Genomic DNA, 57,671 nt, shown 5'->3' on the forward strand with positions numbered 1-57,671 from the left:
ATGATAATTTCAAGCCGGGACAAATCTTGTTTACTTACTTACATTTGGCTAATGAATTGGAACTGACCAAAGCACTTATGGAAAAACAAGTCGTTGGTATTGCTTACGAGACGATTCAGCTGGACAATGGTTCCTTGCCTCTGCTTGTTCCTATGAGCGAAGTGGCTGGACGTATGTCAATCCAAATCGGGGCACAATTTCTAGAGAAGCATTACGGTGGCAAAGGCATGCTTTTGGGAGGGGTTCCGGGAGTGTCACCGGCCAAAGTTACGATTATCGGCGGAGGAATTGTAGGCACGAATGCGGCAAAAATGGCGGTTGGACTTGGTGCCAATGTTATTGTGATTGAAAAAAGCGCGCAACGGCTGCGGGAGATTGACGATCTTTTCAATGGCCGGGTTAAAACTCTGATGTCGAATCCCTTTAATATTGCCGTTAGTGTCGCTCGGGCGGATTTGCTGGTCGGAGCTGTGCTTATTCCTGGTGCCCGCGCTCCGCACCTCGTTACGGAAGAAATGGTAAAAACCATGACTCCCGGAAGCGTGATCGTCGATGTGGCTGTTGACCAAGGCGGAAGTATTGAAACCATTGACCGGGTGACGACACATAGCGATCCTGTCTACCTCAAGCATGGCGTGGTGCATTATTCCGTAGCCAACATGCCTGGAGCCGTGGCCCGGACATCAACCTTTGCTTTGACGAATGTCACCTTAGGCTACGCTTTAGACATTGCCAATAAAGGATATTTCAAAGCAATACAGGAAAATCGCTCTTTACGCAAAGGTATTAACGTTATTAACGGTAAATTAACTTATAAAGCCGTAGCTGAGTCTTTAAACATCATGTATACTCCTTTGGAAGAAGCCTTGCTCTAATGCAGTCCTCTTTGAGGATTTAGCGTCTTAGTCTAGAGGGAGAATTTATCAGAGTGGAACTCGTTTAAACCGAGTTCCACTCTTTTTAGTGCCGGGCGCGCGAATAGAGTGTGTTGTTGTAGTATCGCCTTGGGGCTCCTGCAATTTTGCGCCACTTCTTTTGATTCAATTATAAAGCTTTTAAAAAGGCCAACTTTCACTCATTATTCACAGGAATATAATGGGAATATGAATTGCATTATAATTTTACGAGCCGTTAAGGGAGTGAAAGGCATTGACTCATACGCATACGCAGATGGTTCCTATATATGGACATTATCCGCATCAAGTCCACTGGTACCCTTTAAATTATACGGGCGGCTACGAACCCGCTTGGTGGGAACAATTTGAAGAACAGTTTGAACCCCCTTGGATCGAAACTATGGAGAAACGCCTTGGCTTTTTGCCCGGGAGGGAACCGATCTGGTGGGAACTCTTCGAAGAAAATTTTGAGCCGGACTGGTTACAGAGGTTGGAACGGAAAATGGGCATTCCTCAGCCATTTAATCCGCGTTATGATTTGCCGGTAAGACATTATTAAAGCGGATTAGTCAGCGGATAAAGAATTACTGGGACCGGGTAAACATACCGGTCCTTACTTTTGGGGGGATAAGGACAAGCGGGAGATGCATAAGTTTTAAGGATAGGGGGGAGTTTCATGCCGAAAAAACAATGGAGAGATTTTTTCTTGTATTTGGGAAGAGTATTTCTCCTCCTGATTATCCTCGCCGTACTGCTGCCGAGGTTAGCAGCAGTGTGCAATATTTGGATTTCGTCGCTGCTGCATGATGATCACAAACCGATGGGCAACCCTATGCGGGTCGAAGCTCCGGATTGGACTAAGTCTGTGCTGCAGTTGTTCCCGGTTTCCCGGAAAGAGTGATAATTTCCTTGAGAATCGAGGGTGAACAAGGAAAAGCGCCTGTCCGTGTAGAATTGAAACCTTAGTCTAAAAGGGGGAGATTCTATGACCTCCATGGAACAGCTTTTGAAGCAGTATTTGACATTTCTGCATGTTGAGCGAGGGCTTTCTCTGAACACCCGGCAATCCTATGAACGTGATCTGCGGCAGCTTTTCATTTTTCTGGAGCGGCGGGGAACTGATGTTTTCCAATGCGAATCCAATGACCTTTTTTTATTCCTTTTTCAGTGGAAAGAGCAGGGCAAATCCCCGCGAAGCATTGCTAGGTGTAATGCCACCTTGCGAGGCTTTTTTGCCTTTATGTGGGATGAAGGACAGCGCAAGGATAATCCGAGTACTTATCTCGTAACGCCAAAGTTAAACCAATCTCTTCCGAAAGTGTTGTCCGAAAGGACAATGGATACACTATTAAAAGCAAATGAAAGTTCTGATTTTGCCTTGCGGGATTTGGCAATGTTGGAAATTCTCTATGGCAGCGGCCTGAGGGTTTCGGAATTGATAAATCTCCAAGTTAGCGATGTAGCACTGGATGTAGGGTATATCCGCTGCCTGGGCAAAGGAAATAAGGAACGGATTGTGCCTTTAGGAGAGCCTGCTATACGGGCTGTCAAGAGTTATATTGACGGTCCGAGAAAGCGTTTAGGCGGCAAGAAAACGACGGATATCTTATTTTTAAATGCCCATGGATCTCCCCTGACGCGTCAAGGGGTGACCTTTATTCTTAAAAAATGGGGAGCAGCTCATGAGGTTAGGGGAGCAATTTCGCCCCATATGTTTCGGCACAGTTTTGCAACTCACCTGCTGGATCATGGTGCCGATTTGCGTTCGGTGCAAGAACTGTTGGGACATGCAGACATTGCTACGACTCAAATATATACTCATTTGACAAGGAAACGCTTGTTGGATGTTTTCAAAAAATCGCATCCGCGCGCTGATGGGTCATCATGAGTTGTTGTTTAATGGGATAAATGTTGGGAGGTTAGACTATGACACGCAGTATTATTATTGTTTTAGATAGTGTGGGTATCGGAGAAATGCCGGATGCCGGCAACTATGGGGATGTGGGAAGTCACACTTTGCGCAATATTGCCAGGCATGTGGGGGGACTGGAGCTGCCCAATTTGGCCAGGCTTGGTTTAGGCAACATCGAAGAGATCCCGGGGATTCCGCCCCAGGCACAGCCTATGGGGAATTACGGCAAAATGGCCGAGGTTTCTTTGGGCAAGGACACGACCAGCGGGCATTGGGAGATAGCCGGGGTCATTCTGAAAAGGGCCCTGCCGACCTTTCCCCAGGGCTTCCCTCCGGAGTTTATTCAGCGTTACGAGCGGGCTATCGGCCGAGGCGTGATCGGGAATGAAGTAGCTTCAGGCACTGAAATCATTCAGCGTTTGGGAGAAGAACATATGCGGACAGGCAAGCCCATTGTGTATACTTCAGCCGATTCGGTCTTTCAAGTGGCTGCTCACGAAAACGTTGTTCCCTTGCCGGAACTTATGCGTTATTGCCAACTTGCCCGTGAAATGTTAACGGCTGAATTACAAGTGGGCCGGGTAATTGCCCGTCCTTTTTCAGGACAAGCCGGTCAGTTTTATCGTACCTCGAATCGTCATGATTTTGCTTTGCAGCCTCCCGGCAAAACCTTATTAGATTGTATCGTCGATAGAGGTCTCGCGGTCAATGCGGTGGGGAAAATCCATGATATTTATGCAGGCAGGGGAATTACGGATTTTATAGCGACGAAGAACAACATGGAGGGTGTCGATAAAACCTTAGATTACATGGCAACAACCGGCAGCGGTTTGATTATGACCAATCTCGTGGATTTTGATATGGTCTATGGGCACCGCAATGATGCGCCAGGATATGCCGGCGCCCTGCAAGACTTTGACCGGCGTTTGCCGGAACTGTTGGCCCGTTTGCGCTCCGATGACTTGCTGATCATTACGGCCGATCATGGCTGCGATCCAACGCTGCCGGGAACGGATCATACGCGGGAATATGTCCCCTTGCTTGTTTACGGTCAGACGATAAAAAGCGGCCTGAATTTAGGCCTGAGATCAACCTTCGCCGATTTGGGAGCAACCGTCGCGGAGTTTTTAGGGACCGAGCCTTTGGCTGTGGGGACAAGTTTCTGGCCCAAAATTCGCAAAAATTGAGGATGGGAGTCTTTGTTCATGAGAATGGTGGATGTTATTGAAAAAAAGAAACACGGCGGAATTCTTAGTCAGGACGAGATCGATTTTGTCGTTCAGGGATACGTAAACGGTGAAATTCCCGATTACCAGGTGTCGGCTTTTCTGATGGCTGTTTACTTTAAAGGCATGGCTAAAAGAGAGATTGCCGACCTGACCTTGGCCTTCGTGAATTCCGGCGATAAAAATGATTTGTCATCCATTCAGGGGATTAAGGTTGACAAGCATTCTTCCGGAGGAGTAGGGGATAAACTCAGCCTCGTCATTATCCCTCTTGTCGCCTCTGTAGGAGTACCGGTTGCCAAAATGTCCGGCAGGGGGCTGGGTCATACGGGTGGCACGATCGATAAGCTTGAGTCCATAGAAGGCTTTAAAACGGTGTTGGATAAAGAAACATTTATCGAAAATGTCAATAGACATAAAATGGCCATAGTGAGTCAGAGTTCTAATTTAACTCCGGCAGACAAAAAGATTTATGCTCTTAGGGATGTGACTGCAACGGTAGACAGTATACCTTTGATTGCCAGCAGTATCATGAGTAAAAAAATAGCCTCCGGTGCCGACTGCATTGTTTTAGATGTTAAGGTCGGTTCCGGCGCCTTTATGAAATCAATCGCTGAAGCAGTTGAATTGGCCAGGACTATGGTGGAAATCGGCAAATCCTTAAACAAAAAGACAATAGCAATTGTCACAGATATGAGCCAGCCCCTTGGACACGAAGTGGGAAATGCCAATGAAGTCAAAGAGGCAATTCAAATTTTAAAAGGGGAAGGAGCGGAAGACGAGACAACAATAGCTTTAACCTTAGCCTCCTACATGGCGATTTTGGGTGGGGTTTTTGAAGACTTTGCCACCGCTTATGCTGAACTTGACCGAATCATTAAATCAGGCCGTGCAGTCGAAAAGTTTAAGGAATTAGTTCGCATTCAAGGCGGAAACCCCGAAGTTATTGACAATCCCAATATGCTTCCCCAAAGTAAGTATCATATTGAAGTCAGGTCTTCAGAGAGTGGATATGTTTCCGCGATTGATGCCGAGAAAATTGGGCTGACGGCTATGCTGCTCGGGGCAGGGAGAGCAAAGAAAGATGATGTTATCGACTTCTCGGCAGGAGTTACCATGCTGAAAAAAGTTGGAGACAAGGTTGACAAGGGAGACGTTCTTTGCATTTTGCATACGAATTCCGCAAACGCTCAGGAAGCTATTGCCATATGTCAAAGATCCTATTCCTTTAGTACCGGGGAAATAAAACTCAGTAATTACATTCATGAGATAATACAGTAAAAAATGCTTCTTGCCTCCCCCTCAGCGCAAAGCTCTTTTGCCCATGAAGGTTCCCGCGAAATATTCATAAATTCCCTGTCCTGATGTATATGATAGATAAGGTGCAGGTAAGGGGGAAAGTTCATGGCACGGGAGAAAACCATTTATCCCTTCGCTGAAGGGCTGACTACAGGAGATGCCTACGCGGTTCTGGGGAGTGTCCCGAAATTTAAGAAGCATAAACATGCCTGGAAGGTTTGGCGGGCTTTGAAAGAATTTGGCTGTTTAGTCTATCCTGTAGCAGAAGATTTAAAACGACTTGACGGCAGTAAAGTTTATGCCAATATCACAGAACTCAAGGATAGAGTAACGGTCATCGTGCCCTGCTTATTGCCGGAGGCCTTGGTTTCTCTTGTTTCAGAGGCTTCAATGTCGGGAGCGGGTAAAATCTGGTTTCAAGAGCAGACATGGAGTCCGGCCTTGCAGCAGGAATGCGAGGAACTGGGAATTCAAGTTTTTCGAGGATGTGTTCTTAGACATAAAATATATCCTCCCTTGAGTTTGCGCTATCTTAATCCGTGTTACTGGCACGGTTTAGAGGATCTTAAAGTTCCCTCGAAACGATTTGGTCTGCGTTGAAAAGCTGGAATAACTATTTTTTACGGACAACGTTATTGCTTATAGCACTAAGCCTTTAGATTGCCATTCGGCAGATCTGAAGGCTTTTTATGTTTTGTCCGGATAGCGCTGCTTCTTTAAGCGATTTAACCCTATATCCGATATAATTTTCCTTTTCGGGAATAATAACATCAAATTTAGCGAGGAGGAGTCAAAATGCGAAAAGGATTAGCCATTGTTCTTGCTTTAATGCTTGTGCTCGGCAACATAGGCTTCGCCAATGTCCGAACTGTATTAGGAGCGGAGATTGAAACCGATGCTGCGAGTGCTATTTTGATGGATGCCGCTTCCGGCCGGGTTCTTTATGAAAAGGATTCCCATAAAGAATTGCCGCCGGCAAGTGTTACTAAGCTCATGACTTTGCTTGTGGCGGCAGAAGCCGTTGAGTCCGGGAAAGTTAAATTAACGGATAAAGTGACTGCCAGTGAGAACGCCAGTAAATTAGGCGGATCGCAAATCTACCTTGAACCCGGAGAAACTCTCACTTTGGAACAACTGTTAATCGCCATCGCCGTAGGTTCGGCAAACGATGGCTGTGTTGCTGTAGCGGAACATATTGATGGGACTCATGAAGCCTTTGTGGAAGAAATGAACCGCAAAGCCCAGGCCCTAGGTCTGAAAAATACACATTTTGTCAATGCCTATGGCTTACCGGCCGAGGGACATTATACAAGTGCCTATGATCTGGCCGTGATTGCCAGAGAAACTCTTAAATATCCGCTGATTCGGAAATTAACCAGTATTAAAGAGTATGATTTGCGCGACGGCAAATTCAAGCTGTGGAATACGAATAAACTTCTTTGGTGGTATCCGGGGACGGATGGCTTTAAAACCGGCTGGACCAATGAAGCTAAATACTGTCTTGCTTCTACCGTTGAGAGAAACGGCTTAAGGCTGATTTGTGTTGTCATGGGCGTACCGCAAGTTCGCGGGCATTTTGCGGAATCCATGAAAATCTATAATTATGGTTTTGCCAAATATCAGTTTAAAGCATTTGCTCCTGCCGGCCAAAAACAAGGAGTTGTCAAAGTTCACAAAGGGGTGGCAGATGAGGTAAACGCAGTTACGGAAAAAGCCTTGGGTGCTACGACGGAAAAAGGAAATGATAAAAATTTCTGGGTCGAAACTAAGCTCAACCCAGAAATAAGTGCTCCGATTCAAAAAGGGCAAAAATTAGGCGAAGTTCTGCTCTACCGCAATGACGTTTTGCAATCAAGTGTCAATTTAATTGCGGAGAATTCTGTTGCCAAAGCCGGCTTGGCGGATCAAATGAAACGCACTCTGCGGGGAGTCATAGGGTATTAATCCGACCGTTTCTTGGATGACGTCTCCGAATCAGGCTTAGAATTTGATTTTGCTTTGGTTGCCGCATCATCAGGCGCAAATTTGGAGTCAGAGACAGAGGGTTCGTCAATTTGGGATAGTTCGCGAATCCTTAGGAGAGCCGCCCGCTCAATCCTGGAAATTTGAACTTGCGATAGATTTAAGAGACTGGCGATTTGACTCTGGGTTTTATCTTCGTAAAAACGCATTAAAAGGACACGTTTTTCCCGTTCGGGCAATTTATCCAAAACTTCATTGAGGGCAATTTTGTCAAACCAACTAGGATCAGGCCCCTTTTCGGTGGAGAGCTGATCGAGAACATAGATGGGATCGGAGTCATCCTGATAGAGGGTATCATAAATGGAAGTAGGACTTTGAATGGCTTCCAAGGCGGCGACGATCTCATCCCGTTCAACCCCAATGTTCTCGGCGATTTCTCCGATAGTTGCCTCACGGCCTAATGAGGCAGAAAGTTCATCCCGGGAGCGATTTACTTTGTACACTAATTCTTTATAGGAACGAGGAACTTTCAAAGGGTGATCGTCACGGAGAAAACGGCGGATTTCTCCGATGATCATCGGCACTGCGTAAGTTGAAAACTTTACACCATAGGAGAAATCAAATTTATCGATTGCTTTTATGAGACCTATTGTTCCGATTTGAAAAAGGTCTTCCATTTCATAGCCGCGGTGAGCAAAGCGCTGAACAAGATTAAAAATAAGCTTCAAGTTGCAGTTAATTAAACGCTCACGCGCTTCAGTATCTCCTTCCTTGGCAGCGCGGAGGCTCTCCATCATCTCTTGATCAGAGAGCAGGGGAAAGTGAGGAAGATTCATATCCGTTAGTCGTTGAATCATATCACGCCCTCCTAATGAGACGCGCTGGATGATTGTTGGAGTTTCTTTAGCATTGTCACGGTTGTTCCTACATTAACAACAGAATCGACTTGGAGATCATCCATAAAGGATTGCATAAAGACAAAGCCTAGGCCCATCCGTTCGGGATCGGTGCTGAAAGCAGGCTGCATGGCTTGCTCTACATCCCGGATTCCACATCCTTCATCTTTCACAACGATCTTGAGGGTGTCGCTGGTGACTTCCAAATTGAGATAAACGATTCGGTTTGCTTGATTTTGGTAACCGTGGATGATGGCATTGGAAACCGCCTCGGAGACTGCAACTTTTAATTCTTCGATGTCGTTGAGAGGCAGGTCCAATTGTCCTCCAACTGAAGCAATGAGCAACCGTGCAATGCCGACATTTTCGGCAATACTCGAAAATGTTAGGGCCAATTGATTCGATTTCATTTACGCTCTCCTTCCTTCCTCATAAGCATGGGCTTCGTCTTCATAGAAGCTGATGATTTTAGGCAATCCTGACAATTCCATGATTTTGTAAACATTGGGAGGCACATTTGTGATTTTAAGTTTCCCCCCTAGGGCCAGCAGCTTCTTGTACCTCCCAAGAATAACTCCCAGTCCGGAGCTGTCGATGAATTGAACGTTCTGAAGGTTGAGAATGACCGTGCGAATCCCCCTCTTTTCGATCTCGATGTCTATAGCTTGTCTCACAGCGGCTGAAGTGTGCATGTCCAGTTCTCCGTCTAAGCGTAAGAACAGGGTAAGGCGCTCTATCTTTTTTTCAAGGTTCAAGACCATCCCCCCTAAATTAAATTCGTATAAGCTGAAAGTGCTTGAAGTCTGATTCTAGTGGTGAAGCGAAGGAGAGAACGAAAGTTTTTAGCAATGGTGATGTAGGTTTGCAGCTAACAGTGTCCCAGATGGTATAATAAGGAATTCGTCGTTACCCATAATTTTCCTGCTAATGCGATTAAAGAATTCTTGGCAAGCTCTGTCGAAATATCTGCGGTTTTGGGGCACATAAGTATAATTTAGCCGTTTTTCATTAATAATACAAATTAGTCTGTATAAGGGAGGCAGTTGGATGGCTGATCAAAATCTTCGTCCCCCAACTATTTCAGTTTCTCCGCAACAATATAAAACCTTAGCGCAAAAGTATACGCCTAAACCTACCGTAGCCAAAAATGTGTTGCGGGCTTTCTTTGTTGGAGGAATTATTTGTGCACTGGGTCAGGTTATTGTCAATTTCTTTTTGTTTCTTGGTTTGGCACGCTTGGAAGCATCGAATGCGGCTACGGCCACAATGATCTTTTTAGGTGCTTTACTGACGGGGTTGGGTGTTTATGATGAGATTGGAAAATTTGCAGGAGCCGGTTCGATTGTCCCGGTCACAGGTTTTGCCAATTCAATTGTTTCTCCAGCCATGGAATTTAAACGTGAAGGATATGTTCAAGGAGTCGGGGCAAGGCTGTTTACGGTTGCCGGTCCTGTCCTTGTCTATGGCATTGCTACCTCGATTGTGATTGGGGTTATTTTCTATTTTGTGCGTTGATGAATGGAATTGTTTTTTAGCGGAAAAATTTTGATTATGGGCTATGAAGGGGGATGAATGCCTGACATGGATTTAAGGCGAAAGGGTAACCAAACCGTGGTATTTGCCAATCCTCCGGTAATATTAGCGTCTTATGCGGTAGTCGGTCCTAAAGAAGGACAAGGCCCTCTGGGAAAAACTTTCAGCAATGTGTGGAAGGACCAGTTGAATGGCGAAAAGTCCTGGGAACTGGCGGAAAGCAAAATGCTCCAGGAAGCCCTGCAAGGGAGCATTGATCAATCGGGCCTGGCCAAGGAACAAATTGATTTCCTCTTGGCAGGGGATTTGCTCAATCAAATTGTCTCTTCGAACCTGGCGGCGCGCCAAATTGCCCTGCCGTTTATTGGCGTCTATGGCGCCTGCTCAACAATGGCCTTGAGTCTGGCCCTGGGAAGTATGTTGATTGACGGTGGATTTGCACAAAATGTCCTCATTGGCGTATCCAGTCATCATGATACCGCGGAACGGCAATTTCGTTTGCCGACGGAACAGGGCAGTCAAAGGGCGATGAGCGCCCAGTGGACTGTGACGGGGGCAGGGAGTGTACTTCTTGGCAAGCAAGGTGCGGGGCCGAGAATTACTGCGGCAACCCTGGGCAGGGTCATAGATTATGGGGAAACCGATGCCAACAACATGGGTGCGGCGATGGCTCCCGCCGTTGCCGATACGATTCTCAATCACTTTCAAGATTTGCAGCGTAAAGCTCAGGATTACGACTTAATAGCTTCCGGGGATTTAGGAACGGTAGGTTTAGCTTTGGCCGCTGAAGTACTGAAACAGAGCGGTTTGGAGATGGGGACGGGCTTTACGGACTGTGGTGTCAGAATTTTTGACGCCTCTCAGGATGTTCATGCCGGAGCCAGTGGTTGTGCCTGCTCCGCCGTTGTTTTTGCCGGAGAGCTTATGCAAAAACTTAAAGCGGGAGAGCTGAAGCGAGTCATGCTGGTTGGGAGCGGCGCTTTACACAGTCCGACATCGGCAATGCAAGGAGAGTCCATCCCGGGAATAGGACACGCGGTCGTTATTGAAGCCTGAAAGGGGTGATTTGATGTTTAATATGATTGTGCCGGCTTTTATTGTCGGCGGATTGATCTGTGTTGTAGGGCAGTTACTGATGGATTTGACGAAACCGTCTTTTACTCCGGCCCACGTCTTAGTTTCCTTTGTAACCGGCGGAGCAATTCTGGGAGCTTTAGGGGTGTATGAACCCTTGATAAAGCTTGGAGGAGCCGGGGCCACGATTCCTTTATCCGGATTTGGCTACACTTTGGCTAAAGGAGCTATAGATGCCGTTGGGAAACGCGGGATTATCGGAGCTTTGTCAGGCGGCATCGAAGCAACGGCCGTTGGAATTGCCGCAGCCGTATTTTTTGGTTATTTGATGTCCGTAACCTTCAATCCCAAAGGGTAGGGCAATTATATAATCCGAATCTTCAAAACACGAACTACGAATCATGAGAAGGGGAGGTAAGGCATGGGTAATAATTCGAGTGAGAAAAACACTCCCGTCAGTAAAAACTATCAAGAGAATGTCGATTACATCAATAATGAATTGGGAGTTCCGGATAGTTTTGACATAGTCCTGAGGGAGATGTCCATCGGCGGCAAAAAGGTAGCCATCTATTCTGTCAACGGGATGGTTGACACGCATGTGGCCAGTTATATTTTAGATGCTTTAATTGACCTCGAACGTTCAGATTTGATCGTTAATGCCCTGGATAAATTGGTTAAAGGGCGCATTGTTGATTTGCAGGTTTCAGAAGTCCAAACAATGGATAAAGTGTTCTATTTTGTTTTGTCGGGTCCGATGGCAATTTTCGTCGAAGGGCAAGAGAAAGCGATTATCGTCGATGCCCGGACCTATCCTTCCCGCCAGCCCTCCGAACCGGATATTGAGCGCGTCACTCGGGGGTCCCGCGACGGTTTTACAGAGACTTTGGTTATGAACACAGCTTTAATTCGCAGACGTCTGCGCGATCCCAAACTGCGTATGAAATTGGTTCAAGTTGGAGGACGTTCCAAAACGGATGTCTGCATTACCTATATTGAAGATATTACTAATCCGGAGATGGTCAAAAAAATTCAAAACGACCTTCAAGAAATCAAGATTGACGGGATTCCTATGGCCGAAAAAAGTGTGGAGGAATTTATTCTCGGCAGTAAATTTTGGAACCCTTATCCTCGGGTGCGCTATACGGAACGTCCGGATGTTGCCTCTATCCATTTGTTGGAGGGACACGTTGCGATTATTGTGGATACCTCGCCATCCGTTATCCTGGCGCCGACAACGTTTTGGAGCCATTTGCAGCATGCGGAAGAATACCGCCAGGAACCTATTGTTGGAGCCTATCTTCGCTGGATACGTTTTGCCGGTGTCTTTTCCGCCATGTTTCTGCTTCCTCTCTGGCTGGGGGCAGCCCTTAATCCCCAATTACTCCCGGATTGGCTCCAATTTATCGGCGTTTCTAAACCGGCCAAAATTGGCCTGTTTCCCCAAGTAATTTTAGCGGAATTTGGGGTTGATCTCTTGAGGATGGCGGCGGTCCATACTCCCGCCCCCTTGGCCACAGCGTTAGGTTTGATCGCAGCCTTTATGTTGGGCGACATTGCCGTTAAAGTGGGAATGTTCTCTCCGGAAGTAATCCTTTATGTTGCGGTGGTTGCCGTGGCGACCTTTGCGACCCCAAGCTATGAACTGGGGTTGGCCAACAGATTAGCACGTTTGTTTATTATCGTTATGACCGGTCTTTTTAATTTCTGGGGATTTTTAATAGGAGTGGCTCTTCTCTTCTTTCTTTTATGGAGAACGAGATCTTTTGGCGTACCATATCTCTGGCCTCTTCTGCCCTTAAATATCAAGGCCCTGGGAACAGTTTTAGTGAGATCGCCGGTGCCGATTAAGAATTCACGTCCAAGTATTTTAAAACCTCAAGACCCGGTTCGGCAGCCGGGGGGTAAGAATAAATAGAATGAGAAAGGATGCCAGAAGTGTGAAAATAGGGTTTCCGCGTGCTCTTTTTTATTATGATTATTTTCCTTTCTGGGCCGGCTTTTTTTACCGGCTCGGTATCGAGGTGGTGACATCTCCGCCAACGAATCGTCAAATTATGGAGGATGGCCTTAAGAAAATCAGTGACGAAACGTGTTTGCCCCTAAAGCTTCTTGCCGGTCATATTCAGGCTTTAAAAGATGTCGATGCGATTTTTTTGCCGCGCATGGTCAGTGTGGAAGCCGATACTTACAATTGTCCTAAGTTTTTAGGAATACCGGAAAGTCTTCTCCCGGCAGTTCCGCCTGAAATTCCGGTTCTCAGCGCTGTCATTAATTGGCGCGGAGGTCAGCGGCAGGTTCTCAAAGACCTCCGGAAGCTGGGCTTAGAGCTTGGCAAAAGTAAGCAAGAAATTCGTGCGGCGTTCAGAGAAGGACAAATGTGGCAGCAACGTTATCTGGATTCAAGAGGAACAGGCTGGAATTTTGAGCAGGAAATGCGTGAAATTGAACATTTCGCGGGGGGACAGAGGGATGCCGTGGTATGTTCCCCTAAACTCGTACCGGAGTCCGGCAGAGACAGTGTTTTGACTCCTTTAAAACAAATCAGCCAGGCGAAACAGCGCCTGAAAATTACTTTAATCGGACATTCTTATTTAATACAAGAGGCCTATGCCAATCTGAACCTGCTTGGGCGTCTGCGCGAAAAAGCGGAAATACAGTTAGTTCAGCATGTTGAACCCAACGAAGTCGAAGAGAATTTGACAGGGTTGCGCAAAAAGCTGTTTTGGAATCATGCCAAACAAATTTATGGGGCGGGAAATAAATTCGCTCAAGATCGAACGATTGACGGGATCATTTATCTGACCTGTTTTGGCTGTGGCACGGATTCCATGGTCCAGGAATTAGTAGCGCGCAAAGTGCGCGACCAACATAAGCCTTATATGGTGATTACTCTCGACGAACATACCGGCGAAGCCGGGCTAGTCACTCGCCTTGAGGCCTTTCTGGACATGGTCGAAAGGAGGAAGGCTCGTGAAGGTAACATTTCCGCACATGGGGAATGCCTGGATCGCTATTCAAGCTCTCTTTGAATCTCTGAATATTGAGGTCGTTGTTCCGCCTGTCAACAACAAACAAACGTTGACATTAGGTACTAAACTGGCACCTGAAGCAGCTTGTTTGCCTTTAAAACTGAATCTCGGGAATTATATCGAAGCGTCGCAGGAGGGTGCGGATACAATTGTCATTACCGGAGGAATTGGCCCTTGCCGCTTTGGCTATTATGGGGAAGTAGAACGGCAAATTCTCAGAGATGCCGGATATAACTTGGAGGTCGTGACCCTTGAGCCTCCTGATGGAAGTTTGAAGGGATTGGCCCAACGCATTAGGTATTTAGCCGGGACCAAGAATTCTTGGCCCTCTATCCTTAAAGCTTTGCGCTTTGCCTATCTGAAATGTGTAGCCTTAGATCAAGTTGAAGACTTAATTCATGCTGCACGGCCCAGACTGCCTGATCCCCAAGAGACCGAGCTTCTTTATGAAGAAAGTAAAAAACGCCTGGCGCAGGCGATGACCGTGAAAGGGGTCCAGGCTACGGTTCGCTGGCTGCAAGAGAGTATTCGGGATCGCCAGGCTAAAGGACATGCTCCTGGGGAAAAACATCGTCCGTTGCGTATAGGAATCATCGGAGAAATTTATACCATTTTAGATCCCTATACGTCTGTGGGGATAGAGGAACAGCTGGGGCATCTGGGAGTAGAGGTGGATCGCTCAATTTATCTTTCCGGCTGGGTGGGAAATCACATTTTTCAAGGTCTGGCCCAAGGTTATCGCTCGATTCGTTCCTACCATAGCCATGCCAAACCCTTTCTGCCTCATTTTGTGGGCGGACACGGCCAGGAAACGGTTGGTGCCGCGGTTAAATTCGCCAAGGAAGGATTCGACGGGATTATTCAGCTTTTCCCTCTCTCTTGCATGCCTGAGATTGTGGCCGCCAGCGTATTGCCCCGAGTTCAAGAGACTTATCAAATACCTATAATGACACTCATTGTCGATGAGCATACGGGGCAGGCAGGAATACAGACCCGTTTAGAAGCGTTTGTCGATTTATTGGAAAGACCTCGGCAGAAACGTATTGCCAAAAACACTAGAGAGGGTGTGTCGGTTGTTGGGGGAAGATAATTTTTATTTAGGCGCCGATGTTGGGTCGGTCAGCACGAATTTAGTGCTGCTGAGTGAGGATGACAAAGTGGCCTTAACCCTTTATTTGCGCACTCAAGGGCGGCCTATGCAGACGATTCAGGAAGGAATGAAAATCTTAAGGTCAAAGATCGGAAGTGCCGCCAAAATACTGGGAGTAGGAACAACAGGGAGTGCACGGCAGCTTGCTGCGACGCTGCTGGGGGCTGATGTTATCAAAAATGAAATTACAGCCCATGCAGTAGCCGCCTCGCGCGTTGACCCTTCGGTGCAAACGATTCTGGAAATCGGGGGACAGGATTCTAAAATCATTGTTCTGCGCGATGGGGTTGTCTCTGATTTTGCCATGAATACCGTGTGCGCCGCCGGAACGGGATCATTTCTTGATCAGCAGGCGGCGAGACTGGGTATACCGATTGAAGAGTTCGGACGTTTAGCCTTGGAGGCCAAAAATCCCGTTAAAATCGCCGGGCGCTGTTCCGTTTTTGCGGAATCCGACATGATCCACAAGCAGCAATTGGGGCATGCTCTACCTGATATTCTGGCCGGACTCTGTCAGGCAATGGTTCGCAATTACTTAAATAATGTCGGCAAGAACAAAGAGATACGGGGGCCGATTTTTTTCCAGGGAGGTGTGGCGGCTAACCCGGGAATTTGCCAAGCGTTTGAAGAGGAGCTGGGCCAGCCTGTAATAGTACCGGAACATTATGGAGTGATGGGGGCCTTGGGGGCCGCTTACTTAGCCCAGGAAAAGGTGACAATGAATCCTGAGCAGAGAACCCGCTTTAGAGGTTTGCATTTAGGGGAAACCCAATTTAACGCCCAAAGCTTTGAATGTTCCGGCTGTGCCAATCGTTGTGAAGTGATTGAGATCTTACAAGACGGCTCAAGCTTGGCAAGGTGGGGAGATCGTTGCGGCAAGTGGTCAAACGCTCCTAGAGTTGGCCACAATCAGAAAAAAAGCAAAGAAGAGGAACAGCGGGGAGCATAGTCAGCATAAGATTTAGAGACGTGTACTTATATTCGCTCCTCAAAACTTGATTTAAAAATGTTTTGACCTTCAACGCAAAGTCTGGTATACTAATAAAAATTTTATACCTCATCTCTTTGGAGGTGTGGTAGAGGCGCGAATGACAATAGTACTGTGGAGAAGGCCGCGTAACCGATGAATCCATAGAAAAGGGGATTTCGCCGAAGCCCAAAAAGATCGCGATTTTTGGCGCTGGTCCTGCGGTAAAGAATTGCAGGACTGTCACATGGTGCTTCTTACATCGTGTGGAGAACTACTCCCAACAGGAGAAGAGGGTCAATGTTTACGTGCAGTTGTACGGCAGCAGAGGACCTCCTTCTGTTGCCGTTTCTATTTAAAAGCTTGAACAGTATAGCTAGAGTGATTGGGGAGGAAAAAACATGAGACTGCACGGTACTCAACAAATTAATGAACAAGGGCACTTGGAAATCGGCGGGTGCGACACAGCAAAATTAGCTCAAGAATTTGGAACTCCTTTATATATCATGGATGAGGCCCACATTCGGGAGATCTGCAGACGTTACTATAAGTCCTTCGTTGAGGGTCTGGAAAATGCGGAGGTGATTTATGCCTCTAAAGCTTTTTCCACCTTGGCTATGTGCCGTATCGTTGAACAAGAGGGACTGGGCTTGGATGTCGTTTCGGGCGGAGAACTGTACACTGCGCTGCAGGCCGACTTTCCGGCTGAACGCATTTATTTTCACGGCAACAACAAATCGGCGGAAGAGCTGACTATGGCTCTAAAAGCCGGCGTTGGACGTATCGTCGTTGACAATTTTTACGAAATGGACCTTTTAAATGAACTGGCTCAAGATATGCAGCAATCTGTGAACATACTTCTCAGAGTGACTCCGGGGATTGAAGCTCACACTCATGAATACATTCAGACCGGTCAAATCGATTCCAAGTTTGGTTTTACACTTTCCGACGGCACTGCAGATCGAGCCTTAGACCTGGCGCTGTCCTATGCCAACTTAGTTGTCAGAGGAATCCATGCCCATATTGGCTCGCAAATTTTCGAGCTGGATTCTTTTAGTCACGAAGTTCAAGTGATGGTTCAATACATGGCCGATATTCTTGAGCGTACAGGATACCTGCTGCAGGAATTGAACCTGGGCGGAGGATTTGGAATTTACTATGCTTCCGGCGATACTCCCGCTCAAATTGAAGATTATGCCGGAACTGTTCGCGACGCTTTAGAGGCCGCGTGTCGTGTTTATGGGTTTCCGATTCCCAAAATTATCATTGAACCCGGCCGTTCAATTGTCGGTACTGCCGGAACGACTCTTTATACGATCGGATCGATTAAGGAGATCCCCGGGATTCGAAAATATCTTGCCGTAGATGGGGGAATGGCGGATAATCCGCGCCCGGCCCTTTATCAGGCCCGTTATGAAGCGGTTTTGGCTAATCGTGCCAATGAAGAGACAGCTGAAGAGGTTTCTATCACCGGGAAATGTTGTGAATCCGGAGATATGCTGATTTGGGATATTAACTTGCCCCAAGCTCAGTCCGGGGACTTGTTGGCAATATCCTGCACAGGTGCTTACAATTATTCCATGTCTTCCAATTATAACCGCCTTGCCAGACCGGGGGTAATTCTGGTTGAGGGCGGTCATGCGGATGTTATTGTAAAACGGGAAAGTCATGCGGACTTGTTAAGGAATGATGTTCTGCCTGAGCGTTTAGCCTATTTGCCGATGGCCAGCCGCTAAAATAAAAACTAAGGACCCGTGTGCCTGATGCATAAGGGTCCTTTTATTATGCCTTAATATCTTTTTTGAGGGCGAACGAAAGCCAGATCAAGAGCAACTAAGATTAGAATCGCGATTAAAATTAATGTCAAGCTGTTCGGGGTAACCGGCATTGAATAGGCTGTATTGGGAATATAAGCGGGGGCGTAGGCTAGAGATTGAGAGGGAAGGCTGCTTAATCCGGGAGAAGGGTAAGAATACGAAGGTGGGCAGTTTGAGGGTGAATAGGCGGGAGCGGGGAAATGGCGCTGTTGTTCGTACGGCGAAAAATAGGGAAGGGTAGAGGGTGCGGGGGGATACGCCGAAAAATTTTGCGGTACCGGATAGTGGTTGGAATTCGATACTGAGTTATTTTGATGAAAGAGCAAAGGTGCCCTTGTGACTGGTGCATAAATACGGGCGTTGCCGGGAATCAAAACAGTCCCCCCTTTCCGATAATCACCCGTTTTGACTTGCTGTTTTAGCTACGAGAGATAGTTATTTTTCCTGGTTAAAAAGCCGACACGGCAGTGTGGATTATTGGGGGGGTGCTGACGTCAAACCCCGTTCCTGAGTTGGGCTGAGGCTTCTGCTTTTGTGAAAAAGACTGACACTGTCTCGATTAGGAGACCAAGCTTCATTTTCATACAGGAATTCCGGGGGTTCGGCGTGGGATAACTTGGGAAAACGGAATAGTTTCTTCATAAGATTGGCAGATGTCCTTGGCAAAACATCATACTGGAATTCTGTTTCCGGGCTGGTGATGTCGGTCTCCGTTATCTCTTGTACGTCGTTATTGTCCGAAGCTTTAGTGTTAAGCAGGCATCTAAAAATATCCATAAATATACACCTCGCATGGTATTATATGTAATATTTCTAACTGTGGACCACCGCGGGGACAGAAAAAGTTGCTAAAAATTACATCTAAATTCCGGAATATTTTAAGAGGATTTGTTTGATGCTAGAAAGTAGAATTTTGCTTTTTAGCGAGGTGGACTCGGGTGCTGCGAAAAAAATACGGATCATTAGTCCGGGTCTGCAAGGTATATGGCCTACTATTTCTGTTTGGGGTTTTTCTGGGGGCCGGCTTTGTGTTGAGTCCTATCATTTTTGGTCAAGTCTCAGGGGAGCCGGGAACCCTCAAAGCTTCTGAACACACTCAAGAAAACATACCCTCTCAAGCGGAAGAACAACATGCGGCTGTATCGGAAAATAAGCCAATACAGCAAGAGGATTCCGGCACAAGTCCTCCTGCCAATCCCCTGGCAGTTCCTCCCGCGGCCCCCCCGGCCAATTCAGTACCGGTACTTAAGGATAAGCGGATTACGGTACTTTTAGTAGGTGTTGACCGTCGGCCTAATGAAAAATCTTTAAGCAACACAGATACGTTAGTGGTTGCCAGCGTTAACACGGAAAATGGCAAAATAGCCCTTATTTCTATACCGCGTGATACTCAGATAACGATTCCTGGGTATGGCAAGGGTAAAATCAATGCGGCCGCCCGAATTGGCAAGGGACTTGATACCACATCCGGCTTGATTGAGGGATTAATAGGTCAGCCCATTGACGGTTATATTCTCACCAACTTTTCAGGCTTCAAAGAAATTATCGATACTTTGGGGGGAATCACGCTTACGGTTGAGAAGGAAATGCATTATGTAACCGGAGACAAAACAGATGGCATTATCGATTTAAAAAAAGGAACCCAGCGTTTAACGGGAGCACAGGCTTTGCAGTATGCCAGATTCCGTCAGGATGCTTTGGCGGATATAGCGAGGACAGCGAGGCAACAGGCTGTTTTAAAGTCAATAGGGAAGGAATTGTTCCAGGTTAAGACGATCCCTAAATTACCGTGGCTGATTCCTCAATTCATGAAATCTGTGGAGACAAATCTTTCCCTCAGCCAGATATGGTCCATGGCGAATATCTTACTTCGAACCGGAACGCCTGAGGTTGCCTCACAAACGTTACCGGGGGATTTTCTGACAGAAGACGGAATCAGTTATTGGAAGGTCGATCCGGAGAGGGCTCGGGCAGTGGTCCGCAAGGTGTTTGAGGAAGGAAAAACGACATCTGTATTTTTTAAGTAAAAGACGATGCTTTTATAAATCTTTCAAAGGTATTGCCCACCTGTTCCGCCCTGTCAATTTTGGACAGGGCAGTTTTATAAGCAGATAATTCTTGTGATTTTAAGCAATTGGAGATATACTATTTAAGTCAATCAGAAGGCGATTTTTTGGAGGGTGAACATTGGAAAAGCTATTTGATAAGTTGAAAGAATACTTACACATGGATACGGAGATATCCTTTGAGGAATTTAAAGAGTATTATCAAAATTTAATCGCAGAACTTAATCAAACCTTTAGCGAGCTGGATAAAGATCAACGTATTAAGGCTCTGTATATCTGTTCAATCGTCCAGTCTAATGCGGATGCAAGGACTAAAACGAATAAAGCCAATGCTAAGACGTATAAAAAAGTCAGTGCTAAATGTGCCTTTTGGGCAGATGCCATCAAGTTTAACTTGGGCAAAGACGGCGTCTCTAATGAAGAAATTGAAAAGGCGACGGAAGAGATTAATAATAGTATTTAAATAAGCTTCATTAAAAATTGAAAACTATAGTCTTGTCAGGATACAAACTCCGCATTTTGGGTTGCGGAGTTTATTTTTTTAGTGTTAGTGTGAGGAGCATAACTTTGCTAATCTGAAAAAATTTCAGATGCCTCTGAAACATTTGAGTACGTAACAGCGTATTAAAGGTGTCGGCTTAATAACACAAATCATTGAGGAGGAAATAGCGTGAGTGAGAGATTGTATCGTTCTGAGCAAGAAAAGATAATAGGGGGAGTTTGTGGCGGGCTGGCCGATTATTTTAATATTGACGTTACGTTGGTTCGGCTCGTTGTTTTAGTGGCCATTTTTGCCGGAGGGGTCGGAATTGTTGCTTATCTGGCTGCTTGGGCGATAATCCCGGTAAACCCTGCAGAGAGGGGCCGGGATTCGGGAGTGCAAAGCAGCGAGCCGGGAGATGTCCTCGTTGATACACCTTCCGATATTGAAGTTGCGGCCAAAGGATTTGAGAGGCAGGATAGGCGCGAGAAGCGGTCAAAATTTGCCGGGGGAATTCTGATTGCCTTAGGTGCCTTTTTTCTCCTGGAACGTATCCTCCCGAGATGGTTTAATATGAGCAAAATGTGGCCGCTGTTTTTAATTGTCATCGGTCTGGCTATTATTTTCAAAGGAGGGAGAAAATGAGACGAGAGTTTGATACTTTAAGCAGAGGATTGTTTTTGATTACCTTGGGGCTTGTCTTTATTCTCATAAATTACGGACTGCTGTCCTGGCATTTTTGGCTGCGGGTTATTGATTTATGGCCGTTGGTTCTTATTTTAGCCGGGATCGGTTTAGTCTTTAATCGGCGGATACCCTTCAGCGCTATTTTGCTCATTTTTCTCTTATGCATGCTTGTTTACTCTTTAGCTGTGGGAGATAGGCCAATGCCCTGGACAGAGAGTCCCTCCTTTGAAAGATCGACAATAAAGTCAACCCCCATCAATTATCCTTATCTCCCGGACACCCAGGGAGCAAACTATAGCCAAGAGAAATAAAAGGTTCCTGCAATGGAGAAATCGGTTTTCTCCACTTATTTTTGGCTATTTTTGCGATATTTCGCGACAAGTTGCCCTGTGCAGTCCTAAGATGATATAATTTAAAAATAACGCTATAAACTAAAGAATTTAGGGTGTCAATATGGATATTATTTTAGCTCATCGTCAAATTGATTTTGACGCTTTGGCCTCCATGGTCGCGGCACAGAAGCTTTATCCCAACAGTGTTCTGGTGATTGATGGTAAACCGAATGTTTATGTTCAGGACTTTTTAGCCTTATCCAAAGATCAATTGAGATATCTTAAGTCACAGGAAGTTACTATAGACGAGGTCAGCAAGGTTATTTTGGTGGATACTCACGACTTAAAGCGGGCAGGCCTACTGGGAGAAAAGATTGCTCAGATTCCTGACCTGGAAGTCGAAATCTACGATCATCATCCTTATTCCGGTCCCATGAAACCAGGAATGGTTATTGATCTCGTCGGAGCCTGTGCTACACTTCTGGTTGAAAAATTAGCCGGTTTCGGCTTACCTTTAAGTAGTTTTGAGGCGACATTGATTGCTATTGGCATTTACGAGGACACGGGGAGCCTGTTGTTCGACAGCACGACAGTGCGCGATGTCCGGGCGGTTGCCTATTTGCTTGATCAGGGCGCCAATCTGGGAGTTATTGCCGAGTATTTGCGCAAGCCCTTAATCGAAGAGCAGAAAGAGCTGTTACAGCAATTGCTTGATCAAGGGCAAACGGAATTTTTCGACGGATTGCCCGTCTACTTATCCTACGCTGAATCTAAGGAATATGTGGGTGGTCTTGCTTTATTGGCTCACCGGGTCGGAGAACTGGAGAGCGCCGATACCTGGTTTTTATTGGTTAAAATGGATCATCGTGTATATCTTGTGGGCCGCTCCAGAGGCAGGGGGTTGCCTGTCAATCGCCTGGTTCAACTTTTCGGCGGGGCAGGACATGACAGGGCGGCTTCAGCCACCATTAAAGATGGCGACCTGCCTACGATCCTTAAACAACTGCGTTCCGCGATCAAGAGCCGGGCGGTACGCCCGCACTTGGTCAGGGACATGATGAGTTATCCGGTTAAAACGGTGACTCCCGAAACCCGTTTGGCTGAAGTAGAAACAATGTTATTGCGGTACGGTCATACGGGAGTACCGGTTACGGACGGTAACTCTTTAGTGGGAATAATTTCCCGCCGCGATGTGGAAAAGGCCATCAGACACGGATTGCGGCATGCCCCAGTTAAAGGATTTATGACCAGAAACGTGGTTACTGTGGAGGCGGAGGCAACTCTGGATGAAGTCCAGCGGGTGATGGTGCAAAACGACATAGGCCGTCTTCCCGTTGTTGAAGACGGCGACTTAGTTGGCATTGTTTCCAGATCCGATGTTTTGCGCCTGATCCACGGCGGGGCGGTGCCTATTGAAACACAACTGGTTCGCGAACGCAGCGCGGCCATGCGTCAGGACATCCTGGATTTAATCGCCAAGCTGCCGGATGGAGAAAGAAAGATCCTTGAAGCGGTCCGGGATACCGCTCAGGAAGAAGAGTGTTCCGTTTATTTAGTGGGAGGGTTTGTCAGGGATTTGCTTCTCTCGGTCCCCACGCAAGACCTGGACTTTGTGGTGGAAGGCAATGGCGGTCAATTTGCTGAAGCCTTAGTTAAGAAATTGCCTGAGGGAAAAATAACCCAACACGTGAAGTTTGGCACAGCCCAGATTTCTTTTCCCGACGGGAGCCATTTGGATATCGCCAGTACGCGCGTGGAATATTATTCCTTCCCCGGCGCTCTTCCGCAAGTGGAAGAATCCTGCTTGCGCGAGGATTTGTTCCGGCGTGACTTTACGATTAACTCCATGGCTATATGTTTGAATTCCGAGCATTTTGGGGAACTTGTCGATTATTATGGCGGTAAACGGGATCTGCAGCAAGGTAAAATTTGTTTTTTACATAATCTGAGTTTTATTGAAGATCCTACTCGAATGCTGCGGGCTATCCGCTTTGCCGGGCGTTATCACTTCCAACTGGCCAAAGAGACCTTGGAAGCATTGTATACTGCCATTGATACCGGCGTTCTTTTAAAATTAAGTGTGGAGCGCTTTACAGAAGAGCTGCTGCTCATCTATAAAGAGGAAAACTATTTGTTTATGGGGCAAAAACTAATGCGCAGTGGTTTGCTTAGGGCCTGGTTTGGAGAAGATTATAGTTGGAACTTTAATTCCGATAATTTTAAAGACAGTGTTAATTGGGAGTTAACGGTCAAGTGGTTGAATTCTCTATCCAGAATGCAAGCAACGGACATTGAAAAATTGCTCAGTCGTTTAAGTTTAAACAAAAGCTTGCGCGACGAAACCCGGCTCTTTGCCGAGGTGCGCGAAGCTTTGGCGGGCAGGACAGCCTTAAGTGAATTAGACCAATTGCTAAGCAAAACTCCTCAGAACATTATTACGGTTCTGGCACAGGACGAGCGCTTTCAGCAGCGTATCAGGGATTGCCTGGATGCGGAGCAAAGGATTCACATGACTCTCGATGGCAACGCTCTCTTGCAGATGGGGCTTAAACAAGGACCGGAAATCGGCAAAATTCTCGAACAGGTGCGGGCGGCCTGGCTTGAGGGCCGGATTTGCACGCCGGAAGAAGAAGAAAAAATCGCTCGCCAGTGGATTGATTCCCGGGGCTAGGAGGAGGCACTTATTTGTTTGGATTTGATTTACCAACCATCATTGCGAATATTCCCGCGTTAATGATAGGCTTTGCGTTTCATGAGTACGCCCATGCCTGGGTTGCGGACCGTTTAGGAGACCCGACGCCGCAAAGTCAGGGAAGGCTGACTTTAAATCCTCTTGTTCATCTGGACCTGTTTGGCACGCTGATGGCTCTTCTTTACCAATTCGGCTGGGCTAAGCCGGTTATGATCAATCCCCGTTATTTTAAAGGCAACAAACAACGGGGGAGAATGCTGGTGGCTTTGGCGGGTCCCGCCATGAACCTGGTGATGGCTTTTCTGGCCCTGTTTTTATGGTATCTCGCCATGCATTGGCTGCACGGTACGGAATGGAGTTACGTCCTGCAAATGGTATTTCGCTCGATCGTACTTATGAATTTGGGCTTAGGTATCTTTAACCTCCTGCCCATCCCTCCTTTGGACGGCTTTGCCGTTCTCCTGGGGATTTTACCAGGCCGCTTGGCCTATCGGATTTTGGCCTTTGAACAATACGGTATGATTATTCTTGTAATCCTTCTCTTTACGAATATTCTCAACACTGTTTTGTATCCTGCTATGAATGGAATCGCTTTGGCTTATCAGACTGTCATCACCATGCTCTTAACTCCGATCTTTGGCCCATTGTGGTTGGGCTAAAGTACTGGCTGTTTGGTAAAGACCTAAATTAAAGGAGTGTATCGTCATGAAGGGAAGAATATTAAGTGGAATGCGCCCGACAGGGGCTTTGCATATCGGACACCTGAGTGTTATTCAAAACTGGGTCGCTTTACAGGAGGACTATGAATGTTTTTTTTCCGTTGTGGATCTCCACGCTTTGACCTCCGGCTATGAGGATCATTTGGATTTTTCCCGCTTGCGGCGGGATATCGCCCTGGATTGGCTGAGTGTGGGAATCAACCCCGAGAAAAGCGCTGTTTTTGTGCAATCTCAAGTTAAAGAGCATGCCGAGCTTCATTTGCTTTTGTCCATGTTCACGCCTTTATCCTGGCTGGAACGTGTACCGACCTATAAAGATCAAATTCAGCAATTGAGCCTGCAGGGAAAGGATCTGGGAACTTACGGGTTTTTAGGGTACCCTCTGTTAATGGCCGCGGATATTTTGGTTTATAAGGCAAATGCCGTCCCTGTGGGAGAAGACCAACTCCCTCATGTTGAGCTTTGCCGGGAAGTTGCCCGCCGCTTTAATCATCTTTACGGACCGGTTTTTCCCGAACCTAAAGATCTTGTGGGCAAAGTGCCGCTTTTACCGGGAGTTGACGGGCGTAAAATGAGCAAAAGCTATCATAACGCTATTTCGCTGACGGCTTCTCCTGAAGAGATTAAGACCCGTGTCCAGCAAATGATTACTGATCCGGCGCGGCTGCGCAAAGATGACCCCGGTCATCCGGAGGTCTGCATCGTCCATAAATTTCATCAGATTTACACGCCGAATGTCGCTGAAATAGAAGAAAATTGTCGTCTGGGAAAAATCGGCTGCGTTGCTTGCAAACGCTGTCTTGCGGAGAACCTGGAGAAATTGTTAAGTCCCTTCAGGGAACGGCGGGTTTACTGGGAAGAACCGGGGCGGATTGAGAAGGTTCTGGAGGAAGGCGCACAACGTGCCCATGAAGCGGCCTCGGTGACTATGAAAGAAGTCCGTTGTGCCATGGGACTGTAAATGGAAAGCGGGAATAACAGTCCGCAGATCGAATTGCCCGCTTACCAAGGTCCTTTGGATTTGCTTTTAGCCTTAATTCAGCAGGAAAAAGTAGATATTTACGATATTCCTATTGCCCGGATTGCCGATCAGTTTGTTGAAGCCGTCCGGCAAATGGAGTCTTTGGACATGGAGGTTACCACAGAGTTCCTGGTGTTGGCGGCGCAACTGCTCCTGATGAAGTCCAGAGAGCTTCTGCCCAAGCCTGCCAGGAGCGGACAAGATCAACTTGAGGAAGAAGACCTGCGCCAGGAACTGGCCGAACGTCTCCTGGAATATAAAACCTACAAACAAGCGGCGCAAATGTTGGAGAAGCTGGAGATAGCCTCCGGACGTTCCTTCGACCGGGAGGTTGATGTGGAAGACTTGCTAGGTGATGTTCAGCCGGAAGATCCGCTTCAGGGAATAGCCTTTGGGGATCTTTGGCTGGCCTTCTGCAAGGTCATTGAACGGGCGGAAAAAGGAGAAGAAATCCAGGAGGTTGAGCCCGACGAAATTGCCATTAACGTCATGCTTGCCGACGTTATGCGCCGGGTACTTCTTCACCCGAAAGGGCTGCGTTTTGCTCAGCTTATACGGAGCGGTTCACGGATGGAGATGGTCGTCTCTTTTTTAGCGTTATTGGAACTCTTAAAATCCGGCAAGGTTCGTGCCGAACAATCCGCTGCCCTCAGCGAAATTATGCTCTTCCCAACGCCTAAGGCCTGGGAATTTATCGAAGAGGAGTCGATATAATGCTGTTTCGAGAGCCGGAAACGGCTGCTTTAGAGGCGCTGTTATTTGTTGCGAAAAATCCTCTGAGCTTAGAGTTGCTCGAAGAAATTCTGGAATTAGATCGTTTGACGATTGCGGAATTGTTGAATGAGCTGCGCAGCCGCTATACTGCGGAGTCCTGCGGTTTAATGCTCTTAGAAATCGACGGCGGCTTTAAATTGGCGACGAAACCCGAAGCGGCACGCTATATAGAAATTTTATATAAGCAGCCGGCTCAGACCCTTTCTAATGCCGCCCTGGAAGTGCTTTCGATTATTGCTTATAAGCAGCCTGTAACGCGCGGAGAGGTGGATTTCATTCGGGGGGTTCAGTCAGACCGCGCTTTAGCTACCTTAGTGGAGAAGGGGCTGGTCAGGGATGTGGGGCGTAAGGATGGTCCCGGGCGCCCTATTCTTTATGGCACCACAGAACAGTTTCTCCTGCATTTTGGTTTGAGCTCAATAGAAGATTTGCCCAATCTGGAAACCTTCAGTTTAAGTGAAGACGAAGCGGCCAGCGCCAAGGAAGCAGATTTTCCGGAAACCGAATGATTGGCTTTAGCTATTCGCAGCATAATGTATCGGGGAGAAACAAGGATGAGATTATTTGTTGGGATTGATTTGCCCGATGAAATAAAACAGTCTATACTTAAGTTTCAAGCGGAATTAAAGCAGCTTGGGGTTAGAGGTTTTTGGAAAGCGCCGGATAACTTTCACATGACGCTGGAGTTTCTGGGCGAACTGGACTCTAAGACGCTGCCGCTGATCAGGGAATGCCTGTCTTCGGCAGGTCAGGATCATTCATCATTTGCGCTAACCCTTGGAGGCTTGGGGGCTTTTCCCTCCTTTAAACGGCCTCATACCTTGTGGACCGCGGTTGGTGGAAGCATAAGGGAACTAAATCAATTGCAAAACGAGATCCATACGCTGCTCACCCAAAAAGGATTTAGTCTGGAAAACAGACAGTTCAAGCCGCATATTACCTTGGCTTCCCGTCCTGATCTCAGGGAAATTGAGTTGGGAGATCATAAGACGAGAAAATTAGGTGAATTCAGGGTTGAGGGAATTACTTTGTTTGCAAGCTCAGTGATTCGGGGGAAAAGAACTTATACAGCTTTGAGTCATAAAAAGCTGCAATAAATAAAGGGGCCATTTAGAGAAATGAGTGTTTTATTTTGCCGGGATTGCGGCGTTGATATTTCGGGCGACCCGCTGTTCAGGCGGGTGAGTTTTGCTTTGGAAAACGGAGAAAAAGCGGCTTTGGTCGGACCGAACGGCGCGGGAAAAACAACCTTGATCCGCGCCTGTTTAGGGGACATCCGCCTGGAAAGCGGCGAGGTTCAAGTTCTTGGTTCTTGCGGGTACTTGCCTCAGACCCCGATTGTCGAGGATGAGGGGACCGTATCGCAATGCATGCTTCAGGAACGTGCCGATTTGCTGGAGATACAGAGCCAACTCCGTGAACTGGAGAAGAAAATGGCTCTTACACCAAGTGAGAAAGTTATGGAACAGTATGCCGCTTTAACAGAGGCCTTTGAACGCCAGGGGGGCTATGCCCTGGAGGCTTTAGTCCGCAAGATCTTAGCCGGGATGGGGCTGGAGGCGGAACTTAATTCTCCCGTCGCAACCTTGAGTGGCGGACAGAAGACCCGTCTGGCTTTGTGCAAACTCTTATTGCGGTCGCCGGAGCTTTTAATTTTAGATGAACCGACGAACCACTTGGATATCTCCGCGCTGGAATGGCTGGAAGGGTATTTGCGCGACTATCCGGGCGCTCTTCTCCTTGTTTCCCATGACCGTTATTTTTTAGACCGCACTGTGTCCCGGGTTTTTTGCCTGGAAAACGGAGTTCTTAAGGGCTATAGCGGAAATTATTCCGAATACGAATTGCAGCGTGCCCTGGAAAGCAAGACCTTGAATCGGGAAGCGGAACGGCTGGAGAAAAAGATAGCGAAGCTGGAAGAATATGTGCGCCGGAATAAAGCCGGTGTTAATTCCAAACAGGCTCGCGGCCGCGAAACTCAACTTAACAAGCTGAAGCCGATGCAAATAACCAAATCGGACCACAAGCTATCGATATCTTTGGGCCAGGGAGGCCGCAGCGGAGATCGGGTTTTGCTGATAGAGGATCTCGCCATCACCTTTGGGCCTCGAACCTTGTTCCGGAATGTGGGCTTGGATTTGCGGCGGGGAGACCGCGTGGCTCTGCTGGGAAAAAATGGAGTCGGGAAAACTTCAATTCTCAAAGGGATTCTCCGCCAAGTTCCTTTTAATGGCACGATACACTTGGGCGCCAATGTTAAAGTGGCCTATTACTCTCAGGAACATGAGAATCTGGGAAACTCGGGAACAGTTATGGACGAGATCCGGGCCGTTTCTAATTTGAAAGATCCGGAAATCAGAACTCTTCTCGCCCGCTATGGCTTTAGAAAAGATGATGTTTTCAAGCTCATTGCCGTACTCAGCGGCGGGGAAAAAAGCCGGTTGGCCTTGTGCAAATTATTCCTGGAACAGGGAAATTTATTGCTGCTTGACGAACCGACAAATCATTTGGATGCGGAAACACGCAGCGTGCTGGAAGAGGCCCTGCAAGAGTATGAAGGAACTGTTCTTGTTGTTTCCCACGACCGTTATTTTTTAGACAAGATTGTTCAGAAAATAGCCGAATTGACAGATCAGGGACTGACTGTCTTTGAAGGGGATTATACAAGTTATCGGGAGTTTAAACAGCAGGAAGAAGCGGTGTGTGTTCCTGCTGAAAGAAGCGCCAAACCAAGCTATCAGGGTCAGCAAGAGACCCGCAATCTGGCGCGTGAGAAAAAGCGGATGAAGCAACTGGAGCAGGAAATTGAAGAACTTGAGGAAACGCTTCAAGGCTTGGAACAGGAGCTTGCTGCCGCAGGAACAAATTATGAATTAGCCATGAAACTTCATGAAGACTATGAGACGGTTAAGAAACGAAGAGATGTGGTGCTGGAGGAATGGATCGCTGGGAATGATTGATTTCACCAATTAGCGCTTTTACCCATATATTATCCTGAAGTCAAAGGTGGAGGGATACATATATGGGAATAGCTTTGCTTATGGCTGTGGCTTTAAGTTTGGATGGTTTTGGTGTGGGATTGGCTTATGGGCTGCGCCGCATTCGGATACCTGTGAGTTCGATGATCGTCATTGCTATGTGTACTGTTTGCGCTATGGGAATATCGATGCTCTTCGGCAGCTTAGTCAGACTTTGGCTGACATTTATTCCGGCTAAGTTATTTGGGGCTTTAATCTTATTGGTTCTGGGAGCCTTTCAATTAGGCAGGGCACTTTGGAATCGCAGCCGGGAGGCTTTGCCCGATGCGCTTCCGGCTCTGGCCGTTGTTCAGCAGAAACCCCTTCCGGAGCCGGAGTTCCGTTTTCAATTGGAGTTTCTGGGGTTTGTGATACAGGTTCTGAAAACACCTCAAATCGCGGATGTCGACGGATCAGGCGGGATTAGTCTTAGAGAAAGCTTTCTGCTGGGAAGCGCGCTGGCCATGGATGCGTTTGCCAGTGGGATCGGTGCGGCCATGGCCGGTATGACCTTGTCTGTCATTGGTTTAGTTGCTTTAACCCAGATTGTTATGTTATGTTTAGGTCAGCAGCTGGCCGGCAAAATTCCGGAGAATTGGACGAATAAAGCAGGTTATTTGCCGGGTACAGTGTTAATATTAGTGGGGCTGGGTAAATTGATTTGAGGTGAGGTTCTTGTTAACAATCGGCCTGACTGGAGGCATTGGAAGCGGGAAATCGACAGTCTCCCACTGGTTTGAGAGCCAAGGGGTTCCGGTAATTGACGCGGACAAAATGGTTCATCACTTGTTTAAGACGGACTCCTGGCTGATTTCCAAGCTGGCAGCTGTCTTTGGTCCGGAGATTATCCAAGAGAACGGAGAGATTGACCGCTCTCGGCTTGGCAAGCGGGTTTTTGCCGAGGCAGGAGCCCGGAAAGAGCTCGAGACTATCGTGCATCCGCGGGTAATTGAAGGGATGAAGCGTGCCCGGGAGGAGCTGCGAAATTCCCAGGCCCAAGTTTGTGTCTGGGATGTCCCGTTGCTCTTTGAAACAGGGTTTGAACGATATGTTGATCAGGTATGGGTCGTATGGGTACCCAGAGACATTCAGATTGAACGTGTCCTGAAGCGGGACAACCTGGAACTGCCTGAAGTAGAAGCCCGAATCGCGGCCCAGGGGCTGTTGGAGGATAAATGCCGGCAAGCGGATGTTGTTATTGATAATTCCGGGGATGTTCAAGAGACACTGCGCCAGCTTGATGAGGCCTGGAAAAAATTAATAAAACATATTTAAGCGATAATCAGGATATAGTTTTGTATCAGTCCTAATTGAGACGAGGAGATGTGATGGTTAAAAAGAAGAAATTCTCGGGGACAGTGGGTAAAAAACTCCTGATCCTTTTAGCGTTAATAGCTTTGGCAGGTTACTGCCTCTTAACTATACCCAGGCTGGAGAAGATTCTCTATCCGTATCCCAACCAGAAAATTGTAGAAAAGTATGCCGCTCAATACGGGGTAGACCCTCTATTTGTTGTGGCAATTATCAGGGAAGAGAGTAAATTTTTCCCTCAGTCCCAGTCTCACAAAGGAGCCATAGGACTGATGCAGCTCATGCCCAGTACGGCTCAGTCTATTGCTGAAAGCTTAGGGGATAAAAGTTACACCAGTGAGGAATTATTGAACCCGGAAAAAAATATTCAATATGGGACCTGGTATCTTTCCAGCCTGGAAAAAGCCTTCTCCAATAATCTTGTTTTGGTTATCGCCGCCTATAATGGCGGAATAGGACATGTTCAGGAATGGATTGAAACCGGGCAAATTGATCCCAAAAATATTCGTCAGGAAGACATTCCTTTTAAAGAGACCAGGGATTATGTGGGACGTGTCTTGAAAAGTTATCAGAAATATATTAAACTTTACCGTACATAAGGCGTGTTGATTTAATTTTTCAGGCGTTTGATCAGGAACAGAACGGAGAGAAGCATTGTGAAAGATGTAGACCAAGCTGAAACCAAAAATATCGTTACTCGACTTAAAACAGTTCGCGGTCATATTGCGGGAGTGGAGCGTATGATCGAGGAAGAAAAACCTTGTGAGGATATACTATTACAGCTTGTGGCTGTACGTTCGGCAGTACAGAAAGTATCCGTGATCGTTGCTCAGCATTATGCTAATTCCTGCCTGGTCGAGGCCCTGGACAAAGGGGAAAATCGTCAGGAGGTCTTGAACAAAGCCATTGAGACGCTTATGAAATTTAACCAGTAGTCCCTTAAAGGTTAGGACGTTCCCCGGTTATTTGGAAATGGTAGTTATTACCTGAAATCCTAGTTCTCTTTTAAAGAGGACTAGGATTGTGTTTTTCTGCCTTGCTATCAAAAAATATCAGCCAGATTGAAAATGAAGATGCCTAAAGTAGCAGGCAGGAAAATCTGACTGGAGCTTGAATTTTTAGAATAGACAAAAAGCTCTGGATTTCTATGATCGAAGTAGTAATCAAAACGCACACACACTTACAGAGGTGTGTCCCGGAGTTTAGAAAAGGAGATCGAAATGAAAATACGAGAGATTATGAAACCTTGGACCGGGAAGGATCAGGCGGAAAATGGAATAAGCGAAAATTCTAATGTACATAATTTAAAAATTGACGATATAATCTGGGGCAGCTCGCTGATTGAAGTAACGAATGATGAAGGCATTAAGACTGGAGAAGTAGCTAAAGATTTACTGTTATACCTTCTTAAAGCGACGGATATGTGGATGTTAAGCAATATTATGGATAACTTTCAGGAGGCCGTTATTGCAATTGACATGGCAGGTAAGGTTTTCTATGTGAATAATGCCTATTCCAGGGTTCTTGGTGTTTCAACACATAACGTTATCGGAAAGCAAATTCAGCAAATAGAACCGGAAGCGGAAATATTAAACGTCATTGAAACCAAAATACCCATTATTAAAAAGAACCAATATATAAAAACACTCGACAAATATGTTTCGGTACATATATTTCCAATTGAACAAGATGGAGAACTTAAAGCGGTGGCCTCAATTTTCAGGGATTCAACAGCTGTAGTTAAATTGGGCCAAGAAGTGGAGAATGCCAATGAAATCGCTATGTCTTACAGGCGGCAAATGGAAGCGCAAAATGAATTGTCAAGATTTAAGATCATAGGAAATAGCCCAAGCTTTTTAAAAACAGTTTCACAGGCGTTAACTGTTGCTAAAACAGAGGCCTCGGTATTGATAAAGGGAGAAAATGGAGTTGGAAAAGAAGAAATTGCCAAAGTCATATACTCACATAGTGACAGGAAAGACCGTCCGATGATCATGGTTAATTGTGCGGCAATACCTGAAAGCCTAATTGAAAGTGAACTTTTCGGATATGAAGGAGGGGCATTTACAGGAGCAAAATCCGGCGGCAAGATGGGTAAATTTGAATTAGCTAATGGAGGAACATTGTTTCTGGATGAAATTGGCGATATGCCTTTGTCAATGCAGTCAAAATTGCTGCGAGTATTAGAAAATAGAGAAATCGAGAAAATAGGCAGACAGAAAAACATTCCTGTGGATATAAGGCTGATTGCCGCCTCAAATCAACCGCTGGAAATTTTGATCAAAGAAAAGAAGTTTAGGCAGGATTTATATTTTAGGCTCAACATAGTAGAAATTGAAGTGCCTTCATTGAGAGAGCGCATAGAGGATATAGGCTTACTGGCAAATTATTTTTTACAAAAGTATAACGAAAAGTATGGGAAATCCATAGTTCTTTCTCAGGAAGTGCTTTCCTTTTTGTATGCCTACAGTTGGCCGGGAAATGTTCGTGAACTTCAAAACTGCATGGAATATGCCGGAATAATGTGCTTTGAGGATAGCTTTAAGCTTACTCACCTGCCGCCGCATATGAAAGAATCACTCGGGTTAAGCGTCGAAAAAGAAAGTGAATTTAAATCTGAAAACGGAACGTTAAAAGAAGCAGTTGAAGCTTTTGAGAAGAAGGTAATTTTAAGTACAATTTCAGCTTGCGGGGATAACAAAAGTAAAGCAATACAATTATTAGGGCTTAGCAGAAGAACCTTTTATCGTAAGCTCAAAGAGTACAAAATTCATTGTGGCGAAAAGTAAACAAGAGTGGCAAAAATGCCCCACAAAATGTGCTTAGAATATTGAATCTGTGTCAATAATGGCACTGATTTAAACTCCGATTTTTTATGAAAGTAGAAACGTTTAGAAATTAGCCCTTAAAAAGGGCTAAAAAGGTTTTAAGATATTTAATTTGGGAGTAGGAAATGTGTAGTTTAAGGGGATTGGACTTCCTGAATTAGAGGAGAGGAGTTTTTTGGAAGCATAGTGTTCAGAATATTTAAATTATTGGCACGTAATTTGCAAACATAACTCTCTAAAAATCTAAAAAGGAGGATGAATATCCCTGCAGTAATCGGGGTATTGGACTAGGCGCGTGAAAATTATCTAAGGAGAGGGCGATTGCATGAAGTCAGTTAGAATTGGAGCCTCGGTAGGTTTTTGGGGGGATGTATTTACAGCCGCAGTTGATGTGGCCAAATATGGAAATGTTAAATATATTTGTGGAGACTCGTTAGCAGAGTTGACAATGGCCATTCTTCAGAAAGCTAAGAAGAAAAATCCCAAGGATGGTTACACAAAGGATGTCTTTCCTCTAATGAATGCTTTATTGCCGATCTGCAAAGAAAAAGGAATTAAGATTATCAGCAATTGCGGGGGACTCAACCCGATGGGAGCAGCGGAAGCAGTAAAGGGAATTGCGCAAAAACTAGGTTTAGCGGATCTTAAGATAGCCGTTGTTGAGGGTGATAATATCATAGACCGTCTGCGTGAGTTCTGTGAAAAAGGTTATTTGACTCATGAGGGAGATTTAGACAATCTTGAGGATAAGTATATGTTTGCCAATGCTTATCTGGGTGGCAGAGAAGTAGCCATGGCCTTAGAAACTGGCGCTGACATTGTAATTACCGGCAGGACCACCGACACCGGGCAATTTTTGGGGCCAGCCATCTATGAATTTGGCTGGCAGGATGGAGATTGGAACAAGTTGGCTCAAGGTATTGTCATGGGTCACTTGATGGAATGTTCAGGACAAGGTACAGGCGGCAATTTCAGCGGGGAATGGTGGAAGGTTGAGAATCTTGGCAGTCATGGCTATCCTGTCGCGGAAATTTATGAGAACGGTGAATTTATTTTCACCAACCCTGAAAATACAGGTGGTCTGGTCTGTGTTGATTCCGTGAAGGAGCAATTGCTGTATGAAATTCATGATCCCAACAATTATTTGACGCCTGACGTGTCAGTTGATTTTACGACTGTCAAGCTGGAAGATGTGGGAAAAAATCAGGTTAAGGTTTCCGGTGCCACAGGGAACCCCAAACCAAAAACTCTGAAAGCCACCATGGGATACTCCAGCGGTTATGTCGGTGAAGGACGAATTACTTACGCTTGGCCGGATGCACTGCCCAAAGCCAGAAAAGCCGAAGAAATTATCAGACACAGAATAGAAATGCAGGGGATAAACTACGAAGAAATATACAGCGAATATATCGGCATTAACTCTATTCACGGACCACTGGCCCCGGAACCTGAAGTTGAGCCCAATGAAGTCATGCTAAGGGTTGCCATGCGGACTAATTCCAAGGAGGAAGCCGCTAAAATCGGCAGAGAGTTCCCCTCCATGGTATTAAATGGTCCGCCGCAGGCTACCGGTTTGAGCGGGATGCAGCCGGTACGGGAATTGATCGGTCAAAAATCGGCGTATATTCCAAGGGAAGAGATTGAAGCCTATGTAAAAATATCGGTTGTGGAGGTGTAGCAAATGGCCTTAGTGCAACTTTCCGAAATTGCTCAAACAAGATCCGGCGATAAAGGAGACAGTAGTGATATCTCCCTATTTGCCCAAAACCAAGAGCTCTATGAAATATTCAAACGGGAAATCACGGAGGAACGCGTATTTGAGCACTTTAAGCAGCTGGTGAGCGGACCGGTGCAAAGATTCGAAATGGACAATCTGCTTGCACTTAAGTTTTTAATAGACGGAGCCTTGGCGGGGGGAGCGTCTCAGTCTTTGCGCAGCGATAGTCTGGGTAAATGCTTTGGTTCCAATCTTTTACGTATGAAAGTAGAAATTCCGGATCATATTTTAGCAGGTGTGAAGTGTTTTAGATATCCTAAATAAAAGCTGAATTTATGGGTATTCGGCCAACGGGCCTTTCGCTGCAGAAGAAATATTCGGAATATTGTGGTAAAATGTGACATAAGGAATAATTAGATTAGATGTATTTTGGAAATAGCAGCGGAAGAACTTAAGTCGAAAGGATTGATTATAACAATGGATGAGAGACAGGAAAAGTATTTATTGGAATTAGAAAGAATTCGAAAAGGAGGACCGGAAAAGTATCATTTGAGTTTAAAGAAACAAAACAAGCTCTTCGTACGTGACCGCTTAAACCTGTTGTTTGATGAGAGTTCGATTCTGGAGGAAGGGACTTTTAGCAACTGTCTGGACCCGGAGCTTCCGGAAGACGGTAATATTGTAGGAATGGCCAGGATTAACGGCAGGTTGGTTTGTTTTGCCGCCGCGGATTTCACTGTCAAAGCGGGGTCTTGGGGGGCTAAGGGTGTCCAAAAACTGCTCTATATCCAAGAAAAGGCGCTCGCGCTGAAGCTCCCTATTATTTACCTTGTTGATTCAGCGGGAGCAAGAATTACTGACCAAAAAGAAGTTTTCCCGGGAAGAAATCACATTGGCAGAGTTTTTTACAATCAGGTGAAAATGTCCGGGATTATCCCGCAAATCACAATTCTTTTCGGAGTTTCCCCGGCAGGTGCAGCCTACGTACCGGCTTTCAGTGATTTAGTCATTATGGTGGAAGGAAAAGCCAGTGCCTTTTTGGGGTCACCGCGCATGGTGGAAGCGGTCATCGGGGAAAAGGTGTCTCTGGAGGACTTGGGTGGCGCGCGTATGCACTGCAAAGTTAGCGGGCTGGGGGATGTTCTGGCTTCAGACGATACTCATGCCATTGAACTTTGTAAGAGCTATTTTGCCTATTTGCCCCAAAGCTACTTAGAAAAGCCTGCGCCCGTTGCTGCTAAGGAGCCGGTTGAAGGGAGACCGATCACAGAAATTATCCCTCACAACCAAAATCAACCCTTTGACATGTACGAGTTAATCGGGCGAATTGTAGACGAGGGCAGCTTTTTAGAATACAAAGCTTTGTTTGCTCAGGAACTCATTACGGGATGGGCCAGAATAAATGGGGAGGTTATCGGAATTGTTGCCAACCAGTCAAAGGTTAAAGGCGGGACTTTGTTTGTAGATTCCTCTGATAAGGGGGCAAGGTTTATTTGGTTTTGCAATGCTTATAACATTCCTCTGGTCTTTTTGGCGGATATTCCGGGGTATATGGTAGGATCACAAGTGGAACGGGCCGGAATAATCCGGCATGGGGCCAAGATGATTTCAGCGGTTTCGGAAGCTACTGTGCCTAAAATAACGGTCGTTGTGCGCAAATGCTACGGAGCGGGGCTGTATGCTATGGCCGGGCCGGCCTTTGGTACTGACTCAGTGTTGGCTTTGCCCACCGCTCTCATAGCAGTTATGGGACCGGAAGCAGCCGTTAAAGCAGTGTATTCTAATAAAATTGACGAACTGGAAGGAGAGGCCAGACTGGCTTTTATGAATCAAAAGAAGGAAGAGTACTCGGACAATATTAATATCTATGGTTTGGCTTCAGAGCTTATTGTGGATCAAGTGATCGATTTTGAAGGAATCAGAGAAGAGCTTATTTATCGCTTGGAGGCCTACCGCAGTAAAGAACGAATATGGCCTGAGAAGAACAATCCGATTCATCCGGTTTAAAGGGGCGAGACTATGAATTATAACTACCTTATTTATGAAGAAAAAGAAGGTATCGGTTATATTAAGCTTAACAATCCCCGGCAAAGAAACTGTTTCACCGATGAGCTGAATGATGAACTGGTAGCCCTCTTAAGAAATTTAAATGAACGGGATGAGATTAAAGTTATTTTATTATCCGCGGTGGGGGAGGTTTTTTCAGCAGGTGCCGATCTAAAGGCCTTTGAAAAAGACACGGAACTCTCTCCGGCTCAGCATTACTTAAATTTAAGGAAGAGTTTGGACCTGTATAAGAGTATCAATGCGTTGCATAAACCGCTGATCATTGGCGTAAACGGTTCTGCTTACGGCGGGGGAGTGGGGCTGGTGGCAGCGGCACATCTGGCGGTAGCGGCAGATAGCGCTGTGTTCAGGCTTACAGAAATTAACCTTGGGCTGGCTCCCTTTGTGATTCATCCTTTTATTAAAGAGGCGCTGGGAAGTAAGAAAGCGCTGGAACTTATGCTGACTGCCGAGAAATTCAATGCCGCTCAAGCCTTAGAGTTTGGTCTTGTCAATAAGGTCGTTCCCGCCGAAGACTTGGAGAGCACTCTCTGGGCGTATGGAGAGAGATTTTCTCGGTTAAGTTCGTTGGCCGTCGATCTAGCCTTGAAGATTCATGATTTAAACAGAAACGTTGACTTCGATAAGATGGTGGAAACCATGGGGGTTTACCGCATCATCGCCTTTACCAGTCAGGACTTGAAAGAGGGAATTAACTCCTTCCTGGAAAGGCGTCCGGTAAATTTCAAAGGAATCTAGCATTTGCCGAAGTTCAACACGAGGAGGATAAACGATGAAAATTTTGTCTAATATGAGCGGTCTGATTAATAATATTTTAGTCGCTGAAGGAGAAGCGGTAAAATCGGGAGATGTGGTAGCTGTTATTGAATCCATGAAGATGTTGATAGATATAAAGTCCGAGGATGCAGGTACTGTAACGAAAGTCAGCTGTCAATTGGAAGAGTTTGTGCAGGAAGGGCAAGTATTGTTTGAGCTAAGTAAGCCAAGTTAGACCTGAAGTTAAAGGGGAGACGTTATGTTTAAGAAAATCCTTGTAGCTAATCGCGGGGAAATCGCGCTGCGTGTGATCCGGGCCTGTAAAGAATTGGGCATTCAAACAGTGGCTGTATTTTCCGAAGTTGACCGGGATGCCCCGCATGTAAAAATGGCGGATGAGTCTGTTCTGATTGGCCCCGCCTCAAGTTTGAAGAGCTACCTTAATATAGCAAATATCATTAAGGCCGCAGAACAGGCCGGTGCTGATGCAATACATCCCGGGTATGGCTTTTTATCCGAAAACCCCAGCTTTGCCGGAATTTGCGAATCAAGCGGCCTTGCTTTTATTGGACCTTCGCCTGAAGCAATTGAAATAATGGGGGATAAAGCGAAAGCGCGTCAGAAAATGATTGAAGCTGGAGTTCCGGTGGTACCAGGCTCGCGGTCGGTAATCATGGATGAGGAAACGGCGGCAGCTTTAGGTGAGGAGATCGGATATCCGTTGTTGATTAAAGCCTCCGCCGGCGGCGGAGGCAGGGGGATGCGCATCGTCCGGAATGTTTCGGAATTAGCCCAAGCAGTTCAGAGCGCACAAAAGGAAGCTCAAATGTTTTTCGGTAATTCTGAAATATATTTGGAAAAATATATGGAGACCGTGCGTCATATTGAGTTCCAGATTCTGGCAGATAAGCAGGGGAATGTCATTCATTTAGGAGAAAGGGATTGTTCGCTGCAGCGCCGTAATCAGAAGTTATTGGAAGAGGCTCCCGCCAGTGCCCTGACGGCGGAGCTTCGGTCAGAAATGGGTTTAGCCGCGGTTAAGGCAGCAAGGTCGGTTGAGTATTCGAGTGCCGGAACTGTCGAATTTTTGTTGGATAAGAACGGTAAGTTTTATTTCATGGAAATGAACACCAGAATTCAAGTGGAGCACCCCGTGACTGAACTCATTACAGGAATCGACTTGGTGAAAGAACAAATTCGGATAGCGGCGGGAAAGCCTTTAAGCTTCAAGCAGGAAGATATTCAAATTTCCGGTTGGGCCATCGAATGCAGAATCAATGCCGAGAATGCGGAAAAGAATTTCATACCCTCACCAGGCACAATTGGGATTTACCAAGAGCCTCAGGGGGCCGGGGTTCGTGTTGATAGTACCGGTTGTGAGGGATACTGCATTTCCCCGTATTACGATTCTCTGATTGGCAAGCTTATCGTTTGGGGAGCAAACCGGCAAGAAGCGATTCAAAGATTAGAAAGAGCGTTAAAGGAGTATGCAATTGAAGGAGTTCCAACAACAATTCCCTTTCATTTGAAAGTGATTGCCAATCCTTTCTACATTAGAGGTGAAGTTCATACGGATTTTATTGAGCGCCGGATGCAAAATGATTAATTTGACTTTACTTCATAATGGCCGGGTGGCTTGGGGTGACACACTTTTCTTATCCTGTATAAACGGAGCAGCTCCGGAAGATGTGTTCCCGCCTGATAAGGTAAAACGAAGGAGGTAGGGTATGTTTGGTTTGACTGAAGATCAGAAGTCAATACGTGCAATGGTGCGGTCCTTTGCCGATGAGGTCGTAGAGCCCGGGGCGGAAGAACGTGACCGGACGGGGGAATTTCCTCTGGAAATAGTTAAAAAGATGGGCGAACTGGGACTTTTAGGATTGCCATTTGCTGAAGATGTGGGAGGGACCGGTGGAGACACGGTCAGTTATGCTTTAGCGGTTGAAGAACTATCCCGAGTATGTGCCTCCACTGGGATTACCTATGCAGCGCTGCTATCCCTGGGGATAAGTCCAATTTACTATTTCGGAAGTCCTGAACAAAAAGAAAAATACTTACCTGACTTATTTAGGGGCAAGTATTTGGCTGCCTTTGGTTTAACAGAGCCTGGAGCGGGCTCTGACTCGGGCGGTACGAGGACGAAAGCCCGTAAAACGGATAAAGGGTGGGTTCTCAACGGTTCGAAATGTTTTATTACCAATGCAAGTTATTCGGGCGTTGTTACTGTAACGGCGGTTACCGATCCTTCATTGGGAACACGTGGAATAAGCTCCTTTTTGGTTGAACCGGGTACTCCTGGATTCCAGATTAACACGCCTTATGAGAAAATGGGCCTTCGCGCCTCCAATACTACTGAGCTTGTTTTTGAGGATGTGGAAATTCCGGCGGAAAATCTCCTAGGTGAGTTAAACAATGGTTTTCGCCAATTTATGAAGATCTTAGACGGCGGCAGGATTAGCATTGGAGCAATGGGAGTGGGTATTGCCCAAGGTGCCCTTGATAAAGCTTTGAAGTATTCTATGGAGCGCAAGCAATTTGGGCAAACCTTAAGCAAATTTCAAGCTATCCAATTTAAACTGGCGGACATGATAACCCAAACCGAATTGTCACGTCTGATGATTTTACAGGCGGCTAGCCTTAAGGATGCCAACCTGCCTTTTGGTAAAGAATCGGCTATGGGTAAACTGCACGCCTCAGAAACTTCAGTCAAGAACTCGCTTGAAGCTATTCAAATTCATGGTGGTTATGGCTATATGAAAGACTATCACGTAGAAAGATATCTGCGCGACGCAAAGCTGCTGGAAATCGGGGAAGGGACGTCGGAAATTTTACGCATAGTCATTGCTAGAAAAATGGGTTGTCGGTAAATACTTTTCCTATTTATGATCGAATGTAACAGTATATAGTAAGTTAGAAGAGGGCATAATATAAGTTAAAATATCAGAATATTCATTATAGTTAGATTATTATTCTCTGTAACTCATTTGTGGAGCAAAAAGCGAGGGGTGTTTTATGTATATTGAAGAGTATCGCCAAAAGTGCGTCTCTGCTGATGAGGCAGTAAAAGTGGTGCGCAGTGGAGATTGGGTTGAGTTCAGTTGGGCTGCAAATATGGCATGCTTGTTAGATGAAGCCTTAGCCAGACGTAAGGAAGAACTGCATGATGTGAATATTCGTGCGGCTGTACTTCTAAAGCCGTCAGCTATTTTGGAGAGTGATCCCCTGGGAGAACATTTTACTTGGAATAGCTGGCACCTTAGCGGACGCGAACGGAAATTAGTCCAAAATGGTCAAGCCTATTATATACCTATCAAATATTCAGAGGTGCCTCGGTGGCTCCGCGAGAATTTACAGACAGATGTGGTCGCAATTCAAGTCTCTCCAATGGATGAACATGGGTATTTTAGTTTTGGGGTTACAATTTCTCACTATGCGGCGGCCATTGAAAAGGCACGAGCCGTTATTGTTGAAGTTAATGAAGATATGCCCAGTATTCATGGTGGGTATGACCATTCGGTTCATGTTTCAAAAGTAGATTATATTGTTGAAGGAGGGCATAGAGGATTACCTGAATTACCTTCAACTCCTCCCTCTGAAAAGGACAAAATAATTGCCGCTTATATAATGCCTGAAATTAAGGACGGAGCCTGCATTCAGTTGGGAATTGGGGGCATGCCGAATGCCTTAGGACAAATGATTGCTGAATCGGGTCTTAAGGACTTAGGTATTCACACAGAAATGTTAGTTGACGGGTTTGTAGACATGGTTTTGGCCGGAAAAGTCAATGGAACGTGTAAACAGTTGGACAAAGGCAGAATCACTTTTTCTTTCGCAGCGGGGACGCAGAAGCTTTATGATTTTATGAAAAATAACCCGGCGTTGGCGGCCTATCCGGTGGATTACACAAATCACCCCTGTAATGCTTCGCGCAACGAGAACCTAATTTCCATTAACAGCTGTTTGGAGATCGACTTGACCGGTCAAGTCTGTTCTGAATCGGCCGGCTCCAAGATGATGAGCGGCTCCGGTGGCCAGCTTGATTTTGTAGAAGCCGCTTACTACTCAAAAGGAGGTAAAAGTTTTATCTGTTTGCCTTCCACGTATAAAGATAAACAGGGACAAACCAGGTCGCGCATTAAGGGGCTTCTGACCTTGGGAGCAGTGGTTACAGATACCAGGACGACCGTTCATTACATCGTCACGGAGTATGGAATGGTCAATCTTAAAGGGTTGTCGACTTGGCAGCGGGCGGAAGCTTTAATTTCAATTGCGCATCCTGATTTTAGAGAAGAATTGATTGCTGAGGCAAAGGAACTCAAGATTTGGCGTCAGAGTCATTGAAGACTTTTCCCGGCAGATGCTGTAGTCGGAAGTTTTCCGGTTTACAAGCCGAATGCCTTGGGGTTTGAGTGTATGAACAAATGTTTCCTGTTTAGCATCATGTTGGCGGCGATATAACGCTGCCACTAATTAGAACGGACGTCAATGATTTGGTCTACGCCACTATCATTTGAAATGGAAACAGCAACTCTTCAATTGCTTTTTTAGGGACATTTTTTCTAGACGTTGCAAAAAAGACCAACGGGTTTAGGTCTCTGCTGGTTTATTATTAATCTTCTTTATAAATAACTCCGCTAATATGACTGGAGGGGTATTGCTGACATAATTATCATTATAGGGAAAGTTCGGGGGCATATTTATCCGTATTACTTAATCTATTTCTTTATGTTCCTTATTTCTTTCATGGGTTTTTGCAGTTATTTTTAGTTAGGTTATCCTATTGAATTTGGTAAGAAGTCTACGCTTCTGGCTAATCATGCCTTATAATTTATAAAAAGAGAGCCAAGTTCTTTGGTGACTTGACCCTCTTTTGCAAGTACAAGTTAAACTAATATTTATATTTTGGGCCAAACTATCTCGCCATTTTTAAATAATGGACTAAATTCAAAACATCTTAATCTATCAAGCTCAAATGTGAAAGTAGTCCATATTGATTCACAGAATAGTGTTTCATAGAAGTCATAATCTTCATATTCGATATTTTTATACCCCCTGTTTATCAGAAAAGCTTTGATTTCCATTTGTTTTTGCCAATTATTTTTTGATTAAATAATGTTACTTCAGGATTGTAGACTTCGATTGAGTATAGTTTTGAATTTTCTTTTTGATCAAATTTAACTTTGAATTGTATATCATTGTAATGATATACAATTCCGTCGTCTTTTTGCTTTTCACTAATTTTATTAGGTTTTCCCAAACATTCCTTTACTTCTTCTTGTGACATACCAAAGATTAAATTATCTAGTCCAACTCCAATCTTAATGTCCATTTATTATATTACCTCCAGTGGGGTTTCACCGATTTTTTCTTTTGTGTGGTCAAAAATCGTCCAATTCCTGCTGCATAATAGCGGAACTGCAGGAAATTACAACCCTGTCTCTGTAGCATTGTTAAATTCTGAGTCATTGGCAATGTTTCTGGAGTTCTTAGATGTTTTTGAGCTTTGACACATGTGCGTAATTTTGGCTCTGCTTAGCCCATGGGTTACGCCTAGTGCAAAAAAGAAGAGCCGAGCCCGATATGAACTTGACCCATTTTTTAGTAAAGACAAAGTGATCCTCCTAAATAAATTCAACATACGTGCATGGGTTCTGTATAACCTTACAGCTGGTAGGGAAATCCATAAGGTCGGAAACCGAATTATTAGTTGCAAATTCACCGTTATTTAGAATATTCTTATGTCAAAGGGTATTTGTAGTTCACACTTCATTGTTTTAAGTCATCTTTTTTGCGGTTTCTAACCTACCATTTTGACATTTCTTCATTCATTTATCAAAAAATTGTAGAAAGGAGTTGGCTGCTCCTTACATGGTAATGTTTCAGGTAAATATTTTTCAATGACCTTTTCCGTTTCAACTTCTACAGGAACTTTAAACAATCTTGAATAAATCTCAGTTCCTGATTTAATTTCACCATCATAAAGACGCTGGCAGTTCAATGAATCAACAAATTTACACTTAACTAATTGACCATATGGGTTATGATACTCCATTTCATTTTCTTTTGCCATTTTATCAGCTTGCCTATATGCGTGTTCAGAAGTTTGAGCTCTTATAACAACTATTTGCTCTTCATACAGCTTGTGTTGGCTGTCATAATGTTCATCTATTTTATCTTTATTTGGTTCACCTGATATAGTACTTTCAAATAGCAATTTAATAGAATACCATTCCCAATTTGAATTTTTTTCTTTATTTTTACTGAAGTTTTGCACTTTTTAAACCCCTGTTTCTCTAATTTCTGCAGGAAATACAACCCCGTCTCCGAATCAAAGCGATAACCTCGATAAGTGTAAGCATTGTTAAACCCTGGGTCATTACCAATGTTGATGGAGTTCACACTGTCATCCTTAACACTAATAATATTGCCATAAGGATCATAAACATACTGCCTGTACACCGCACCATTAGCATCCGTTACCGCTGTTACATCCCCTTGAGTGTCATAGTGATAGGAGTAATAGTTATTGACACCATTTTGATTCAGGCGTACACCCAGCAGCTTCCCGTCCGAAGATCTCAAGCAGAGCGCGGTAATCGTTGAATCAACTGTTTCATACATCAGCTGACCCTGGAAATAGTGGTAAAGCGTCGTTTTACCGTTAGTCGTTTTACCGTTAGCCGTTTTACTCAGCCGGTTGCCGTCGGCATCATAGGTGTAACCGGAGCCGCTTTTGGAGGTATCGGCCTTACCGGTCTGAGTCCCTATGATCCCCAATATCATTATAAGTGTAGGCATCCTGAGTTTCATCATGATTGTTACGGTTAATCAGTTGGTCTCCGTCATCATAGATCATAGAGAAGCTCTTACTGTCTGCCGTGACTGCTGGCTTGTATTTTACTGGTCATCGCAGTACCGTAGGCTTTGACGTCGTGGTTGGCTTGCTAGTCATAGGCGCCGGAAAACTGAATCTGATGTACATTGTCCATGGACATAGAGTTGAAAAAGAGTCAAGTCTTTTTTGGACTTGACTCTTTGAAGATTTGTTCATGATAACTTGAATTTACGTTAAAAGGTTAATTTAGATATAAAATGTTTTGAGTAATAATCAATTCAAAACCCAATCATGAAATTCTTTTAGAAGTTCTTCTAAATTTAAAGGTCCTCCATACCCTGTGAATTTTCCATTTTCGATTTTACAAACTATCCAATCATTTTCTGTTCTTAATTCCTTGATAGATTTAAATTCTCTATCTTCGTATTCTGTATCGATCAAGTTTATCACTAAGCACCAACCTGGGTTGTCAAGTGTTTCAATTTTGATACCTTCCATGTGTTCCCAAAGTCCATCACATTGTTGATTATACCAGCTTTGGAGCCAAGTTAAAAAGTTCATATTCCTATCCTCCTTTATCAAAAAATATTGGCATATCTTCCAAGAAAGGCATATCTGGCATTTCTTCGGGCAATGCAGGTCGAATCCCTCCAGCTGTCTCAGGATCATGAATATGTGGTGTAGGAACGTCTACGCCACTATCATTCGAAATGGAAACACCAACTCTTCAATTGCTTTTTTATGGACATTTCTTCAAGCCACTGCAAAAAAGACCAGCGGGGTTAGGTCTCCGCTGGTTTATTATTAATTTTCTTTTCTATAATAACCCACTAAGAGCAAAAGATGACTTCGAAACCCTTCCCCGAGATCATACTGGTAATGTTGCCAGACAGGTATTAATTGGTAATTTCATTAGAAGATCGTAGAGTCCGATTCTTTTAAATACTATCTTTTAACCATTTACTGTTATGAAGAGGAACGCTCTTAAAGTTATGGATTAACCAAATCTGTAAATAAACAATGGAATACTTTAACGTTACCTTGTTCAATTAATTCCGTTTCAACCCCTTCTACAATTGTATTAATGATTTCTGTGGATAGCTCAATATATCCTTCCAAATTCATCAAGTTCTGTAAACGAGCAATGCTATTTTCTATTTCGATTGAGAATTCATTTAACGTTTTAAAACTCCATCGCTGAGATGTTACATCATAATGGGTTTCTTCAATAAAAAAATAATAATACTTGGCTAATATGCTGATAAATATTCTTAGATCTGTTCTGGTTCCACCGAGTAACCTCATCAGCTGAACATCATCATCTAAAATCGGTTGGTTATCATGCAATAGAACTTTAAACTCAAAACAATTTGAATCTTGGAGACTGGTCCAATTAGCTATTGCGTACTCTAATAAGACATTTTTGAGTTTTGTTTCCAACTCAAGTATTAATGTGTGATCTTTAAGGTATTTATCACGGGATTTAATAAGTCTTTTAAATTGTTTTGATTCTTTATAGTTAGATTCATTAAATTTTTTTCCTTCCGGGAAAAAGAACAAAATTGTCTTCATTACATCAAATATCACTCCCGATTGTCTCCTTTATCAAAACGTTTATTTGTCAATAGTTTCTTTGCTTTTATGGCATCCCTAACTCCTTGTTCCGCCAATTTAGTAATTTCATCAAGGGTTTTATCCAGCATATCGCCTGGAAACTCACGATTGATTGCTCCTTTTTTATTCTTGGCAATGTTAATGGAATTCCTGCTGCCATTCTTAACACTAATAATATTGCCATAGGGATCATAAACGTACTACCTGTACACCGCACCATTGGCATCATAGGTGTAGCTAACAATTACCTGACCACCGGTGTCCTTGACTGTTGCCAAATAAGTTAAGGCATTGGTTCCTAGAGCTGGCATAAGCTCATGTTGGTAATGTTACTGACCGGATCATAGTAGTAACTTCCTTGGAATACCGTAGATCCCGACTCCTTAATCGGCTTTAAGTCAGTCGATTTAACCCCTCGGTACCACTCTTGTAGGTGCATTACCAATAATAAACCTTAAATCATTAGAACTTGATTCTTTTCTAAATTCATCAATTAAAATATCCGTAACTTCATTGAACCCTTTAACACTAAGACAACGAATAATAAATTTCTTTTGGTTTTCATAATCAGTTTTTTTAGATACGATAACATTGTTGGTATTACAGACTTATCCCTGGGGCCAATTTTCATTAAATTCATGTGTCCATCAATATCGTATCTTAGGTTGCGTATATCTTGAACAAGGTTTTCAATATTGTATTGTCTCATGGAATACCTCCAAGTGATTTTAGCTTTGACGCAATCTAACATTTTTAGCTAAGAAACTCAGGGAATAATTGGTGTTTGAATAAGAAAAGTTTCAAGTTGTTCATTAAGTTGTTTCACTAAGTGCAATATCCCTCAGTAAAAACCTGCCAATTCTTGCTATACAATAGCGAGAATTCAGGAAATACACCCCCGTCTCAGACAATTTTCTTTGCAAAAAGGCAGTGAAACTCAAGATTAGTTACCAAATCTTTTATACGTCATAAAACATACACTATCTGCGGTAAAAAGAAACTGCTTCACTGGTATTTCTATAGTTAGAATCTGTGCGTATAATTCCTAAAATAGCACCATCTTTAGTGCTAATTGTTCTGCCTAACAGAATTGGAACGATTCGTTTTCATTAGCAAATCCACCTTCAACCTGTCCGTGATTTTCCTTCAACAATACCCTATTCCAGTGTAGCAATTACCAAATCTATCCCTTACTATCGGAAAGCCCCTGATCCAGAGGTAAGGTACATAAAAAAAGACCAACGGGCTTTTTAAGTCTGATGGTCTTGGGATCAGGTATTATAACAATTATTATTAATTTAAGTTTCAACTCTCAAGTTTAATTACTAGTTCTTAACACTACCAAATGAAAGTATATGAAAATCTATGCTTAATCCAAAGCTCGCTAATTTAAAAATAATATCATTATTTAGTTGAAATCCTATCTGGCCAAAATCTGAACGTAGATAACAACTAATGATTACTTTTTCATATTGCTTGCTTGCTTCATAAATATATTTTTTATAAGGTAGTAAATTGTCAAGCATTAAAGATAACTGAGAAAAAATATCGTTGTTATCTGTTATGCTAATTTCATATAACCATACATCATAAGGAGCTTCAATATTCTTAAACTTACCAACCATTTGGCCCCTCCTTATAATTTTGGTCGGTTCAATAAGAATTTCACTTTCTAATTCACAAAAATCAAGCTTTAAGTCACTAATACTAAAAGCAAAACTTCCTGAGAGATCCATAAATGATACCTACTTTCCTAAAAATTTCTTTAATTCTTGTGCATAGTTTATTAACTGTTTATAAGTGAAATTGTCACTCGGTTTCATTCTAAGTTCTGCCTTTAGTTCATGGATATATTCACCGAATAGATTTCTGTCAATTCCTACCTGTCTGGCTGCATCGTCTACCATTTTTAAATCTGACTTTTTCGCAAATAGTTGCAAGTCCATATCTAAGAAAGATTTTTCAGAGGCCTCACCTAATTCTTCAAAGAAAGCAGAGCCTTCTTCTTCAATTTCGGGTCCATATTCTTCCGCAATCATAAACAAGAAGATTGCAGCTTCTGGTATCAAGAAAATAAAATGTTCGCTAGGATCAACATAATTTACCGGGTTTCCTCCACAATAGGTGTACTTATTAAGGGTATTTGGGTTTTTTACATCACCTGTGAACGTATCCTTCGTCAAAAACCGTCCAATTCCTGCCGCATAATAGCGGGACTGCAGGAAATACAACCCCGTCTCCGAATCAAAGCGATAGCCCCGATAAGTGTAAGCATTGTTAAACCCTGGGTCATTACCAATGTTGATGGAGTTCCCGCTGCCATCCTTAACACTAATAATATTGCCATAGGGATCATAAACATACTGCCTGTACACCGCACCATTGGCATCCGTTACCGCTGTTACATCCCCTTGAGCGTCATAGTGATAGTAGTAATAGTTATTGACACCATTTTGATTCAGGCGTACACCCAGCAGCTTTCCGTCCGAAGATCTCAAATAGAGCGCTGTAATGGTTGAATCAACCGTCTCATACATCAGCTGACCCTGGAAATAGTGGTAAAGCGTCGTTTTACCGTTAGCCGTTTTACTCAGCCGGTTGCCGTCGGCATCATAGGTGTAGCTGGCGATTACCTGACCACCGGCATCCTTGACCGTTGTCAAACGGTTCTCCGCATCATAGCCGTACTGATAGTTCGTTCCATACATGGCCACGCCGGTCAGATTGCCATTAGCGTCATAGCTAAACCCGGAGTTGGTAATCCGATTATCCGCATCATAGGTGAAGGTCTTGGTTCCCAAGCCCGGTAAGCTCATGCTAGTGAGGTTGCCGGCCGGATCATATTGGTAACTTCCCTGGAATAGCGTAGATCCCGATTCCTTGATCACGGCCTGAGTCAGGCGATTTAAGGACTCAGTGCCGCTGTTATAGGTGTAGTTCTCACTGAAGCTGGTCCCGGACGGCCGGGTTCCAGTCACCGTACTGATTCTTCCGTCGGCATCAAAGCTATACTGGCTGGACCAGAGGGGATTGAGGATGGTGCCGCCTTTGGAGGTATCGACCTTACCGGTCTGAACCCCTGTGACCTGTCCGGCCTCATTATAAGTGTAGACATCCTGGGTCCCATCAGGATTGTTGCGGTTAATCAATTGGTCCCCGTCATCATAGATCATAGAGAAGCTCTTGCTGTCCGCCGTGACCGTACTGGGCAAGCCGTTGCCGGTGTAGCTGAAGCCGTAAGCGACGGAAGCTCCGCCATAGGTCAGGTTAAATTGAGTGATCCGGTTCAAGGCATCGCGGGTCAGGGAAGTGCTGGACACGGTTCCCAGATTACCGTCCGAGTAGCCGATCAGATTGCCGATAGCGTCGTAGCTGGCCTGAATTTCAGAAGTCGGTCCAGTCCCTGAGGTCTTGGCATCCGTGGGCCGGCCTTCCCGGTCATAGGTGTAGGTGTATTTTTCACCGCTGGAAAGCTGCACCTGACTGACATTATCCACGGAGTCGTAACTGAAGGTTTCCGAACTGCCATTGGGCAGTACCTTAGAGGTTAAGCGGCCGCCTTCATCATACTTATAGGTTGTTACCTTGCCGTCGGCGTCCGTCTCCGTCGTCAGATTGTCCCGAACATCATAAACAAAGGAGCTTTGGTCGTAGGTGTTGGCCCCGGCTTTCAGGTTGCTGGCGGTGACATTGCCGTCGGCGTCCAGAGTGTAACCAGCCTTGCTGCCGGCGTTATCCGTCGCCGAGAGCAGGCGTTCCTGTTCGTCATAGGTGTACTGCATCTGTTCCCCGCTGGCAGATTTCACGCTGAGAGGCTGACCATAGGCATCGTTGACCAGGGTAGTTTGACGGCTCATGGGGTCCGTGACACTCGTCACGTAGTTGCTCTGAGCATCATAGCCCGTCTGAGTCACCAGATTGCCCGGGCTTAAGCGAACGTCGTCAAACCAGGCTGTGCCGGAAGCATTGGTCAGCTCCAGGCGAACCTTGGCTGTCCCGCTGACCGTGGGTTTAAAGGAGAAAGAATATTTCGTCCAGGGGGTCGTAGGGTCGGCCGTGGTGTCGGTGACCGGATAGGGCATAGTATAGTCGGTTTGATTGTGGCTGCTGTCTGTGACCAGGACGTGGATTCGCGCACCCCCGCCGCTGGCCGCGGTAATGCCGCTTGTTCTGATAAAGCCATAAATCGTGTAAGCTTGTCCGGCGTTCAAAGTAGGGGAGGTCTGGGATTCCAAATAGGAGGTACCGGAGGTAGAGCGGAGGACCCTGGCATCGTAAGTGTCCGAGAAGGCATGGGGAGTGCCATCCGGCTCCCGGCTGCCGTCGTTGAAGATAAGGGCGTTGCCGTCGGAAGGGTTCCAGCGGGTGTTGCCGCGGATAAAGGAGGAATTCTCCAGGAAGTTATACCCTCTGGCCTGAGGACTTTGTTCGAACTGAATATTGTCAAAATAGCCGTCGTAAGGCCCATAAGTGACCGCCATGACTTTGGCGTAGGCCGCCCCACTGGGGGGAGTGATATTGGCGGCAATATAACGCTGCCACTGATTGGAGCGGGCGTCAAAGTAGGTTTGAGTTTGAGGTGAGCCCACAGGCAATTGACGATAACTGGAATCATACCAGTAAACATTGATGCAGGCCCCGGCGAACGAGCCGGAACTGCCGCTGGCTTTCAGATAAGCGCTGAGAGTATAGGGGTTGCCGTTCACGGGAATATAATCCGTCCACTGGTAGGCGTTATAATTGCTGCCTGGATTAACGTGCAGAACATTACTGCCGCCGAAAGGAGCCGTGGCGTCCCATTCCACCTTATTGGAGACAGTGCCTGTCGGTGAATTGGCGGTCCAGTCGGTAGGTTGGGAAGCAGTGGCACTTTCGAAACCGCTGTTATACACCCGGTTGTCGGCAAGGCCCAGCTGATTGGACTGGGAGGTGAGATTACCGGTGCCGGGATCATACATATAGGCTGTGGAGTTCATCGTCTGGTTGACATAGGTGTCCTCATTTAAATTGCGGGGGTCCCAGACGTTGCTGACTGTCGTGTTGTCCGGCTCAGTCAGGTTCTGTAAATGGTTATAATAATAGTCCATTTGAGAGGTGTGGTTCAAAGGGTCTGTCGTGGTGAGCAGGTTTCCTAAAGAATCATAAGTGTAGATATAACTGGCGTAGCCTTTTCCTTCCTTCTTATTCTCCATTTGATTGGGGGTGGTGAGGCTGCGCAAATGGTCCGCGGCATCCCAAACCATCTCGGTGACGGCTTCCTTGGGACCGTGGGGATCTTGAGTCACGATGGCTGGGGTCCCGTAATTGTTGTTCTCGTATTCCGTAAGTTCCCCGGAAGCCTTGGTTACCCAACAGGCTTGGTAGTGGTCATCGCCCGTGCCATCCGTACCATATCTAAACTCTGTGTGACCTTGGAAATCGGTGGCTGTGGCGCCGTCTTGAAGCTGAATGCCGTCAAAATAGGCATCCCCGCCGAAGCTGTTGGAGTCATGGGTCACTTCGACATACACGTCGACAAACGCTGTCGTGGCGCTGGTGTTGATCGTCAAGGCTTTGCGGGTCCAGTCGATGGTGCCGCTGAGCGGACTACCGGAGGTGTCTTCCCACTTAAGATGATTGCCGCTGCTGTCTAACTCTTCGACATTAAGGTAAGCAATTCCCTGTAAGCCGGCTGTTTTGAGATAGGACGATAAAACATAGGGCGTATTGGGTTGAACGGACATCCGCTGCTTGGCCCACAATTTGCTCGTACCGCTGGTGCCTGCCTGGTAGACACTCTTAAGGTCGAGGCTGTGCCCGGCGTACTTGGCAGCGTCGCTGCTGACCTGAACCTTTCCGGCATCTTGAGTGACAGAAGTCGTCCAATGATCGGGTGCAGTTCCATCCGCGCTGGCCTCAAAGCTGGGATTGACCAGGTCATTCACAGGGCCGGAGCTAATCAGACGATTGTTGGCGTCATAATACAAATAGGTTTTGGTCCCGTTTTTGTTGGTGAAGGAAAGCAGGTTGTGATAAACGTCCCACTCATAACGAAGGGTTGAGGTGCCGTTGGGGCTATTGTCATAGGTGACACTGTTCAGATAACCGTTCGCATAGGTGTAAGATGTCTTTGTTTTTTCGGGTTCTGCTGAGGTCGTGATCGAGTTAACGGTGCCGTCTCCATTGAGAGCAAGGGTTGTCGTTCTGTTGGAGGGGTCTGTTACCATCACCTTGTTACTGGGATAGCTCACGGTAGTGGTGTTGCCTTTACCGTCCTCCAGTTTTATAAGTTTACCGCTGCTGTCAAAGGTTAAACTGGGAAGCTTCGCCGAATACTTGCCCGTCTCGCTGTTGGCTTCTTGAATATGATAAACCAGAGGCCCGCCGCTCGTATCCATATAGAGCTGAACCGGATAGTTGTCCGGCCTGGTGTAAGTCTGTCCGTCACTATTGAGAATAAAGGGCCTTTCCGTGCCGTTCGAATCTAAGAAGACAACGGCTCCGCCCTTAAAAGCAAGCTGCATGTCCAGATTGGAATTCCACTTCTGGCCAAATAATCCCTTAAAGGTGCCGCGGCTGTTATAAGTCCTGGTGACAGTGGCCGGAATTCCCCGGCCCGGCAAGGAAAAGTCCGTCACGGAGCTGATAAAGTTTCCGTTCATGGTGTTGACGGAACCGCCCTTAAGGTTTGCGTAGCTCCAATAAGGATTGGAACCGAGTTCGTCCGTAATATAGGTGATAGAGAGCAAAGGGCTGAGGGTGCTGCCATAGTCGGGATCATTGCTGCTGATAAAAGAATAGGCAGGGTGGGCGGAGGTTTCATGATTTTTAGCCGGATCTGCAGAATAGGGAAATTGAACCATAAATCCGTCATTCTCTTGGGGAGAAAGATCGCCGTTCCCACTATTCAGCCAGCTCTTCACGATGGACCAGACGTTGAAAGTGATCCAGCCTGTAGTATTTCCGGCCACCTGGGCGACGGTTTGTTCACTCACATCAAAGGTTGAATCGACGGAAGGCTGGTTGGCCCAAGTGACGGAGTAGGGCCAAGGGGAGGTAACCCGGGCGATATCGATTTCTTCTGAAGTGGCCGTTGTGGTATTGCGTTTATTTAGTTGCAACGTGGCATCGGTCGCGATAGCCCCGGCGGGCAAGACCGGCAGGGCAAATTTTAATAACGTGCGCGCAGCTCCGCCGTTATCCCAGCCAATATTAAGATTATTGCTGGTGTAAAACTGGGTATTGGGGGCGGCTGAGTTAACGTAGGTATCGAGTCCGGTAGACCCGATATAAGTGGGTGGAACAGAAACCGTGGTGATAGGAGGATCTATAACAACTGGAAAAGATCTGCTGGGATCAGCGATCCAAGCCGCGTCAGGGGTGATGGTGACAGTATAAACGTTGGAATTTTTGGTAGGTGTTAAGCTCATGGTAACAGCTTGACTCGTCTCCTGATGTTGATCGGACATATAAGGGCGAGGAATAACAAATTTGGTGTTTCCGCTTTTCGCATCGTTGACGGCCAAAGAGCCATCCTTCTGAGGCGTTATAGTTAAGCCGGTGACCGTCAATTGGAAAGTGAAAGAAGCAGGGGCTGAGGCGTTTTTTACGATAATATTTTCTTTAAGACCGTCAGAAAATGGTTGATATTGTAGATCCGTGCTCTTAAGAATATCCGGGAAGATCACGGAATTTGTGTCGTTGGTAGCTGAGCTGTTAGCAGCATTGTCTAAGGTCCAGGACAAGGAACTCGTTTTGTCCGGCTTGACTTCAGCCAGGTAGGGCGCTTGAGAATTTTTAGCGAAATGGGGATGGAAGGGATTGGCCTGACTGCTCGTAGCAAAGGCCGGGTCATCGGAAGATGAGGTTATCTTGTTGGAAATATCCTGCCATGTTCCATTGGCATCCTGGTAATGGCGTGAAGCATAAGACGTCTCGGTGGTGTAACTGCCATCACTGTTAAGATAGGTTTTGCTGTGCTGGTCACGCTTGTCGACGAGTTCAGTGACTCGGGTTACATTTTTATGCAGAGTGGCACTGGGTGGCTGAGCAGCGATACCTGAAGCCCTGTCGCCGGAAGCGGTCAAAGAAGCGGCCAGAGCAGTTTGAGGCGCAACGGCTAGAATCGTGATGCTGAAAGCAAGAAAAAGCGATAGCCATTTAGAGCGTCTTCCTATCAAAAAAAGTCCCCCTTAATAAATTGTGATCGATCTGTGAATTTTTTGGGGTGAATCTGTGATTGATTATAACGGAAGACTTTTTTTGAGTAAAATGCAAATTGATCCTTAAAGTTAAGAATTAATCCATTAATGCTACATTAAACCAATTAAATTTTTAATAATTAAGCTTAAAAGAAAGGTTTTATCATGAATTATAGCTTTAAGGACTTGAGAAAAAATTGATATTGATTTTTTTGAAAAATAACTCAAACCAATAAGATGTTAATTTGGATATATCAGCTAAATGTATTGGTGAGATCCTCCTCTGCTAAAGCTATTTCTCCAAAATTGCTAAAAATACCAACCCTATTTAATTGCTTTTTCATTTCAACTGAACGTTCTATATTATACTAATTGACTTTTAAAATATTATTAATATTTCATGGGATAAATCCTCAATGCTCAATAACTATGTCTTTAATAATCTCATCATTCAAACGCAAATAAGTATTAAACAGCTTCATTAACGAAACCTGTCCACTTTATTCTATGCACTTGCTTGTCTTGATTGTTACTCTTTTAACCTCATTTTCCGCTGTGAATCCTGACCTGATCAGGCCCGACCAAAATTCGAATGCGCATTCGAATTTGGGACGGGCCTTTCTTTAAGATAACCACATTTTTCTGGATTTTAAGATGCATGAGTTTGTTCAGTGCTTCGAAAGTTAAGACTGAATAAGCTCTTAACTTGATTATTCCGGAAATTTTGCTATAATTGAATTGAGCATATGCCCAAAAGGAGCTGATCCAATGCCAAGGCGCCGTTGTTGTGGTCGAATCGATGAAACAATAGCCTGCCAAACGTTTATTCCGCAGGGATACTCACGTTGGCCGGAAGTGTTGGTCCGGCTTGAAGAGCTGGAAGCCATTCGTTTAAAAGATAAAGTGGGACTCGATCAAGCTGAGTGTGCGGCATCTATGGGAATTTCCAGAGCGACGTTTCAGCGAATCCTTGGAGCAGCTCGGGAGAAAATTGCCACTGCTTTGGTAGAAGGCAGACCGATTATTATTCAAGGAGGTAATTACACAATAAAAAATAGGGTTTTCGAGTGCCTGAATTGTCGTCATATTTGGGAAGAGGAACCGTGTTCCGCAGGCGGGAAGCATGGCTATGAAATAACCTGCCCTCAATGCGGGGACCTAAAAAAAAGGCGCTTGGACAGTGGGCTTAAACGTCCCTGTGATGGTCAATTTTAAAAAACCAAAGCTTGTTGTGAAGAAGGTTCGTAAAGGAAATACTTTATTATTAGGAGGGGTTTTTATGTCTCAAAAAATTGCGATTCCAACCAATGGTGAAGTTCTGGATGCTCATTTTGGACGGGCTGCGGGATTTACGGTCTTTGAAATTGAAGGTTCGACAGCCCGCTTTGTCGAAAAACTTAGTGCGACAGGCCTCCAACACCAGCATGAAGGACTTGCCAATATGTTCAAGAACAAAGGCGTGGAAGTGCTTGTTTGCGGAGGAATCGGCGGGGGAATGATTAATGGTCTTAACGCCGTAGGTTTAAAAGTAGTGTCAGGAGCTTCCGGCAGAGTAGCCGATGTAGCACAAGCCTATGCCGAAGGCAAAATTGTCAGCACCGGATCAGTCTGTCAAAATGATCATGGCCATGATCACCATCACGATCATCAATGTCACTGAGTTGATCCTTGCTCAATGGACAAACTTGACAAAGCAAGAATTAGGGGAGTAAGATAAATTGATTATCGCCCTTCGTGGGTAAAAATTGTCAGCAGAAAGGGAGGCAGTAGCGTGAGTGAGGCGTGTAATAGCTGTTCCGCAGCAGGTTCCTGTAGTCAGGATAGCTGTCCAAGTGAACCGAAATTGACAGATGCTCAAAAAGCCAGTCATATTGACAAAGTCATTGCGGTTATGAGCGGTAAGGGAGGAGTTGGAAAATCTTCTGTTACCGGCATGATAGCCGTGAGTTTAATGCGCCAGGGATACAAAGTGGGAGTTTTAGATGCCGATATAACCGGACCCAGTATTCCCAAGATTTTTGGAGTTTCAGGCAAAGCCGGAGTCAGCAAGACCGGAATTTTGGCTCCTGAGAGCCGCGGCGGAATTAAAGTTATGTCTTTAAATCTTATGATTGAAACTGAAGATGATCCAGTCATTTTAAGAGGACCTTTAATCACCCAGATTGTCACTCAATTCTATACGGAAGTAATTTGGGGTGATCTCGATTACCTCCTAATTGATTTGCCGCCTGGTACAGGAGATGTTCCCATCACGGTATTCCAAACGCTGCCAATTGATGGTGTCGTTATGGTAACAAGTCCTCAATCCTTGGCCAATATGGTTGTCCGTAAGGCCATTAAAATGGTACGCAACTATAAACCGCCGATTTATGGTTTAGTTGAAAATATGGCTTATGTCCAGTGTTCGGATTGCAGCCACAGAATCGAAGTTTTTGGCAAACCTCAGGGACAGGAAGAGGCGGAGCGGATGTCTATTCCGTTTTTGGGTGAACTCCCCCTCGATCCGGAATTAGCTACTCTGTCGGATGCGGGTCATATCGAAGATTATCAGTCACCGGTTTTCGATCAAATAGCTAAACGTTTAGCTGAGGAAGTCAGAAAACATAGCGGTGAGAAGCTGGCTTAATCCAACATAATCAAGACCAAGAGCGTCTTTTAAGGCAGTGCTTGGTCTTTTTTGCCTCCATAATGGTCAGCGTCTTAAGGTCGCTCTAAGGCGCTGGGGTTTTATGAGCAAACCTAAAGCACCTTCAATGTTATTGACAACCACATCGGCTGACAATAGCGTTTGCATACTGGCTCCCTCGAATCCG

55 protein-coding genes and 1 riboswitch (2 of these 56 cut by a window edge) are annotated in these 57,671 nt (G+C 45.4%); of the genes, 43 read left to right on the plus strand and 12 right to left on the minus strand.

The window, feature by feature from the left end:
* The 8 genes from ald to REC12_RS19450 all read left to right on the plus strand — a co-directional run.
* Positions 1-875 carry the 3' portion of an alanine dehydrogenase gene (ald, locus tag REC12_RS19415; RefSeq protein WP_308897353.1) on the plus strand. The gene continues 241 nt to the left of window position 1, outside the view, so 875 of the gene's 1,116 nt are visible here — the last part of the coding sequence; its start codon lies off the left edge, out of view; its stop codon occupies positions 873-875.
* A gap of 274 nt (positions 876-1,149) precedes the next feature.
* Positions 1,150-1,455, plus strand: coding sequence for a hypothetical protein (locus tag REC12_RS19420; RefSeq protein WP_308897355.1), 306 nt, complete (start codon positions 1,150-1,152; stop codon positions 1,453-1,455).
* Between the two features lie 117 nt (positions 1,456-1,572).
* Positions 1,573-1,797, plus strand: coding sequence for a hypothetical protein (locus REC12_RS19425; RefSeq protein WP_308897357.1), 225 nt, complete (start codon positions 1,573-1,575; stop codon positions 1,795-1,797).
* A gap of 84 nt (positions 1,798-1,881) precedes the next feature.
* Positions 1,882-2,784: a site-specific tyrosine recombinase XerD gene (xerD, locus tag REC12_RS19430; RefSeq protein WP_308897359.1), complete on the plus strand. Its 903-nt coding sequence runs from the start codon at positions 1,882-1,884 to the stop codon at positions 2,782-2,784.
* 38 nt (positions 2,785-2,822) lie between these two features.
* The gene (locus REC12_RS19435; protein ID WP_308897361.1) at positions 2,823-3,995 is read left to right on the plus strand and encodes a phosphopentomutase; all 1,173 of its coding nucleotides are present in this window, start codon (positions 2,823-2,825) and stop codon (positions 3,993-3,995) included.
* A gap of 18 nt (positions 3,996-4,013) precedes the next feature.
* Positions 4,014-5,315: a pyrimidine-nucleoside phosphorylase gene (locus REC12_RS19440; protein ID WP_308897363.1), complete on the plus strand. Its 1,302-nt coding sequence runs from the start codon at positions 4,014-4,016 to the stop codon at positions 5,313-5,315.
* A 123-nt stretch (positions 5,316-5,438) separates the two neighbouring features.
* Complete coding sequence (locus REC12_RS19445) at positions 5,439-5,933, plus strand: CoA-binding protein (protein WP_308897365.1); 495 nt, start codon at positions 5,439-5,441, stop codon at positions 5,931-5,933.
* A gap of 195 nt (positions 5,934-6,128) precedes the next feature.
* The gene (locus REC12_RS19450) at positions 6,129-7,277 is read left to right on the plus strand and encodes a D-alanyl-D-alanine carboxypeptidase family protein (RefSeq protein ID WP_308897367.1); all 1,149 of its coding nucleotides are present in this window, start codon (positions 6,129-6,131) and stop codon (positions 7,275-7,277) included.
* Here REC12_RS19450 and sigF read toward each other — a convergent pair.
* Genes sigF through spoIIAA form a run of 3 tightly spaced genes read right to left on the minus strand, consistent with a single transcriptional unit; the run spans position 7,274 to position 8,946 of the window.
* Positions 7,274-8,152: an RNA polymerase sporulation sigma factor SigF gene (gene sigF, locus REC12_RS19455; RefSeq protein ID WP_308897369.1), complete on the minus strand. Its 879-nt coding sequence runs from the start codon at positions 8,150-8,152 to the stop codon at positions 7,274-7,276. The two genes, REC12_RS19450 and sigF, sit on opposite strands and share 4 nt — an antisense overlap.
* A gap of 11 nt (positions 8,153-8,163) precedes the next feature.
* Positions 8,164-8,601, minus strand: coding sequence for an anti-sigma F factor (gene spoIIAB / locus REC12_RS19460; RefSeq protein WP_308897371.1), 438 nt, complete (start codon positions 8,599-8,601; stop codon positions 8,164-8,166).
* Positions 8,602-8,946, minus strand: coding sequence for an anti-sigma F factor antagonist (spoIIAA, locus tag REC12_RS19465; RefSeq protein ID WP_308897372.1), 345 nt, complete (start codon positions 8,944-8,946; stop codon positions 8,602-8,604).
* 292 nt (positions 8,947-9,238) lie between these two features.
* Here spoIIAA and spoVAC point away from each other — a divergent pair, with 292 nt between their 5' ends.
* The 8 genes from spoVAC to lysA all read left to right on the plus strand — a co-directional run bounded on the left by spoVAC (position 9,239) and on the right by lysA (position 17,680).
* The gene (gene spoVAC, locus REC12_RS19470) at positions 9,239-9,706 is read left to right on the plus strand and encodes a stage V sporulation protein AC (RefSeq protein ID WP_308897374.1); all 468 of its coding nucleotides are present in this window, start codon (positions 9,239-9,241) and stop codon (positions 9,704-9,706) included.
* 66 nt (positions 9,707-9,772) lie between these two features.
* Positions 9,773-10,780 (plus strand): stage V sporulation protein AD, encoded by a 1,008-nt coding sequence (gene spoVAD / locus REC12_RS19475; protein ID WP_308897544.1) that lies wholly within the window; start codon positions 9,773-9,775, stop codon positions 10,778-10,780.
* Positions 10,781-10,793: 13 nt separating this feature from the next.
* Positions 10,794-11,156, plus strand: a complete 363-nt coding sequence (gene spoVAE / locus REC12_RS19480) for a stage V sporulation protein AE (RefSeq protein WP_308897376.1) — start codon at positions 10,794-10,796, stop codon at positions 11,154-11,156.
* Between the two features lie 63 nt (positions 11,157-11,219).
* Positions 11,220-12,713: a spore germination protein gene (locus tag REC12_RS19485; RefSeq protein WP_308897378.1), complete on the plus strand. Its 1,494-nt coding sequence runs from the start codon at positions 11,220-11,222 to the stop codon at positions 12,711-12,713.
* 22 nt (positions 12,714-12,735) lie between these two features.
* Complete coding sequence (locus REC12_RS19490) at positions 12,736-13,827, plus strand: acyl-CoA dehydratase activase-related protein (RefSeq protein WP_308897380.1); 1,092 nt, start codon at positions 12,736-12,738, stop codon at positions 13,825-13,827.
* On the plus strand, positions 13,769-14,917 hold the full coding sequence (locus tag REC12_RS19495; protein ID WP_308897382.1) for an acyl-CoA dehydratase activase-related protein: 1,149 nt from the start codon (positions 13,769-13,771) through the stop codon (positions 14,915-14,917). Before REC12_RS19490 ends, REC12_RS19495 begins: the two co-directional genes overlap by 59 nt.
* Positions 14,901-15,926, plus strand: a complete 1,026-nt coding sequence (locus tag REC12_RS19500; RefSeq protein WP_308897383.1) for an acyl-CoA dehydratase activase — start codon at positions 14,901-14,903, stop codon at positions 15,924-15,926. The genes REC12_RS19495 and REC12_RS19500 overlap by 17 nt, the downstream gene beginning before the upstream one ends.
* A 120-nt stretch (positions 15,927-16,046) precedes the next feature.
* Positions 16,047-16,229, plus strand: a riboswitch (Lysine riboswitch).
* A gap of 116 nt (positions 16,230-16,345) precedes the next feature.
* Complete coding sequence (lysA, locus tag REC12_RS19505) at positions 16,346-17,680, plus strand: diaminopimelate decarboxylase (protein WP_308897385.1); 1,335 nt, start codon at positions 16,346-16,348, stop codon at positions 17,678-17,680.
* Between the two features lie 555 nt (positions 17,681-18,235).
* Here lysA and REC12_RS19510 read toward each other — a convergent pair.
* The gene (locus tag REC12_RS19510) at positions 18,236-18,538 is read right to left on the minus strand and encodes a hypothetical protein (RefSeq protein WP_308897386.1); all 303 of its coding nucleotides are present in this window, start codon (positions 18,536-18,538) and stop codon (positions 18,236-18,238) included.
* A gap of 161 nt (positions 18,539-18,699) precedes the next feature.
* Here REC12_RS19510 and REC12_RS19515 point away from each other — a divergent pair, with 161 nt between their 5' ends.
* The 24 genes from REC12_RS19515 to REC12_RS19630 all read left to right on the plus strand — a co-directional run bounded on the left by REC12_RS19515 (position 18,700) and on the right by REC12_RS19630 (position 42,570).
* Complete coding sequence (locus tag REC12_RS19515) at positions 18,700-19,788, plus strand: LCP family protein (RefSeq protein WP_308897388.1); 1,089 nt, start codon at positions 18,700-18,702, stop codon at positions 19,786-19,788.
* Positions 19,789-19,948: 160 nt separating this feature from the next.
* Positions 19,949-20,290 carry a hypothetical protein gene (locus tag REC12_RS19520; protein ID WP_308897390.1) on the plus strand — a complete coding sequence of 114 codons (342 nt, stop codon included), beginning with the start codon at positions 19,949-19,951 and terminating at the stop codon, positions 20,288-20,290.
* 207 nt (positions 20,291-20,497) lie between these two features.
* Positions 20,498-20,953: a PspC domain-containing protein gene (locus tag REC12_RS19525; RefSeq protein ID WP_308897391.1), complete on the plus strand. Its 456-nt coding sequence runs from the start codon at positions 20,498-20,500 to the stop codon at positions 20,951-20,953.
* Positions 20,950-21,306: a LiaF transmembrane domain-containing protein gene (locus tag REC12_RS19530; protein WP_308897392.1), complete on the plus strand. Its 357-nt coding sequence runs from the start codon at positions 20,950-20,952 to the stop codon at positions 21,304-21,306. Before REC12_RS19525 ends, REC12_RS19530 begins: the two co-directional genes overlap by 4 nt.
* 142 nt (positions 21,307-21,448) lie before the next feature.
* Entirely contained in the window at positions 21,449-23,998 is a 2,550-nt protein-coding gene (locus REC12_RS19535) for a CBS domain-containing protein (protein ID WP_308897394.1), read from the plus strand.
* Positions 23,999-24,012: 14 nt separating this feature from the next.
* Complete coding sequence (locus tag REC12_RS19540) at positions 24,013-24,678, plus strand: site-2 protease family protein (RefSeq protein ID WP_308897396.1); 666 nt, start codon at positions 24,013-24,015, stop codon at positions 24,676-24,678.
* 46 nt (positions 24,679-24,724) lie between these two features.
* Positions 24,725-25,699, plus strand: coding sequence for a tryptophan--tRNA ligase (trpS, locus tag REC12_RS19545; RefSeq protein WP_308897397.1), 975 nt, complete (start codon positions 24,725-24,727; stop codon positions 25,697-25,699).
* The gene (locus tag REC12_RS19550) at positions 25,700-26,473 is read left to right on the plus strand and encodes a segregation and condensation protein A (RefSeq protein WP_308897399.1); all 774 of its coding nucleotides are present in this window, start codon (positions 25,700-25,702) and stop codon (positions 26,471-26,473) included.
* Complete coding sequence (scpB, locus tag REC12_RS19555; protein ID WP_308897401.1) at positions 26,473-27,042, plus strand: SMC-Scp complex subunit ScpB; 570 nt, start codon at positions 26,473-26,475, stop codon at positions 27,040-27,042. The genes REC12_RS19550 and scpB overlap by 1 nt, the downstream gene beginning before the upstream one ends.
* A gap of 45 nt (positions 27,043-27,087) precedes the next feature.
* The gene (gene thpR, locus REC12_RS19560) at positions 27,088-27,630 is read left to right on the plus strand and encodes an RNA 2',3'-cyclic phosphodiesterase (RefSeq protein WP_308897403.1); all 543 of its coding nucleotides are present in this window, start codon (positions 27,088-27,090) and stop codon (positions 27,628-27,630) included.
* Between the two features lie 21 nt (positions 27,631-27,651).
* Entirely contained in the window at positions 27,652-29,493 is a 1,842-nt protein-coding gene (locus REC12_RS19565) for an ABC-F family ATP-binding cassette domain-containing protein (RefSeq protein ID WP_308897405.1), read from the plus strand.
* A 62-nt stretch (positions 29,494-29,555) separates the two neighbouring features.
* Positions 29,556-30,215 (plus strand): sporulation membrane protein YtaF, encoded by a 660-nt coding sequence (gene ytaF / locus REC12_RS19570; RefSeq protein WP_308897407.1) that lies wholly within the window; start codon positions 29,556-29,558, stop codon positions 30,213-30,215.
* Positions 30,216-30,225: 10 nt separating this feature from the next.
* A complete protein-coding gene (gene coaE / locus REC12_RS19575) occupies positions 30,226-30,825 on the plus strand; it encodes a dephospho-CoA kinase (RefSeq protein WP_308897409.1) in 600 nt (199 codons plus the stop codon).
* 53 nt (positions 30,826-30,878) lie between these two features.
* Positions 30,879-31,460 carry a lytic transglycosylase domain-containing protein gene (locus tag REC12_RS19580; RefSeq protein WP_308897410.1) on the plus strand — a complete coding sequence of 194 codons (582 nt, stop codon included), beginning with the start codon at positions 30,879-30,881 and terminating at the stop codon, positions 31,458-31,460.
* A gap of 57 nt (positions 31,461-31,517) precedes the next feature.
* A complete protein-coding gene (locus REC12_RS19585; RefSeq protein WP_308897412.1) occupies positions 31,518-31,796 on the plus strand; it encodes a metal-sensitive transcriptional regulator in 279 nt (92 codons plus the stop codon).
* Positions 31,797-32,081: 285 nt separating this feature from the next.
* The gene (locus REC12_RS19590) at positions 32,082-33,650 is read left to right on the plus strand and encodes a sigma-54 interaction domain-containing protein (protein ID WP_308897413.1); all 1,569 of its coding nucleotides are present in this window, start codon (positions 32,082-32,084) and stop codon (positions 33,648-33,650) included.
* A gap of 364 nt (positions 33,651-34,014) precedes the next feature.
* Entirely contained in the window at positions 34,015-35,367 is a 1,353-nt protein-coding gene (locus tag REC12_RS19595; RefSeq protein ID WP_308897415.1) for an acyclic terpene utilization AtuA family protein, read from the plus strand.
* Positions 35,368-35,370: 3 nt separating this feature from the next.
* Entirely contained in the window at positions 35,371-35,730 is a 360-nt protein-coding gene (locus tag REC12_RS19600) for an AtuA-related protein (protein WP_308897417.1), read from the plus strand.
* A 153-nt stretch (positions 35,731-35,883) separates the two neighbouring features.
* Entirely contained in the window at positions 35,884-37,413 is a 1,530-nt protein-coding gene (locus REC12_RS19605; RefSeq protein WP_308897419.1) for an acyl-CoA carboxylase subunit beta, read from the plus strand.
* Positions 37,414-37,425: 12 nt separating this feature from the next.
* Entirely contained in the window at positions 37,426-38,211 is a 786-nt protein-coding gene (locus REC12_RS19610; protein ID WP_308897420.1) for an enoyl-CoA hydratase/isomerase family protein, read from the plus strand.
* Positions 38,212-38,245: 34 nt separating this feature from the next.
* A complete protein-coding gene (locus tag REC12_RS19615) occupies positions 38,246-38,464 on the plus strand; it encodes an acyl-CoA carboxylase biotin carboxyl carrier protein subunit (protein WP_308897422.1) in 219 nt (72 codons plus the stop codon).
* 24 nt (positions 38,465-38,488) lie between these two features.
* Positions 38,489-39,835, plus strand: a complete 1,347-nt coding sequence (accC, locus tag REC12_RS19620) for an acetyl-CoA carboxylase biotin carboxylase subunit (RefSeq protein WP_308897424.1) — start codon at positions 38,489-38,491, stop codon at positions 39,833-39,835.
* 121 nt (positions 39,836-39,956) lie between these two features.
* On the plus strand, positions 39,957-41,096 hold the full coding sequence (locus REC12_RS19625) for an acyl-CoA dehydrogenase family protein (protein WP_308897427.1): 1,140 nt from the start codon (positions 39,957-39,959) through the stop codon (positions 41,094-41,096).
* A 145-nt stretch (positions 41,097-41,241) separates the two neighbouring features.
* Entirely contained in the window at positions 41,242-42,570 is a 1,329-nt protein-coding gene (locus tag REC12_RS19630) for an acetyl-CoA hydrolase/transferase family protein (RefSeq protein WP_308897429.1), read from the plus strand.
* Positions 42,571-43,288: 718 nt separating this feature from the next.
* On the opposite strand, the gene REC12_RS19635 is transcribed toward REC12_RS19630, so the two are convergent.
* The 7 genes from REC12_RS19635 to REC12_RS19665 all read right to left on the minus strand — a co-directional run bounded on the left by REC12_RS19635 (position 43,289) and on the right by REC12_RS19665 (position 54,837).
* A complete protein-coding gene (locus tag REC12_RS19635; protein ID WP_308897431.1) occupies positions 43,289-43,558 on the minus strand; it encodes a hypothetical protein in 270 nt (89 codons plus the stop codon).
* Between the two features lie 492 nt (positions 43,559-44,050).
* Positions 44,051-44,443: a DUF4288 domain-containing protein gene (locus REC12_RS19640; protein ID WP_308897432.1), complete on the minus strand. Its 393-nt coding sequence runs from the start codon at positions 44,441-44,443 to the stop codon at positions 44,051-44,053.
* Positions 44,395-45,027 (minus strand): RHS repeat domain-containing protein, encoded by a 633-nt coding sequence (locus REC12_RS19645; protein WP_308897433.1) that lies wholly within the window; start codon positions 45,025-45,027, stop codon positions 44,395-44,397. Before REC12_RS19645 ends, REC12_RS19640 begins: the two co-directional genes overlap by 49 nt.
* Positions 45,028-45,337: 310 nt before the next feature.
* Positions 45,338-45,625: an immunity 53 family protein gene (locus tag REC12_RS19650; RefSeq protein WP_308897434.1), complete on the minus strand. Its 288-nt coding sequence runs from the start codon at positions 45,623-45,625 to the stop codon at positions 45,338-45,340.
* A 429-nt stretch (positions 45,626-46,054) separates the two neighbouring features.
* Positions 46,055-46,651: a hypothetical protein gene (locus REC12_RS19655; RefSeq protein ID WP_308897436.1), complete on the minus strand. Its 597-nt coding sequence runs from the start codon at positions 46,649-46,651 to the stop codon at positions 46,055-46,057.
* A 1,352-nt stretch (positions 46,652-48,003) separates the two neighbouring features.
* Positions 48,004-48,414, minus strand: a complete 411-nt coding sequence (locus REC12_RS19660) for a DUF4279 domain-containing protein (RefSeq protein WP_308897438.1) — start codon at positions 48,412-48,414, stop codon at positions 48,004-48,006.
* A gap of 9 nt (positions 48,415-48,423) precedes the next feature.
* Positions 48,424-54,837, minus strand: coding sequence for a DNRLRE domain-containing protein (locus REC12_RS19665; protein WP_308897440.1), 6,414 nt, complete (start codon positions 54,835-54,837; stop codon positions 48,424-48,426).
* Between the two features lie 789 nt (positions 54,838-55,626).
* Between REC12_RS19665 and REC12_RS19670 the strand changes: the two genes are divergently transcribed.
* From REC12_RS19670 to REC12_RS19680, 3 genes are all read left to right on the plus strand, one after another.
* On the plus strand, positions 55,627-56,073 hold the full coding sequence (locus REC12_RS19670; protein ID WP_308897442.1) for a DUF134 domain-containing protein: 447 nt from the start codon (positions 55,627-55,629) through the stop codon (positions 56,071-56,073).
* Between the two features lie 64 nt (positions 56,074-56,137).
* Complete coding sequence (locus tag REC12_RS19675; RefSeq protein ID WP_308897444.1) at positions 56,138-56,518, plus strand: NifB/NifX family molybdenum-iron cluster-binding protein; 381 nt, start codon at positions 56,138-56,140, stop codon at positions 56,516-56,518.
* Positions 56,519-56,629: 111 nt separating this feature from the next.
* Entirely contained in the window at positions 56,630-57,484 is an 855-nt protein-coding gene (locus tag REC12_RS19680; protein ID WP_308897446.1) for an Mrp/NBP35 family ATP-binding protein, read from the plus strand.
* Between the two features lie 66 nt (positions 57,485-57,550).
* Here the strand turns inward: REC12_RS19680 and REC12_RS19685 are convergent, their stop codons facing one another.
* Positions 57,551-57,671, minus strand: partial view of an HAD family hydrolase gene (locus REC12_RS19685; RefSeq protein ID WP_308897449.1) — the 3' end only. 350 nt of this gene lie beyond the right edge of the window; only the last 121 of its 471 coding nucleotides appear in the window; the start codon falls outside the window, past its right edge; the stop codon is at positions 57,551-57,553.

Origin of the sequence: Candidatus Desulfosporosinus nitrosoreducens (assembly GCF_030954495.1) — a bacterium.
Classification (GTDB): Bacteria; Bacillota; Desulfitobacteriia; order Desulfitobacteriales; family Desulfitobacteriaceae; genus Desulfosporosinus; species Desulfosporosinus nitrosoreducens.

Excerpts from the sequence above, each read along its gene's own strand:
- accC (WP_308897424.1), top strand. The coding sequence starts at position 38,489 with ATGTTTAAGAAAATCCTTGTAGCTAATCGCGGGGAAATCGCGCTGCGT.
- REC12_RS19425 (WP_308897357.1), top strand. The coding sequence starts at position 1,573 with ATGCCGAAAAAACAATGGAGAGATTTTTTCTTGTATTTGGGAAGAGTA.
- xerD (WP_308897359.1), top strand. The coding sequence starts at position 1,882 with ATGACCTCCATGGAACAGCTTTTGAAGCAGTATTTGACATTTCTGCAT.
- REC12_RS19675 (WP_308897444.1), top strand. The coding sequence starts at position 56,138 with ATGTCTCAAAAAATTGCGATTCCAACCAATGGTGAAGTTCTGGATGCT.
- REC12_RS19565 (WP_308897405.1), top strand. The coding sequence starts at position 27,652 with ATGAGTGTTTTATTTTGCCGGGATTGCGGCGTTGATATTTCGGGCGAC.
- ytaF (WP_308897407.1), top strand. The coding sequence starts at position 29,556 with ATGGGAATAGCTTTGCTTATGGCTGTGGCTTTAAGTTTGGATGGTTTT.
- REC12_RS19485 (WP_308897378.1), top strand. The coding sequence starts at position 11,220 with ATGGGTAATAATTCGAGTGAGAAAAACACTCCCGTCAGTAAAAACTAT.
- spoVAD (WP_308897544.1), top strand. The coding sequence starts at position 9,773 with ATGGATTTAAGGCGAAAGGGTAACCAAACCGTGGTATTTGCCAATCCT.
- REC12_RS19625 (WP_308897427.1), top strand. The coding sequence starts at position 39,957 with ATGTTTGGTTTGACTGAAGATCAGAAGTCAATACGTGCAATGGTGCGG.
- REC12_RS19595 (WP_308897415.1), top strand. The coding sequence starts at position 34,015 with ATGAAGTCAGTTAGAATTGGAGCCTCGGTAGGTTTTTGGGGGGATGTA.
- REC12_RS19530 (WP_308897392.1), top strand. The coding sequence starts at position 20,950 with ATGAGACGAGAGTTTGATACTTTAAGCAGAGGATTGTTTTTGATTACC.
- REC12_RS19590 (WP_308897413.1), top strand. The coding sequence starts at position 32,082 with ATGAAAATACGAGAGATTATGAAACCTTGGACCGGGAAGGATCAGGCG.
- REC12_RS19435 (WP_308897361.1), top strand. The coding sequence starts at position 2,823 with ATGACACGCAGTATTATTATTGTTTTAGATAGTGTGGGTATCGGAGAA.
- REC12_RS19660 (WP_308897438.1), bottom strand. The coding sequence starts at position 48,414 with ATGGATCTCTCAGGAAGTTTTGCTTTTAGTATTAGTGACTTAAAGCTT.
- REC12_RS19670 (WP_308897442.1), top strand. The coding sequence starts at position 55,627 with ATGCCAAGGCGCCGTTGTTGTGGTCGAATCGATGAAACAATAGCCTGC.
- REC12_RS19535 (WP_308897394.1), top strand. The coding sequence starts at position 21,449 with ATGGATATTATTTTAGCTCATCGTCAAATTGATTTTGACGCTTTGGCC.
- trpS (WP_308897397.1), top strand. The coding sequence starts at position 24,725 with ATGAAGGGAAGAATATTAAGTGGAATGCGCCCGACAGGGGCTTTGCAT.
- REC12_RS19615 (WP_308897422.1), top strand. The coding sequence starts at position 38,246 with ATGAAAATTTTGTCTAATATGAGCGGTCTGATTAATAATATTTTAGTC.
- spoVAE (WP_308897376.1), top strand. The coding sequence starts at position 10,794 with ATGTTTAATATGATTGTGCCGGCTTTTATTGTCGGCGGATTGATCTGT.
- sigF (WP_308897369.1), bottom strand. The coding sequence starts at position 8,152 with ATGATTCAACGACTAACGGATATGAATCTTCCTCACTTTCCCCTGCTC.
- spoIIAB (WP_308897371.1), bottom strand. The coding sequence starts at position 8,601 with ATGAAATCGAATCAATTGGCCCTAACATTTTCGAGTATTGCCGAAAAT.
- REC12_RS19600 (WP_308897417.1), top strand. The coding sequence starts at position 35,371 with ATGGCCTTAGTGCAACTTTCCGAAATTGCTCAAACAAGATCCGGCGAT.
- lysA (WP_308897385.1), top strand. The coding sequence starts at position 16,346 with ATGAGACTGCACGGTACTCAACAAATTAATGAACAAGGGCACTTGGAA.
- REC12_RS19580 (WP_308897410.1), top strand. The coding sequence starts at position 30,879 with ATGGTTAAAAAGAAGAAATTCTCGGGGACAGTGGGTAAAAAACTCCTG.
- thpR (WP_308897403.1), top strand. The coding sequence starts at position 27,088 with ATGAGATTATTTGTTGGGATTGATTTGCCCGATGAAATAAAACAGTCT.
- REC12_RS19510 (WP_308897386.1), bottom strand. The coding sequence starts at position 18,538 with ATGGATATTTTTAGATGCCTGCTTAACACTAAAGCTTCGGACAATAAC.
- REC12_RS19630 (WP_308897429.1), top strand. The coding sequence starts at position 41,242 with ATGTATATTGAAGAGTATCGCCAAAAGTGCGTCTCTGCTGATGAGGCA.
- REC12_RS19550 (WP_308897399.1), top strand. The coding sequence starts at position 25,700 with ATGGAAAGCGGGAATAACAGTCCGCAGATCGAATTGCCCGCTTACCAA.
- REC12_RS19635 (WP_308897431.1), bottom strand. The coding sequence starts at position 43,558 with ATGGACATTAAGATTGGAGTTGGACTAGATAATTTAATCTTTGGTATG.
- REC12_RS19450 (WP_308897367.1), top strand. The coding sequence starts at position 6,129 with ATGCGAAAAGGATTAGCCATTGTTCTTGCTTTAATGCTTGTGCTCGGC.
- REC12_RS19650 (WP_308897434.1), bottom strand. The coding sequence starts at position 45,625 with ATGAACTTTTTAACTTGGCTCCAAAGCTGGTATAATCAACAATGTGAT.
- REC12_RS19605 (WP_308897419.1), top strand. The coding sequence starts at position 35,884 with ATGGATGAGAGACAGGAAAAGTATTTATTGGAATTAGAAAGAATTCGA.
- REC12_RS19440 (WP_308897363.1), top strand. The coding sequence starts at position 4,014 with ATGAGAATGGTGGATGTTATTGAAAAAAAGAAACACGGCGGAATTCTT.
- scpB (WP_308897401.1), top strand. The coding sequence starts at position 26,473 with ATGCTGTTTCGAGAGCCGGAAACGGCTGCTTTAGAGGCGCTGTTATTT.
- REC12_RS19445 (WP_308897365.1), top strand. The coding sequence starts at position 5,439 with ATGGCACGGGAGAAAACCATTTATCCCTTCGCTGAAGGGCTGACTACA.
- REC12_RS19645 (WP_308897433.1), bottom strand. The coding sequence starts at position 45,027 with ATGCCTACACTTATAATGATATTGGGGATCATAGGGACTCAGACCGGT.
- REC12_RS19610 (WP_308897420.1), top strand. The coding sequence starts at position 37,426 with ATGAATTATAACTACCTTATTTATGAAGAAAAAGAAGGTATCGGTTAT.
- spoVAC (WP_308897374.1), top strand. The coding sequence starts at position 9,239 with ATGGCTGATCAAAATCTTCGTCCCCCAACTATTTCAGTTTCTCCGCAA.